This is a genomic window from Paenibacillus sp. FSL R5-0914, from assembly GCF_038004525.1.
GTDB lineage: Bacteria > Bacillota > Bacilli > Paenibacillales > Paenibacillaceae > Paenibacillus_AQ.
Map to the genome: position 1 here is coordinate 1,038,087 of NZ_JBBORH010000001.1, position 57,671 is coordinate 1,095,757.

Here is a 57,671-nt window from a genome sequence, read left to right on the forward strand (position 1 = left end):
TCATAAAGATGTATCCGCGTTTGCAAGCGGCTCGCCGTCCGATACTGTTCCCCCCAATCTTGCTTACTCTGCAAGGTTTGAATAACATTTGCTAAGTGGTTCCAATCAGACCGATTGACCGACATTTGCATAGCATCTCGTATTGCATGAACTACATGCTCCGTATGAGTGATTTTTCTCTGTAGAACATCGAGCTGTGCTTGTAATGAATGTCTGATCTCCCCTATGGATAGCGACTCTGCATCTAAGATGTCTTTTATTTCTTGAAGTGATAGCCCTAAGTATTTCAACGTTTGAATTTGCTGCAATTTTTCTAGGTCTTTCATGTTATAAGATCTTATCGATCCCGCATGATGATTTTCTGGAATTAGAAGCCCAATCTGATCGTAATATCGCAATGTCCTGACCGTTATTCCTGTACGCTTTGCAAGCTGCCCTGTCGTTAAATAGTTCTCTTTGTACATCCTTTCTCACATCCAATCGATTGCTCCAGCGTGTTGTTCTCAGTTAGTATAGCAGGTGACGTAACGTCACCTTCAAGCAAAATTTATGCATAAGAAACAGAGGGCAAGCACCCTGACAGCAGTTGGCCTTTCAGCGCCCTCTTGGAAATAATCGGAGCAAATCAACAGGGGTGGAGATTTCGTTTTCCGGGCATGTTACTTAAAACATGTTAGGAGGGGATAAGGGATGTCCAGAAGAAACAGGAAATATGCAGTGCCGGGAGTCAATCGCGGAATGCAAACGTTTAAAGCCGAGGTGATGCGGCGCGAGGGTTATGATGTAGATCCGGAGCGGCCTGATGATGTGAAATATGAAGTCGCAAAAGAACTTGGTATCCCATTGGAACACGGTGAGAATGGACATTTGAGTACAGAATCAGTGGGTCAGATTGGCGGAAAAATTGGTGGATCGATGGTCCGCGAGATGATTCGTCTTGCACAGCAGCAATTGGTGGATCAGGAAAGGGAGTAGCATTTTTTCTAAATCATAAAGTTGCAGAAAATATAGGAGGCGGCTTTAGTCCTGAATTGCCTGGGACTGAGACCGTTTTCTTTGTGTTTTCCCAAAACAACCTAATTAATGGTAGAATTTTACCGATGTTCCACGGTATAGTGAAGAAGGCTATAACACCATTCAATTCTGTATTGGGAGAGGAATCGTCAGATGAATCAGAGGTATCGTAAACGCAACACAGCTGCTTTCACAGGGGTATCGTATTTTGCATTGGCTGCAGGTCTTTTTCTATTCTGTTTGGGGGTGTACAACGACGATTGGGAATTGAACGTGAAAGGGTATTATTTGCTTTGCATGGTGTTAATTACGATTAGCTGTATCGTTGTGCAAAAGGTCGTTAGAGACAACTCAGAGGATAAAGAAATTAAGCTAGAAAATCCGAAACACAGGATGAGAAATACAGGGGCTTTCACAATTATGGCTTTTGCAGGCTTGGTTATTGGGTATGTAATGTTCTTTATTGGTCTGTACAATGCTCCATTTCAATTGAATGTAAAGGGGTATTATATAGCTGTTATTCTGTTGATTTCATATAGCGCCGTTGGCGTTCAGAAAGTGACGAGAGATAACGCGGAGGACAAAGAGATTCTCGCCGAGCAAGATGCCAGGAGGGACATTCAAGGGTAAAGAGGGACCTAGATAAGGAGTAGTGAGATGAAATTTTTAAAAGAAAATCTTTTTTGGCAGTATCCAGTAAGCACTTTTTCTATTACAGATGAGAAGATTGAAATTGTAACTGAGCCTAATACTGATTTTTGGCAACGTACCTATTATGGATTCAGAAATGATACTGCACCTGCGCTGCTAATGAGGACTGACGAGAAATACTTTTCTTTAATAGTGAAAACTGATTTTGACAGCGCTCATAGATTTGACCAGTGTGGAGTCATTATTTATCAGGACAGTGACAATTGGTTCAAGGCATCGATTGAATATGAGAATGAAGAATATCAAAGATTGGGTAGTGTAGTTACGAATCACGGATATTCGGATTGGGCAACCACAGATATCGACGCAACAATAAAAACAATGTATTACAGATTAAGTCGGCGTGAGAGTGACTTCTGTGTTGAAAATTCTCTTGATGGGATTACATTTAAGCAGATGCGTATTTTTCATTTGTTTGAAGGGAGTGAGCATATCAACTTTGGTTTATATGCTTGTAGCCCAGAGGATTCGTCATTTAAAGCAACATTTACAGAAATACAAATCACAGAGTGTCAGTGGTTGGAACATAAATAAAGTTAAGGAACTAAGAATAAGCTAAAGGAGCCTCGTGAGTAGTGACGAAGCTCCTTTTTATTTTGAATCTTTGTATGTTAAAAAAGTTTTGAATGAACTAACTAGGTTCGCGTAGGCACTCTTTTTTTAAATAAGCAGCAAAGCTCTTGATATTCATTCGTATATGCCGATTATTGCCCTCGAGCTTACTCATCATGATGCCGCCCTCCATGATGGAAAGGGAGAAGGTAGCTAGTGCCTCAATATCGAGATCAGGTTTGAATTCACCACTTTGTACACCTTCAGAAATGATTTTCTTTTTGGATTCCAGTGTGCCTATTAGGGCTTGCTGGGCTTTTTCACGCAAGCCTGGATGACTGTCGTCGCTTTCAATAGCCGTGTTAAGGAGCGGGCACCCCCCAATAAAAGGTGGCGCTTCAACTACTTTCTCGTACACATGTAAATAAGCTAATAGCTTGCCAGAGGCCGTTTCTTGCTGACTAATGGCATGAGCTAGTTGGGCCCCCACAATACTACCCGCATAGCTAAAGGCTTCATATGCAATCTCATCCTTACTGGAAAAATGACGATAAATTCCACCTTTCTTAATGCCTGTCAATTCAGTTATATCAGATAAGGATGAGCCCGAATATCCTTTCTGGTTAAACAGTTCAGCGGCTTTAGCTATGATGTAATTGCGAGTCTTCTCACCCTTTTCCATTGTCATCCTCCGTCCTTAATTGTATATGTACACGTAGTATATCAAATGAAATAATTCTGTTGCAAAGAAAAGCATCTATGCTATTATAAAAGATACCAATCGGTATCTTTTATAATAGACAGGAGTGGAAACCATAATGGAAACGACATGGTTTAAGGAATCCAGGTATGCATGGATTGGATTAGGATCTCTCTGGGTTATTGGATTTATTGGTGCATTGACTCGCTTCAGCTTGTCTTTTTTTCAGGTGCAAATATCGACGGATTTACAGATTAGCAGGGGATTCATCTCAATGGCATGGTCCACCAATTTATTCATCGTAGCCGTATGCGCACCTTTGGGGGGCTGGCTCGTGGATCGTTATGGCACAAAGAAGATACTAATGTTAAGTGCAATCATGAGTACTTTGGGTACTGGTATTGTCGTGTTAGGCCACCATCCTATTGTCTTTTTTATTGGATACGGTGTTATCTCTGGTTTGGCAGGTATTGGGGCGACGACAAATTATATATTGATGTTTGAATGGTTTCGGCATCATCGGGCTAAAGCAATGGCCTTGCTGGCGAGTGCCTCTTCTGTAGGATTAGCGATTATTACACCCATTTTCGTATCCATGGACTGGCTGACTTGGAAAAACGCCTTTATGGCTTCTTTTATCCTAGGTGTTTGTGTAACACTTCCCGTAATTTGGTTAGGAATTAAGAGTTCACAACAGAAAAATACGGAGAGAGCTCCTTCGGATCGTTCAATAGAAGTCGAAGGTCAAGATACATCACCTAGAGTAACTCCACCGTCCAAAAAAATTATTTCTATTCCTATCTTTGTCGTAGTCGCGATTGCGCTGTTCACCTGCGGTATCAATATGGGATCCGTCGAGATGAATTTGGTAGCCATACATCAGTTGGCAGATGTATCACCAAGCATGATCGCCTTATCTATGAGCATCCTTGGTATTATGGAAATCACGGGGGCACTCATTTGCGGCTATTTTCTGGACCGATACAATAAATTAATGATGATGTCTCTATTGTATGGCATTCGTATTATAGGTTTTGCTTTCCTCTTTATGCACTTGGGAAGTTCACCTATTCTTTTTGCTATAGCGTTCGGAATTACCTACTTAAGTGCATTACCAGGTGGAATGCTTGTCATTAATGAGTTTGCAAAGGGTAAAGGAAAACATACTGGTGTTCTACTTCTCATGCACCAGGGCGGCGGTATAGTAGGTGTATTAATCGGAGGCCTATCCTTCGATTATTTTGGGAATTATCAGAACTTAATTGTAGTTGATGTTATAATCTGTATCCTCGTAACGCTAGGGTACTTCGGATTATTCACGACACATAGAAGGAATCTTCGGATTCAAAATAAGAAGGTTGCAGTAAGTGAGGCACTTTGACTTAGATATGGAGGGATGTAAATATAACTGCGTGCATAATTGGCTATCTTGTCCTTCATATTATAGAGGGTACTCATCTAAGAACAAAGGAGAATATAATTTGCAGCAGCAACCACAGTTAGGAAGTATAACGATGGGCGGACAGCAGCTAGGTCATGGCGCTCACGAAATGTTCGATGTGCACGAGGTATTGTCCTGCCAGATCAATTTACTGGACCAGTTCATGATGTTCAGAACCTTTGTACAGGATCAAGAACTACTGTCTATCTTGGATCGGCAGTACAATTTCATGCTGGATCAGTACAACTTGACCTGCCAATGTTTTAAGACAGGGCAAAAGCCAAGCCAGGAAACGGCTACCTATCTTATCCCGAATATGACACAGCCGGTTTACGGTCTCCAACCGGCCCCGCCCAAGAAGCCTAACTCGTCACTGGCGGATGTGAAAGATGCGGGCGTCAGCGGGTATATGCTGGGTCTAATCAAATCCCATGCCTCACTGCTGGCCATGTCTTCACCGGAAGTGACGAACCCAGCGTTGCGTCGGGTGCTGGCTTCACAGGTGCAGCATTTTATTGAAATGGGATATGAGTTGTTCCTTTATCAGAACAAACATGCCTATTATCAGGTTCCGCAGCTTCAGGTTTCAGTAATACAGCAGATGCTGGATGCCTATGTTCCCGCTGCCGGATCTCCTCAGATGCCCGTAAATAATTAGGGCGCTGACCATTCTAACTGTAGAAGACCCGACTCGCTTGTTGTTGAACAGGAAGTCGGGTCTTCTTTTGCCTGCCTAAGCCTATACCAGAATAAAATAACACCCGATAACGCATAGTAACACCAGACGGAGGGATATACATATGGGTACTCCAACTGGCAAGCTACCTTGGTGGCAGCTTACTTTATTTGGTGTAGGCTGCACGATTGGCACGGGATTCTTTCTTGGTTCCAGCATCGCTATCCGTAAGAGCGGATTATTGGTGTTGGTTATTTTTGTGTTGGCGGCTGTGGCAACTCTGTTCGTCTATGAGGCGCTGGCCCAAATGACTATACAAAATCCTCAAAAGGGCTCTTTTCGTAGTTATGCCAAAGAGGCTTTTGGCCGCTGGGCCGGGTTTGGCATGGGCTGGATCTATTGGTGCTCAGAAATTCTAATACTCGGCAGTACCTTGACTGCTTTGGGCCTGTTTTCGCGGGTCTGGTTTCCGAGTTGGCCGCTTTGGGTTTTTACCGCAATTTATGCTGTACTGGGTCTGCTGGTCATTATTCTAGGTAGCCAGGGGATTAACAAAGCGGAAAATCTATTCGCCATGATCAAAATCGCCGCGGTACTGATGTTCATCGTGGTCGCCGTGATTGCCCTTTTGAGGGGAAGGGGGAATTGGGATACGGTTCACAGTTCGGCAGCATGGTTGAATAAAGGATGGATGGGTGCTTGGAAAGGGTTACTTTATGCGTTCTATGCTTTTGGGGGTATTGAGGTAATGGGCTTTATGGCGATGGACCTACGCGACTCAAAAGAAGCTCCGAAAGCAGGCAGGTTTATGCTGCTGGGCGTGACCCTGCTCTATGTACTGTCGATAGGACTCGCCCTATTATTCGTGAGCCCTGAGAAAGTGAGATCTGATCAAAGCTCAATTATTGCTGCACTTGAAGCGATGGGACTACCTATTCTTGTATATGTACTGAACGGGGTAATGATCGTGGCCGGGTTCTCTATTTTAGTGGCTTCATTGTATGCGGTCTCGACTATGCTGGTAACCTTGGCCGAGGATAAAGATGCTCCTTCTTGGCTGGCGGTGACCAAAGGAAAAAGAAAGATGCCGCTCTACGCGCTTGGTATCAATATGCTGGGCCTGTGCGTGACAATTGTACTGAGCTTGTTTCTGCCAAAGCAAATTTTTGAGCATATCACCACGGCAGCCGGTCTAGTTATTTTGTACACATGGCTATTTATCCTTGCCTCTTTCCTTAAGTTATTGAGACCAAAGATGGGCGGTTGGATTAGATCCATGGTCGCTATGGCGCTGATCATTACTGCCGTGGCAGGTACACTTTTTGAAAAAGGGGGCCGTCCCGGCTTCTGGTCCAGCCTTCTGATCATCTGTGTCATTGCGTTGATTACCTGGTTTAGGGAGCACCTTTTGAAAAAACGCGGACAAACCTCATAAGCACTTAAGAGTGAAATTTAATTCCTATTGCTTTGAACTTGTTCTTCATATAAGTATATGGACATTTAGACGGCGCACTTTCGTCATCTCGCAGAAAATATTGCTTCCATTCCAGGCTATCCTCCTGCCCATACCATTGAAGGGAAGGATGTGCGGGAACACTATCGTAGTCAGCAAGCTTCTTACGGATCTGCTTCTTCATATTGCGGCCAAATGCGGTAGAATCGTTAATATTCTCAAATACCCAACGCGGCTGAAAGGCAATGACAAAATAAGGGGTATGGCGGCTTCTCCGCAGCTCATGTGCCGGGGTTGCGCAGAACGCGAAATACGGGTGCCCATCAAAGCAGAACTCCCACGAAGGATGGGAGGGATCTGTAGAAATTTCATTCGGCCAAGGCACCGTGTCTACCGCGCTGACGCGGCCCAGAATGGACCAGAACAAATTCTCATATTCCTCAATGGAGAAACCTTCCGCCAAATCTTCCGGAGTTTCAAAAAATAGAACAAGGGAAGCATATTTGCCGGTATCCCGCGAGCATTCCCCATATTGATGAAGTAATTGAGCGACCTCTATTGCAGACTCTTCACTTCGTGGATCAGCTACGAAGCCAAAACGCAAATGATTGGACAGAAACCCCTGACGTCCCGGAATACAGGGATATTTGCCTTCGGGATCTGCAATCATAGATGTAAATTGACGAAAAGCATCCTGCTGCCAGTAAGGTAGCTCAGCCAGATGTTCATCCAGCCAGACCTTTGTGTTCAAATGGGCCATCCAAAAACACCCTCCTCGTTAAGTTCAAAACATCCTATGCGAAGGGAGGGAGATGGGTGAAGGCCTAGGAAAGCTCTTGCTGGTTGAACCTATTAGCCAAACAACTGTATAAATGCCTGAGAACCGAAGTAGATGCCAAAACCAAGAAGGCAAATCCCCGCGGCAAGGGAAATGAACCGGAGCATAGAAGGGCCGGTGAACCGATGAAAGAAGCTAGACAGCATCGCCATCACCACATCCCAGAGTAGGATGCCGACAAAAATACCCATGCTGTTCCACAGCACCTGATCGAAATGTTGATTTTCTATGCTTTTGGCCAGAATGGAGCCGTAGATACCTAACCAGAACAGAATGCTGAGTGGGTTCATTAGTGCCATCAAAAAGCCTGAACGGAAGGCGCTAGTGCCGGTCTGTGCACCTCGTGAGGCGGATCCAGGCACGGCATTGATATTTTTTAAGGTGTCAATTCCGGTATAAAGGAGAACGAAGCTGCCGAATGTCCACAGGAAGGTTTTCATAAACGGGGTATTCAGAAAGTGGGCTAGTCCAAAGTAAATGAGTAGCATATACACTAAATCCGCACACATAGCCCCCAGTCCGATCATCCAGGATTGGAAAAATCCCATCCGCGCTCCCCGGTCGAGCTGGGCTGCATTGATGGGACCAATCGGTGCAGATAACGAAATTCCGAGTACGATATAGGTTAAAAAGCTATTCATGGTCATCGCTCCTTGAATGAGATGTTAACTTGTACAAGTCATTCTATTCAAGAAGTAGGTAAGTTAGAAGACGAGCCATTTGGCACGAACCTCTTTGCGACATACTCTAAAGGATCTCCACGGCAATCGGTGTACATTTATACCCGTTGCAGACACTTTCGGAGCAGGGACAAGCCGATATGGCAATGATCAGATCCATCTCAGCCCGCAACTCAATATAATCCCCAGCTTTAGAAAGCGGTCGCTCCACGCTGACTTTTCCAGAAGGATCAATGACAGTATTCATAAAAAGATTAAACGGATAATGCTGATCGGGAGCGGGCAGGCCAAACTCCTCCAGCGCCTCATTCAGGTTATTGTAGCAGCTGGCGTGATTCTTTTTGTTATACAGCACCTCATACATCTCGGGACGACAGGCAGAGTTAATGAAATCATGGCGGCCCACAGTATCCTTAATAATCGTAAGCAGTGGTCTGTATTGATTGGAATAGAGGATGTCCCCCGGAAGCACATTCATCTTGCCTAGAGCATCTATCGTCACACCAGGGTCAATTCGCTCATTAGGGCGAACGGCGTTATAAGCAGCGAAATCTGCTACTTGCTCTCCTTCTACATCGGTTACCCGGACGATCTGCCCTTTGTCCAACTTGAAGCCCAATCCCTTGGTTGCTGGAATCAGCCATTGTTGTTCGCTCATCAGTACTCTCCTTCGGGATAGTCATAGTCTGTGAGGGTTAGTATGGCTCTTTGCCAAAAAAGTCATACAAAGTATAGAGCTGTCTGGCGGCATCATAGAAAGAGTTTGCATTCAATTCGATGACAGTCTTTGAGGATCAGAATGACATTTATTTTGAAGGAAAACTCATTCGAAAGATAGCTCCACCATGCTCTCCGTTATGAGCGGATATAGTACCGTCGCACCGTTCAACAATTGCACGTGAAATGGCGAGTCCAAGTCCCGTTTCTCCATTCTTACCTTTAATAAAACGCTGAAATAGCTGAGGCAGTAATTGATCAGGAATACCTTGACCATCATCTATGACATCGATCTGCACTTGTCCATCCTGCTCCGAAATTTCTATATCCACGGCTTGTGATGCATGCCTGATCGCATTGCTCATAATATTTAGTACTGCTTGTAATAGTTTTTCCGAATCTCCATGAATATGAAGTTTTCTCGGGTTATCCACTTCGTACTTTACTTTGATGTCAACTTCCTCATTTATAGCTAATGGACGTATTCGATCGGCGGTTTTATCGATTAATTGTTCTACTGACACTTCTTCTTGATCAAAAATACCATCTTCACTTTCAAGCTTGGCTAACAAGATCATCTCTGTAACAATTCCCTTAAGTCGTTCACATTCACTTGAGATGACATCAAGACCATTGTCAGCACGATCCCCGGTGAAAATACCATCTCGTATTCCCTCTGCATAACCTTGAATCGTCATTAGTGGGGTCTTAAGTTCATGAGAAGCATTCTGGAAAAATTGTCTTTGAGCATGATGGTATTGTTTAAGTTCTCCTGCGAGATGATGGACACTTTGGGCTACCTCACCAATTTCCCCGCCAGTTTGAATGAGCTGCACCTCATCGAATTGGCGTTTTTCAACTTTTTTGAGCTCAAGCTTTAATTTCTCAAGAGGAGTAACGAGACGTTTGGTAATAAATAAACTTAGGCCAAAGGCAATAGTGCCCCCAATCACCATAATGAACATCATTCTTGTAAAAAGCTCTGATTGATATGATTTTACTTTGCTTAGCGGTGTAGACAAGACAAGGGTGGCTGCGGTTACAGCACTAGTTGGATCAAGATTCTGTGGATTAGAAGTTAAGGTCTCAACAATATATTTCTCCTGTCCATTTTCCCATAAATCCTGCTGATTGTGACTTGAATGCTGTTCAATGAGCGGTAGCCATGTCTGTGTCTGCGCTTCAGTCATTGTACTAAATAATATATTACGATTCGGCTCTATGAGTAACGCATCGACGGATCTATTAATTTCTTGAGCCGGCTGTACGATAGCTGCTGCTGACTGAGAAGGTGTTAGGTCTTGAACAGGTAACGAATTGACCAACTCCATCATTGCACTGCCTTGTGATCTTAGCTCTTCTCTTTGATTATTGATTAGTGTGTCCATTAGTAGAGGATAAACGAATGTAGCTGTAAGCACGAGTACGCATACCAGTAATATTCCAAATGATAAATGAAGCTTATAGATTAGTTTCATGTTATGTCTTCACTCCATCCACGCGCATTCGATAACCATAGCCCCAAACGGTTTCAAGAGGCAGGTCTTCCATTTTACGACGAAGTCTTTTGACTAAATCGTCAATTGCCCGATCGCTACCGAAATAGTCATCCCCCCACACTAATGTTAACAACTCATTGCGAGAAAAAGCTCGATTCGGTTGCGCTGCTAAGGTATGAAGCAATGAAAATTCCTTCACCGTCATTTCAATTTCTTTAGACCTCCAGTAAACCAGACGACTATCTAATACTAGACGAAGCTCATCGATGATGAGGTCGTTTGATTTAGAAGAGACTATACTCTGTTCTGATCTTTCTGTAAGGCAGTTAAGCCGATGGAATAAACGATTTACTCGTGCGACCAGCTCACGTGGGCTGAAAGGCTTAGTTAAATAATCATCGCTTCCAAGCTCAAGTCCAAGTATCTTATCTACTTCCTCATCACGAGCAGAGATCATAATAATAGGAACTTCGGCTTCCTTACGAATTTGTTTGCAGAATTCATAGCCATTCATACCTGGAAGCATGATGTCTAGAATCCACATATCCGGGCGCTCTGTGTTCCATAACATGAGCGCTTCTTCTGCTGAACCTAACGATAGGGTGCTATAGCCTTCCTTCTGTAAATAATTCTCAACGATATCTCTTATATGACAATCATCTTCAACGATTGCGATTTGATAGTTCTTCATCAACAGACCTCCTGACCAATACATCTATTATTCTAACAAACTTGTCCTTTCAAGCGGGCTTTTCCATACTTTTTCCACAATTGCTCCAAATTAATACCGAAGCTGATCTATAGAATAGTTATTTGTACGGTAAACATGTTGCTTGTATGGAACAAGCTCGAAAGGAGGTTGAGGCTGTGAGAATTTCATATTTGGCTCGCAAGGAGATTCTTGTGGCGTTCTGCTTTCTTGCTCCGAGTTTGATCGGGTTTGCGCTATTTTATTTGATTCCGTTTGGTCAAAGTGTTGTATTTTCATTTGAGAATCCAAGTGGTGAGGCAGGGTTATCGTTTGCCAATTATCAGAGCCTATTAGCTAGCTCGTCCTTTCAAAAGGCGGCAGGGAATACATTCTGGTTCACAATAATTGGTGTTCCGATCCTTATTCTGTTGTCACTTGCTCTTGCCATGCTGCTTAACAAACGAGTCTATCTTCGGAATTGGCTGCGTACCTCATATGTACTGCCACTGGTTGTTCCAGTAGCGTCAATTGTGCTCGTATGGCAGATCCTATTCGACTGGAATGGTTTTTTCAATCATGCATTAGAGTGGATTGGAATTGAGCGGATCGATTGGATGAAATCAGAGTGGGCGCAAGGGGTCATTATTTTTATCTATGTATGGAAAAACATTGGCTATAATGTGGTTCTATTCTTGGCTGGACTGCAAAATATCCCAGATCAATATTATGAGATAGCAAACCTGGAAGGTGCAAGCTGGGCTCGTAAGCACCAGATCACCTTGATTTATTTAATACCGACAGGATTTTTAGTGATGCTGATGTCGATTCTGAACTCATTCAAGGTATTTCGGGAAATTTATTTAGTTGCGGGTGACTATCCTCATGACAGTATCTATATGCTTCAGCACTATATGAACAATATGTTCTTATCGCTCGATATTCAGAAGCTGTCGGCTGCAGCTTTCTTAATGGTGCTCTGCATTTTAGTCATTGTGTTGATGCTCTTCCGAGTTGAACATAAGTTCCGTTCATTTATGGAGTAAAGGGAGGGGTGTAGATGAACAAGAAACAGATAAGAACACTGCTACTTACTATTATCTTAGCCGTAATCGCGCTGGTAATGCTATTTCCGGTTGTGCTCACAATGGTAAGCTCCTTGATGACGGAGAAGGAAATTATGCTGAATTACGGCATGTTAGGTAATACACAGATGAACGATTTTGTGAATTTGAAGCTGATTCCAGATTGGGTTTCGCTGGAGCAATTTTATAAGGTGCTTATTTCAACCTCGCAATTTCTTCGTATGTTCTGGAACTCTGTATTTATGGTGTTTCCAATCATTATAGGTCAGGTCGTGGTGGCAACATTAGCGGCATTTGCATTTGCTAAGCTGCGATTTCCTGGCAGAGAGCCCTTATTTATTGTGTATCTGATCACGATGCTCATGCCGTTCCAGGTCACGCTTGTGCCGAACTATATCATGTCCGATCGGCTAGGGCTGATTAATAGTCCAAGCTCCATTATTTTACCAGGGATATTTGCGGCGTTTGGTGTGTTCCTGCTCAGACAATTTATGCTCCAAATTCCAACGGCATATATGGAAGCAGCCCAAATGGATGGGGCGGGTTATTTTCGATCCTTTATCAGGATTGTCCTGCCTATGGTTAAACCCGGAATGGCAGCGCTTGTTGTTCTGCTGTTTGCAGATTACTGGAATATGGTGGAGCAGCCCCTGATCTTTCTGCAGGATGCCAATTTGCAGCCCTTGTCCATTTTTCTATCTCGTCTACAGGAAGATGCGCTTGGGGTATCCTTTGCGGCTGCGGTCTTATATATGACGCCTATGATTCTCTTGTTTCTTTTAGCGGAACGGTATTTTATTGAGGGCATAGAGCTTTCTGGAATTAAAGGATAGGGGAAATGAGATGACAAGCACATCTAAGCGACAACGATTAACGGCTGCTTTGTTTGTATTGTTTTTTGCGATATTGGCTGGCCTGACTTTCTTTAGCAGCACACTCGAAACGATGACGCTGCCCAAAGTAGTTACGGAGAAACTTTCCTCGAAATCATTAGTTCATCAGGTTAAAGGGAGTGGAGTCTTAACACCTCGAAAGCAGGTGGATTTGTTGAATGAGACTGGCTCAAAAATTGTGAAGGTACATGTAAAAGAGAATGCTGAGGTTAAGAAGGGGCAAAAGCTCGTTACATTTAATAGCTCTGATCTGGATGAGCAGATTTATCAAGAGGAAACGGCGCTAAAGAAACAACAGTTAAATCGGGAGATTCTGGAGGAGGATATGCTGAATGCTTTGATAGATGGTGATGAGCAGGTGATTGCCAAGGCAGAGCGAGCTCTTGAACTGGATAGTATGGATCTTGAACTGGCGCAAAGAAAGATGAATAAGCTGCGCAAAGATAAAGCGGATAAACAGACACTGACTGCCCCCTTTGATGGAAAAGTCACAAAGATTACAGCAGAGGATAGTATGAATGCTTCACAAGGGGGGACAATCCTGACCTTAATGGATAGTGGTAAGGGCTTCGAATTTTCATTTGCTGTCGAGTCGGATAATACGGCATTATTCGAGATTGGATCTAAGGTTTCTGTTCGATTGCAGAAAGACAATACACTGGTTAACGGTGTAATTGAAGAGATTAAAGCTGCATCCCAAGAGAGCAGTGAAGAAGATTCATCCGATAAATCGAGTTATCAGGTTGTCGTTTCTGTCTCCGATGATGGTATTAAAGGCGGCGAACAAGTCAGTCTAGATATAAAGAAGGAGTCAAATGAAAAAGGTTATGTGTTACCAAAGAAATGGGTTCATAAAGATACAACAGGGAGCTATGTCTTTGTAATTGAGGAGAAGAAAAGCTCACTCGGCAATACGTTTAATGCACGCAAGGCTTATATTGTAACGGGTGATTCAACCGAGGATGAGATTGTAGCTGTGAGCGGCTTAAGTCCTGATGATGAGATCATTATTGAATCAAGTGAACCACTTCAGGAAGGTAATCGAATCCGAGTATATTGAAGGGAATGAATGAATTTGAAAAGAAGATGGTTTTTATCCTTATTAGCAATGATAGTCGTATTATCGGGATGCTCTAGCAGCAGCGTGGGATCAGGTACAGAAGGATCAACTAATGAACAATCAGACCAGAATGGCAATAAGATTGAGATTGCGACCATGGCGGTAACTCCTTATTTAGATGAGGCGGTTAAGCAATATAAAAAAATTCGCCCAGATATACAAATTGAAATCAAAGAGTATCTAGCCAGACCTCAAACGGAGGAAATGACATCGAGCGAATCATTCTCAAAGAGCGATGTTGAGAAATATATACAAACGGTTAGCACACAGATGATGTCCGGCAAAGGGGCAGACATCATCGTAATGAACGATCTGCCGCAGGACAAATATGTCGCCAAGAACATGCTGACTAATTTCTATGATCTGATGGATAAGGACTCAGAATTTGATCGAAATCAGTACTATCAAAATATCTTTAAGAACTCCCAGGATGGGGACGGATTGTATGCAATGCCATTCTCATTTGTCATCGACGCGCTTACTGGGAATACAGAGTTGTTAGAAAAAGCTAATATTAAAATCGATAATAAGACCTGGACATGGGATGGATTTAAAGAAATTTCTAAGAAGCTTAAGGAACAAGTTGGAGAGGATTATGTAGCATTTGTTAATCTATTTCCGATTCAAATGTTGGCGGAGTATATAGAAGCGAATTATGATAAGCTCATTGATCAAGGTCAAGCTAATTTTGATTCCGATCTGTTTCGAGACATGATGAAGCAAATCAAATCGATGTATGATGAAGGCGTACTTAAAGAGGAATTTTCGTACGATTATACCAAAACTTTGTTCAGCAAAGCTAACCTTTTCGATCCAATGTCAGGCCTCTCTCAAGTCCTTGATCCAAAGCTTAAACTATATCAAAATCCAACAGTCAATGGAAAATATAACGGAACTCCATTTAAGTCATACTTTACTTTAGGTATTAACAGCAAGTCCAAGGTTCAAGAGGAAGCTTGGAACTTTATTAAGTTCATGCTTTCCGAAGAAATGCAATCTTCACCAGTGGTCCAGGGTTTTCCGCTGCATAAGGGAGTTGTGGAGAAACAGCTTAATGATGCTAAGCAGCAGGCAGTAGCGGGAACACTACCTCTTCTAGAACAAAAGTTTGATGCTGAGACTGTAGAAAGTAAAATCCAAGAATTACATCAGCTTCTAGATGGAGCAAGTAGGAATTTATCTAGTGATCATAAGGTGGTTTCAATTGCAATTGAAGAATTTGATTCATATATGAGTGGTCAGAAATCCGCTGAAGACGTCAGCAAGCTGATTCAAAATCGAGTCAACACTTACATTAACGAGTAAATAGAACGTTCTAATCGAGAGGCGCTCAATCATTTAACGGTGATTGAACGCCTTTTGTTTATTTTGCAGGAATCATCCCATTTGTCGTTGAATATATCCCGTTAACCGTATTGCGTATTTGAGATACGCAGCCACAGGAGGGAACAACATTGAAATCGACTACCGTTCAAAGCCTTACAGAGACGTTTAAGCTGGAAGTGCTTGCAGGTGCTAGCTGCATGGATCGTGAAATCACTCGTTCAAAGGCGCATAGACCTGGTCTGGAGTTCGTGGGTTACTTTGATTTTTTCCCAACGAAGCGGGTACAAGTATTGGGCTGCAAGGAAATCAATTATCTGTTAACCCTAAGCGTTGAAGAGCGCAAGTTACATATTGGTAATATCGTCAAGTATCATCCACCATGTTTTATTGTGACGACAGGTCAGCAGGAGATTCCTTATTTAACTCTATTCTGCGAAGAAGAGGGCATCCCGTTGCTTCGGACGCAGGAGACGACGACAGAGATCATCGCAAAGATTGATACCTATCTAGTGAAGGCGCTGGCGCCAGAGCTTTCAATTCATGGGGTATGTGTAAACGTGTCTGGTATAGGTGTCCTACTCAGGGGTAAGTCAGGAATTGGTAAAAGCGAAACCGCGCATACGCTTATTAGAAGAGGCCATCGGTTTGTGGCGGATGATATCGTGGTGCTGAAGAAGCTGGGACCGGCGACGCTTCTCGGCACACATAACGAGACGACCCGCGAATTCCTAGCGCTGCGCAGTATTGGTCTGATCAATGTTGTACGCCAGTACGGGCGTAGAGCTTTTCAGGATGAGACGCGAATTGTACTCGACATCGAGTTGTCTCCTTGGCGAGAGAATTCCTTGAATAATGAGCTCGAACTTGAACCGAAGTTCACAGACTATCTTGGCGTCCAAATTCCGCATATTGAAATCCAGCTTCAGCCCGGCCGCGACGTAGCCGGCCTGATCGAGGCTGCCGCCAACAACTGGTATCTGAAGCAGCTTGGCTATAGCGCCGTTGAAGAGTTCATGCAGAGGATTGAAAACAAGCAATGAAGGGTGCTCATGAATTTGTGTATACGTAACAGACCGCAGAAGAGCTATGTGGTCTGTTTTTTTAACTGAATTTCGCCTTTAATGCGTGATTGGCTGGGCATAGGCTATAAATGGTATAATTTCTAATAGGTATTTTGAGTGATCGTTACTAGGAGGTATTAATGATGAGTGATGAGCTATTGGAAAAATTGGATACTTGGCATGAAGAGGATGAATTTCAAGAAATCGTGGATGCAATAACGGAAATTCCTGAAGAGGAAAGAGATTATGTTCTAACTAGTCATTTGGGCAGAGCGCTTAATAATCTCGGGCAATATGAAGAAGCTTTAGAGCAGTATTTGAGCATTGAAGAAGAGGGTGAAGGTGACCCGCTTTGGCATTACCGTATCGGAGTTTCCTATTATTATCTGAAGCGGTACGACGAAGCTTTAAAAGCATTTACAATTGCAGACGAGCTAGAGCCTGATGATGAGGACACCTTGGAGTTTTTGGGATGGATCAAACGAAAATTGGCTAAGAAAGCTACGAAAAAGCCTGTGAATAAACCTGCAAAGAAGCCTGTAGTAGCGATCGACACCACCAACTTTTGGGATGACAGCGAGTATGCGTTCTCAGAATATATCTCTGAATCGCCTACAGATGCAATGATTGCTTCAGTAGAAGAAGAGCTGGTTTTTAAGCTGCCAAAATACTACGTTGAAATGATGAAGCTACATAATGGGGGAATTCCTCATAACACTCGGTACCCAATTCCGGGAACAGAAGAATTTATTACGATTTCAGGGATCCTTGGAATTGGACGAGATAAGAATAAGTCGCTGTGTGGAGCTTCAGGCAGCCGGACTGTGATTGAAAATGGACGTTATCCTGAGGTTGGTGTGGTGATTTGTGATTGTCTTTCTGAGAATGAAGTAATCATGCTGGATTACCGCGAGTTTGGAAATGATGGCGAACCCGAGGTTATTCATGTTGATCGTGATAACAAATACAAGATCACACGCTTGGCTGACAATTTTGAGTCCTTTATCGGCGGACTGGTGAAATAGTGGATTCGGCGATTTAGCTGAATGTGGGGCTGATAAATCAGCCAAATAAACGACCGAAAAAAACAGAGCAACGGTTCTCCTATAATGGAGGCAGCTGCTCTGTTTTTTAATCTGCTCAATTGTCACTATTAAACACCTTGGACTGAAGCACATCGAGTGCTCGGTTGATTTCTTCTAGTTCTTCAGTAGAAGAATCCTTGATCCGGTCCAGGAAACGTTCGCCGATCTGCCCAAAAGCTTTGTTCATCATCGCTTGTCCAGCGTCAGACAACCGAATCATTTGTTTACGCCGATCTTCTGCGACATCCAGCTTTTCGCAAAGATTCTTTTCTGTTAATTTCTTGAGCTCACGGCTCGTGTTCGGCATAGAGATATTCTTACAATCACTAATTTGACTGAGGGTAACAGGCTGGCTGACCGCAATATACTCCAGAATACTATATTGAACGGGCGTAATACCTTCCGGTCTAACATCTTTGGTTAAGTCGAATGTTACTTCATGGACTGCCGTCGTAAAGGTCACTAATTTATGAAAAAACGCTTCTTTGTCCATAACGATCACCTCTTAGTGTAAACTTTAACAAAATAATTATCATAATACAATTATCATTTGACAACTAAATAAAGATTGTGATACGATTTTGTTATCAAATGATAATTAAAGAGGTGGACCAATGAACGTTTTAGTCATCTATACTCATCCGAATCATAAAAGTTTAAGTTATGCTTTTCTCAATAAAGTCATTCAAGGAAGTAATGAAAATCGAAAGATCACGAACATCGAGGTGCTTGATCTATATGAGGAGCAATTTGATCCGGTACTGGTCTTTAACGAAAATAAACGTAGAAGAGACATGCATATCGATCCCAAGTTTGAGAAGTATCGTGAGCAGATTCGTCAGGCCGACAAAATTGTGTTTGTGTATCCAATCTGGTGGGGGCGGCCTCCAGCCATGCTGCTCGGGTATATTGATCAAATGTTTGCCTCTAATTTTGCTTATAGAGAAAAGGGCGGCCTTATCCCCGAAGGGCTGCTGAAAGGGAAGTCCGTGGTTTGTATTTCCAGCATGAAGGGGCCAACCCTTTATCCTTTATATTGGTTAAACAATTCCCATAAGGTGCTGATGAGAAAAGCATTATTTCAATATTGCGGTATGAAAAAAGTGAAGTTTTTCGAGTTTGGGAATATGGAGAGTCCAAAAGGTAAACATGACAAAAAGCTAAATCAGGTCTACCAATATTTTAAATCTGTAGCTAATTGATGCCTCAAAGATAATAGCTCGATGATCATTTGGACTCGTTATAAAGATAAGCAACATAATCCTGCAGTACTGAGGTATGGCCCATTTGTCGCAGCATTGTACCGATATTCCCACGGTGATAGCTGCCATGGTTAGCAACGTGGAAGATAGCCCCGGAAATGGATGTCTCAAGTGATCCCATCGTTGGATGATCTAACACAACGGTGGGGTCCTTATCTATTTGACTAGCCAACACCATTTTATTTTTGCTGGTTAGCTCACGATAGAGGACATCCATTTCTTCAATATCTTTTATTGCTAACAAGGGCTCTAATTGGGCAGCTGATGCTTTAGCTTCATTCCTAGTTCGCCCTGAAATCAAGTCAAACCAAATATTCTCCACGACATAAATATGCGTCACAACCTTTGCTACCGAAGAAAAACCACTCTGGATATCCTTATGATAAATGTCTTTAGGCAACTCCTTTAAGCGATGGATGATCGTTTGATTGGCCCATACATTATAATCATACATTTCTAACGCGGGATGCTTTTTCATGAGTTTCTCCCCCTAAAATTGTGGATGCTTTAATTATACCCATCCCCAGAAAGCTCGGTACAATTTAGAAATGTTTATTATAGGACCCTTTGTCCAAAATAAACCAAAATACAGACGACAGCGATAAAGCAGAGGAGTAACCAATTCGCTAGCTTCATTCCCATCTAAACCGTACCTGCCTTGATCATTGTTAAATCCTCGCCGCTTACTTGTTTGATTAAGTTCATTACCTTAAAGGCTCCTCTGCCATTCTCATAAGGTTTCATTTTATCTTTGTAAGTAGAGCGGTTCTCGTATACCTTCATTATCGAATGAACAAAGCTTTGAGTGGTCATCTCTTCTTCAAGTAACATTTCAGCGAGTCCAGTTTGTTGAAAATACTGCGCTTGGGCAAGTTGACCAGAGCGGCTGCCACCATTCGTGTGGGGAATTAATAGCATTGGCTTTTGCATAGAAAGAAGCTCCATCATAGAATTTGACCCTGCACGGGATACGACAACATCCGCCATAGCTAATAAATGCGGCAGCTCACAGCTTGTAATGAATTCATACGATTTGTAGCCTGACATCGAGAGGTGATAATCAACCTTTCCCTCCCCGCAAATATGAACCACTTGAAATTTATTTATCAACTCAGCGAGTACATTGTTCACCATTTGGTTAATGCTGTGTGCCCCTTGGCTTCCTCCCATAATAAGAAGAACAGGCTTAGCAGAAGTGAATCCGCAAAAGGCTAAACCACGTTGTTTATCAGCTAATTTGAATTGCTCCTTCAAGAGCGGTCCCACATGAACGGCCTTGAGAGAAGCAGATTTGGTTACAGTATCCAGAAAATTTGTACACAGATGAGTGGCAAACGGAAGTGATATTTTATTAGCTAGTCCAAGATTTAAGTCTGGTTCATAAATAATGATGGGCACTTTGTTAAGTTTGGCTCCAATCACGACCGGTACAGAAACAAATCCACCTTTAGAAAAAATCACACTTGGTTTGATGGTTCGTAGGAGTCGGTAAGATTGAAAGATGCCCTTCATGATTTTGAATACATCGGTCACATTCTTCCAATCGAAATAGCGTCTCAATTTCCCTGTGGAAATGGGATGGTAGGTCACTTCCTCCTTGTAGTCAGACAAAAGCTTACGCTCAATTCCTTGTTCGGAGCCTATATAATGGACGTCCCAATCCTCTGCTAAACAATTAGGGATCAACACGAGGTTGCCGGATACATGTCCAGCGGAGCCTCCACCTGTAAATACGATCGAGGTACTCATGCTAGAAACCCACCTTGTTGTAACATTTCTTTTATCGCAGGTTTGCTCATCAACACATGATTCGAATCATAGCTCTGGAAGTCCACAGGCGGGCAAGAGGCATAGGCTTCTTGTAAACCTTCTATAGGAAAAGGGGGGAGAATCACATAATAGTGATCATCCAGATGAATGGAAGAAGCACTCTCAAATTCCGATATCAGGGCCTCACTTAAGCTTTCACCGGGACGTATCCCCGTTTCCTTGATTTGGATCGTGCTAGTTGATAAGTCGTCAATTAAGACCTGGGCAAGATCCTTAATGCTGCAAGCAGGCATTTTGGTCACAAAGACTTCTCCGCCTCTGCTTTCTTCTGTTGCTTTAAGGAGTAGGGTAATTGCATCATCTATGGTTAAGAAAAAACGAGTCATTCTAGCATCTGTAAGGGAAATGTCTACTCCATCCACAATACTTTGTTTGAAAATAGGCACCACGCTACCCGTTGAGCCAAGTACATTGCCACTTCTCACACATACAAACTGAGTTTTGGTTTGTCTGAGATTGGCATGGACCATTAGCTTTTCACCGAGTGATTTTGTCATTCCGTAGGTGCTCGATGGTTGCGCTGCTTTATCGGTTGAAACATAAACTACTTTTTTTACGCCGTGTTTAATAGCGGCTTGAATCACATGCTGAGTTCCGAGTACGTTAGTCTTCATCGCACTGTCTGGTTGTTGTTCGCAGATCGGGACATGCTTCAAGGCCGCTAAATGATAGATATAATCTACCTGATGGCAAGCTTGCATCAGTTCTTGCTTATCACGTATATCACCGATGATGAACGTTAGTTTGGGATTATGATGATATTCCTGTTGTAGTTCTACTTGAAGTGACTCATTGCGGGAAAATATTCTGATTTCTTTTGGGTCTCTTTCCAATAACCGTTTCACGAGTTGTCGTCCCCAAGATCCGGTTCCACCGGTAATTAATATGGTTGTATTTTGCACGGTTTGTTCCTCCTATGATCTTAGCTACACAATAATCATAGTGTTCATATGTTACGTGAATATGGCAAAGCGAAAGCTCTTAAAATCAAAAAAAGGTTAAAGAACCATTATAACAGGTCCCTTAACCCTTCATTTAACTTCTAATAGCCATCGGTTTGTTTACCGGATTGCTCCGCAATTTCCGCGCCGTCTCGATTCTCTGAAGTACCTAGATGCTTGTGGTCAGCTTTGGCTTGAGCAAGACCTTCAGCCACTCGGCGACCGTAGTCTGGATCAGCTTTTGTAAAATGTTCAATCATATTGGTTTGAATCACAGGCGCACATATTTTTAGGGCATCGACCAGGTTATGAATCAATTCATCCCGTTCCCAATCCTCGAACTTGCGATAGGTATCACCAGCTTGCCCGAAGTCATTTGTCCGACTAATTTTGTCGCGAACTAGTCGATCATTATACATCGGTTGATGATCTTTGCCAGAAGGAGCTGCCTCCTTTAACCCGCCAAGCGAGGAAGGTTCGTAATTCACATGTGGGTTTTGCTCAGGCGCCTTATCCACATGATAAGTCATTTGCCCATCCCGCTGATTCGTCGCTACCCTTGTCTTTGGAGCATTGATCGGTAATTGAATGTAGTTGGCGCCCACCCGGTGCCGCTGAGTATCCGAATAGGAGAACGTCCGGCCTTGCAGCAGCTTGTCATCCGAGAAATCCAGACCGTCTACTAGAACTCCAGTCCCGAAAGCGACCTGTTCGACCTCGGCAAAATAATTGTCTGGATTTCGATCCAGAACCATCTTCCCTACAGGTAAAAATGGGAAACGTTCATGATCCCAAAGCTTAGTAGGATCGAGTGGATCAAAATCGAGCTCAGGATGTTCATCGTCACTTAGGATTTGCACACAAAGCTCCCATTCAGGGTAATCCTTACGCGCAATAGCCTCATATAGATCCTGCGTAGCATGGCTGACGTTTTTGGCTTGTATATCCTCAGCGGCTTGCTGAGTTAGATTCTTAATGCCATGTTTCAGCGGCTCCCAATGGTATTTGATTAAGACGGCTTCGCCGTTTTCATTCACCCATTTATAGGTATTAACTCCAGACCCCTGCATCTGCCGATAGTTGGCTGGAATCCCCCAAGGAGAGAACAGGAATGTAATCATATGAGTAGCTTCAGGAGAGTTCGATACGAAATCAAACATCCGCTCTGGGTTTTGCAGATTGGTCACGGGATCTGGCTTGAAAGCATGCACCATGTCAGGAAATTTCAGCGGATCACGGATAAAGAAAATCTTCAGATTGTTTCCGACCAAGTCCCAGTTTCCATCCTCTGTATAGAACTTTGTGGCGAAGCCACGTGGATCACGAAAGGTCTCCGGAGAGTACACGCCATGAACCACTGTTGAAAACCTTACGAATACAGGTGTTTTTTTGCCTGCTTCTTGAAAAAGCTTAGCACGCGTATACTTCGAGACGGGTTCATCGCCTACTTTTCCATAAGCTTCAAAATACCCGTGGGCTCCTGCACCCCTAGCATGCACCACACGTTCCGGAATACGCTCTCGATCAAAATGAGATATTTTCTCGATAAAGTGGTAGTTTTCGAGCGTCGACGGTCCGCGATTCCCTACCGTTCGTATATTTTGATTATCTGTAATGGGATGTCCCTGTCGATCCGTTAAAATCATATCTTCTTTTTCCTTATCCATATGACAAAACTCCACTTCTCTTCAGATATGAATAGTATTTTCTACCATAATTCTGAAAAGTATGCGAAACCCACTGACAAGAGATGTTATGAAAGTTACAATTTTTATTGGCATTTGAAATAATGACTGTTATATTTGAAAATACTATGTGTTATAAGCTTAGCAACTTGGTATCGACAGAATGGAGAGGCGGAATTACATGCAACAATTTTTAGATAGTATGATTAGCGTAACAAATGATTTTTTGTGGTCGAAAATATTGGTGATCCTTCTTATTGCTTGTGGACTTTATTTCACCGTAAGATCGAAATTTGTACAGTTTGGTATGTTCAAAGAAATGTTTCGGGTTCTTAAAGGATCCAATGAAAGGTCAAAAGATAGTATTTCATCCTTCCAGGCCTTCTGCATTAGTATGGCGGCGAGGGTAGGAACAGGTAATATAACGGGAATCGCAATTGCTATTGCCATAGGTGGTCCAGGGGCTATTTTCTGGATGTGGGTGATTGCCATTATTGGATCAGCATCCGGTTTTATAGAAAGCACTTTGGCACAGGTATATAAAGTGAAGGATAAGACCGGATTTCGCGGTGGGCCTGCCTATTATATGGAGAAAGGCCTGAATAAGCGCTGGATGGGTGCGATATTCGCGGTTCTGATTACATTATCCTTCGGGCTTGTATTTAACGCGGTCCAATCGAATACGGTCACAGTGGCCTTTGAGAATTCATTTGGCACCAATCGGGCCATTCTTGGGCTTGTAATGGCTGCTGCCTTTGCACTGGTTATCTTTGGCGGTGTTAAGCGTATCGCAAGAATGTCCGAATATATTGTAGTGGTAATGGCAGGAATCTACATTGGGGCTGCTCTTATTATTATGCTGATTAATATTACAGAACTCCCAGGAGTTTTCGCACTCATTGTGAAAAGTGCCTTCGGATTTGAACAAGTCGCTGGTGGCTCTCTTGGTGCAGTAATTCTACAGGGCGTGAAGCGTGGTTTGTTCTCTAACGAAGCGGGTATGGGTAGTGCGCCTAATGCTGCGGCAACGGCAACTACGAGTCATCCGGTGAAGCAAGGGCTAATGCAAGCGCTAGGCGTACTCACAGATACGTTACTTATTTGTTCGAGTACGGCGTTCATTATCTTGTTGTCTGATGCCTATAAGCAGCCAGGGCTGGACGGAATCAAGCTGACACAAGCCGCATTAAGCGAGCATATTGGTTCTTGGGCATCCGGATCACTAGCGATTATGATTTTTTTGTTTGCTTTCAGCACGTTAATTGGAAATTATTATTACGGTGAAACCAATATAGAATTTTTGAATTCCAACAAAAAGGTATTACTATTCTATAGATACAGTGTTTTGGCAATGATTATTTTTGGTTCCGTAGCAAAGGTTCAATTGGTATGGGATTTGGCCGACTTATTTATGGGCTTCATGGTTATCGTGAATTTGATTGCCATCCTGCTATTATCTAAAGTGGCCTTTGCCGCCTTGAAGGATTATAAAAAGCAGAAACGTGAAGGGAAGGATCCTGTTTTCTATAAAGACAGCATTCCGGGGTTCGAGAACGTTGAAGGTTGGGACAATTCTTCAGATATAAAAAGATAGAAATGTATTTGAAGGGCTCAGGAGACTGAGCTCTTTTTGCTGTCAGATTACAAAAACGAGCCTTTAGAATTGCTTCTAAGGCTCGTTTTGCGTACAGTATTTTAAATTAGTCCTGCTTAATATAGTTTATCCTGCAGCCCAAACATCTAATTCGATTTTCAATTCAGGTAAACCTAATCCTTTAACATAAGCAATGGTCATTGAAGGAGGCGTCATCCCGAATACTTTATTCCAAATTCCATAGAAATGATCCCAATCGATTTCTTCTGTGGCCCAAATGTTAATTTTGATTACGTTATCGGGAGTCAACTTTTGAGAAGAGAGGACTTCCACAATATTACTCATCGTGTTTGTTACTTGTTGATTAAAATCTGTAGGGATATTACTGTTTTGATCGATTCCAATTTGACCAGAAAATACATACATTTCAGCGTTTCTGCTTATTTTTGTTACATGACTGTAGTTACCAACGGGTTTCGCAATATTTTCTGGATTATATCTTGTGATCACATGATTATTTAAGTTCATTTTTATGAAGTCTCCTTTAAATAGAAGATACATAACGATAGCTAGGTTATATATCTCCACTGTTTTTTAGTTTTAATTTTTGACAAACTTATCCTATCAATCATTAATTCTAGAAAAAAACAGCAGTAGAATACCCAATACCAAAAGATAAATATTTTAGGGATCTCTTTTTCATTAGGTATTCCTCCTTCATATTTAAAGTAAGATAACTTCATCAGAATGATAACATTAATCCATGTGCAACGGCAACTTTGCCTCCTCCGGCACAACATGACTAGGATATTTTTTTGCTGTATTTTATGAAAACTTCAATGCTTTTTTTGAAAAAAAGCAAAAAACACTTACATTAACGGATATTATGTTGTTATAATTACAAACAGACCGGTTGGTATGTTGGGGGGTACGTAATTATGGATACAAAATCACTAATGATTGAGAAGGCGACACTCCTTTTTCAACAAAAAGGTTATAAGAGTGTAGGCGTTAGTGAAATTTTAAAAGCTTGTGATGTTACCAAAGGAGCGCTCTATCATCATTTTCCAAATGGAAAAGAAGAGCTATTAATTGCTTGTCTAAAAAGCCTAAAGGAAGCAATAACAATAGATATGGAGGACATTTTCAAAAAGCATTCTTCTACACAAGAGGCCACGCAATTCATGCTTAATAAGTTAATTCACAACTTGGAAACCGAGGGCAAGCTTACAGGCTATACATTTAGCAGTATTGTCAGTGAAATGGCTACGGTCAGTGAGCCTGTCCGCCAAGCATGTAACTCACTTTATGAGAACATTCAGACTATTTACTACACGAAGCTTGCATCTGAAGGCTTCTCGAATGAACTAGCTTCTGATATTGCTTTATTGCTGACAACCTCGATTGAGGGTGCGATCATGCTGTGTCAAACGCAGCGATCTACCGCACCTTTAAAGACTATTGCGAAACTATTACCGACAATTTTGAAAGGAAGAACATCATGAATCTAGAAACAAGATTACCGAGAAACGGCAAAGAGGGGGCATTATACGGTGCAATTATTTGTACACTAACCGTTCTGTTTATGTCTTCATTAAATATCATTTTAGCGGTTGGAGAATTTAATGGGGAAGTTGCTTTATCGATCCTTAAGGTGTTTCCGATCATTTGGGTCATTGTTATGATTATAGAGCCTGTTGTTATTGGGCGTATCGCAGAAAAGCTGACAGCTAAATTCACACAACCTAGCGATAGCTTCAACGCCAAAATTCTATTTCGTATTCTTTTCACCGTACTAGGAATGTCATTTGTGATGACCTTTATTGGAGACATCATCGGAAACGGGTTGAGTTCTGAAACGTTCAATCACTTCTTAGCGAATTGGCCAAGAAATTTCCTAATTGTACTGATCGCTGAAAGTATAGTGATCCAACCTTTTGCACGATTTGTGATGGTAAAGCTACATGCTTCTCAGGATAAAAAGAAGTCCAGCGCCGCTGGTATAACTGTAAATGGATTATCGGAACAAAACTCATAACATAAATATGCTCTCAGGCGATGCGTTTCGTTTGAGAGCTTTTCTATTACCGTATATAATGATATTTTAGTTGAATCATTGAAACCCTCCTATATAACAAAGAAAACTTAACAATGAAAGGTAATATCGAACATGATGATCTATAGTCGTCTTGCCATAATGATGCCCCCATTTCCCTAGCTAGGCTCATATTCTTGTTGTTGTTCGAGGATATAAGCTTGTAGGAGGGCGAATTTAATATGAAAAAATATGCAGCACCATCTTTACTTTTAATGATTGTTCTTGTGGCTTTTCCGCAAATTAGTGAGACGATCTACACTCCATCGTTGCCGGATATTGCGGTAGCACTTGGGGTCTCTAATAGTTCTGTACAGTTAACATTAAGTATATATTTTATCGGATTTGCTTTAGGTGTTTTGTGTTGGGGTTGGCTCTCTGATTTCATCGGACGGAGACCTGCCATGCTGGGTGGCCTCATTGTATATGGTGTTGGAAGCTTGATGTGTTTTTACTCGGAATCCATTACTCTACTTCTGGTCAGCCGTTTCATTCAAGCATTTGGAGCAGCAACTGGCTCTATCATTACGCAAACCATTCTTCGGGAGAGTGTATCCGGGAATAAGCGGCATGCCATGTTTGCCCAAATCTCGGCGGTGATCGCTTTTACTCCAGCAGTAGGGCCGCTTATTGGCGGATGGGTGGATCAAGCTTTTGGTTTTCGAGCGGTTTTCTTTACATTAGTGATGATGAGTGTGTTGTTATTTGTGTATGCTTTTTGGAAGCTGCCAGAAACGACTGATGTTTCCGTGAGAAAAAAGGTGGCTATTCTACCTATCGTTAAAAGAATGCTCTCATTGCCACGTGTACTAGTGTTTGGGTTACTGATCGGGGGCATCAATGGAGTTTTATTTAGCTACTATGCGGAAGCACCCTTTATATTTATTGAACACTTTAACATTTCACCGGGAGTATATGGTTTTCTAGGCATTGTTGTGGCTTTAGCATCGATAGTGGGAGCAATGATGTCCAAGAGATTATTGAGTCTCTATGCCGCAGAAAAAATAATTCACATCGGCTGTTTAGTGATGACCAGCGGGGCTTTGCTATTAACAATCGTAAGCAGCCTTGCCTCGTTGCCGAATATGATGTTGATGGTATGCATTCTAATAACCCTTTTTGTCATGTTAATGGGGGCCGGTATCGCTTTACCTAATTGTCTAAGTCTTGCGCTTGTCAATTTTCAGGATGTTGTGGGAACAGCAGGTGCGATCTTCAGTTTGGGATATTACTTATTAGTTAGTTTGGCGACATGGGGAATGAGCGCCCTGCATAATGGTTCATTACTGACGATGCCCATCTATTTCTTAGGGATTAGCGGCGGAATGTGGTTATTAAGTAAAAAGTTTATTGTAGCGGAATAGAATTTACTTCTTAGTTATTTGATTAGAAGGAGATATGGAACGGGGTATCCATAAATGAATGGCAGTCTGGAACTTTTTGAGTTCCGGACTGCTTTTTATTTGTTAGTCTACTTCCGGCACAATGACTTGGATATGACGAGGGAGAACACTTAGAGTAATGGGTAAAATCGGACCTTCTTCACCATCCACATTGGTTCTTACGGCTTCTGGAGAGCTCACAGTCACATTCTGGGCCGTGAAATAGACAACGTCTTTATGATCCTTAAGGCTGCCAAGTAGTAAAGAAATACTGGCTGTAATGGTATTGAGTATACTGAGGTCTTGAATAATAAAACAGTGAAGCAGTCCATCGTCAACCGCAGCATCAGGTATCAGATTCTCGAAGCCGCCAACGGAGTTGGTTAACACGGCGAGAAAAAGCGGGGAATCGCCTTGCCATGTCTTCTCGTCATAATGAATGACAAGAGGGTGGGGGGAAGTGCTGGTAAGTTGTTTTAGGCCCTCTTTCAAATATGCCAATGAGCCGAGCTTGGTTTTCTCTTCGATTGAAACGGAGGATAAAGATCCGGCGATTGAACCTACAGCAACAACATTTCCGAATAAGCGGTCATTCAAGCAACCAATATCTACTGTCTTTACGTTAGAGGAAGCAAGGGTTTGAATGGCTATTTCGGGATTCAATGGAATCTGTAACGCGCGGGCAAAATCATTAACCGTTCCTAAAGGGACTACACCTAACTTTGGGTGTTGTTTCTGATTCATAAGACCATTAATGGTCTCGTGAAGCGTGCCATCCCCGCCAATGGAGACGACTAGATCGTAACACTCCTCACAGGCAGTGATACAATAACGAGTTGCATCTAGTTCTTTTGCCGTCTCCTTAATCGTAACCAAGTAGCCTTGATCAGCTAGAACTCTTTCTGCATATCTGACATATTCGCCAGCTTCTTCTTTACCAGATGAGGGGTTAATAATAATCATAGCTTGCCGCATAGGGATTATCCTCTCTTGTTCAATCTAATAGCCTATTAGATGATTACCCCAAAGTGGTATAGCAGAAATCATAACAACCTAAAAAAAGGTGAGCAAGAACGACCTAAGTCGTCTTACTCACCTCTTTTTTAAAATATAAGAAAGTATAAGTTTCACACGATACTTTCTTATATTTCTCGTTTATGCTTATTAATAGACCTTGTCACCATTAAAAATGGAATTCTTAACGATAACATAATCTACTTTACGAATAGCTTCTAATTTATTGCCTCCAGCATAAGAAATCGAGGACTGAAGATCTTGCTCCATCTCTCTCAAGGTTTCTGCTAAAGCACCTTTGTGCTCGACAACTATTTTTTTGCCCTCAACATTCTTCTTTTCACCTTTTTGGTATTCAGAAGCGGAGCCGAAGTACTCTTTATACAGCTTTCCATCGATCTCGATGGTATCACCAGGAGATTCTTCATGCCCAGCAAATAGGGAACCGATCATGACCATGGAAGCACCAAATCTAATGGACTTGGCGATATCACCGTGTGTCCGAATACCTCCGTCAGCGATAATAGGCTTACTTGCAGCCTTGGCACACAAGCGCAGTGCGGCTAATTGCCAGCCACCTGTTCCGAATCCTGTCTTAATCTTCGTGATACATACTTTCCCTGGTCCAATTCCCACTTTAGTAGCGTCGGCCCCAGCGTTCTCTAATTCTCTAACGCCTTCAGGAGTTCCCACGTTTCCAGCAATAACGAAACTAGCAGGTAGATATTGTTTAATATGTTTGATCATTCGAATGACAGCCTCGGAATGACCATGTGCAATATCGATCGTAATGAATTCCGGAATCAACTGTTCGTTAGCTAATTGTTCAACGAAATCGTATTCTTCTTCTTTGACTCCGACACTAATGGATGCGATTAATCCGCGGGTGTGCATGTCCTTGATGAAAGACGTACGCTTCTCCGGCTCAAAACGATGCATAATGTAGAAGTAGCCATTTTGAGCTAAGAAGCTGGCGATCTTCTCATCTATGATGGTTTGCATATTTGCAGGTACCACAGGTAATTTAAAAGTATGACCACCTAAGGTGACTGTTGTATCACACTCAGAACGGCTATTTACAATACATTTTGCAGGAATTAACTGAATATCTTCATAATCGAATACTTTTTTCATTATATACACCTCTAAATGCGAACATTATAGTATTTTGGTTTGATTATTGTTCGTCCACTTTGTAATGTACAGCATTCCGAACAAGAAGTCAAAATTCTAGTACATTATGGTGTAAATTGGACTTAATTATACGACGATTTGGTGTACGGCTTATGACTCTCATATAGTGAACTGAATGTAGGGACAAGAATATGTATAGATATTAACAAAAGTCCATCCCTATAGGGATGGACTTTCTTTTATTACATCTGAAAAAGCTTGTAAGCAATATATGCTGCAACGACCCAAATGATAATCGCAGAGATCTTATTAATGATCAGCATGATTTTGCCGCTTGAATCTATTTGTCCTACGGTCTTTCCTGCTACAGCAAGCCCAAAGAACCAAATCCAAGAAACAAGGATAGTCGAAACGGCGAATGTAACTTTGTCTATGCCAGTGTAACTAAGGGAGCTGGTGCCGATAACCCCAATCGTATCCATGATCGCGTGTGGATTTAATAAAGAAACGGAAATCGCAAATAAGATCTGTTTTTTTGAAGATAGAGGTGCTGCGTCTTGGGATGAAGAGGTAGGTGTGCTTCTCCAGATGGACCATCCCATATACAAAAGGAATACAAGTCCCACAGCAAATAAAGCGGTCTGCAGAACAGGGATGGCAAACACAAGAACGGAAACACCTAACACGGCTAATAAAATAAGAAGGGTGTCACATAAAGCGGCCGTAATAATAACTGGGATGGCTTTTTTAAACTGTGGCTGTGAGGCACCTTGGTTAAATACAAAAACATTTTGTGCGCCAAGCGGAAGAATTAATCCAAAGGCTAAGGCGATTCCGTGAAGTAGTGCGGCTAACATAGTTGTGTCCTCCGGTGATGAGTAATGCGTTATAAAATTTGCCTTTGAATATGGTGCTCCATATGTTCTAGATAGTCTTGAATTCCTGCGGTAATTTAATCACCCATTCGTTTAATGAATCGATTACGTGCTGTAGGCTGTTCTCCTCACTCATCTTATATCCCAACTCCTTTATCTGTAATATCTGGCTAAATAATATGTACTATCATACAATGAGGGCTTTCATTTAAAAAGATGATTAATATAATCTTGTTGTCCCTTAAAAAAGGTAGTAAAGTAACATGATACATACTATTTATGGAAAGAAAGGTTGATATTTTTTGAAAAAAGGAATATTTACAGGTCTTCTTGCGCTCTTGCTGATTACCGCCAGTATGCTATCTTTTAATGTTGTAGAGGCCGCTGGAACAGTAACGAAATTACCTAGCCCCCAATGGAGTCAGCTGAATGCTGTGGGAGCATTAGAAAGCATAGAAGGGGGTCCCGTGGAACTTCCATCATTAAATACAGTGTATCTCCACACTAAGGAAGAGCATGCTACCCAAACTAAGGTATGGTTGGTTGATACGCTGAAATCTTATGATACACAGACAGGGAAGCTAAAGTGGTCAGTTAATTTTGCAGACCCTGGCACAGCGATGTTTCGTGAATCGAAAGATTATTTAGTGGCGCCGGATGGAACGGTATACATAACCTTTACAGATAATCTTTCACCTGACGCAACTCAGATCTATGCGGTGGGACCAGACGGAAAACGGAAATGGAAAGTGAATTTGTCTCAGACAGAGGGATACTTATATAGACTTGATAACGGGAGTTTAGTCTTTGCATCCCAAGGTAACTTTGATAACAATGGGAATTATACCGGGTCACTAACTTTAATTAATAAAAGTGGTACCAAAGTAAAAAATATTTCTTATAAAGGAACGGTATTGGCGCAAGGAAATCGTGTCTTAATTCAAACGAATTACGGTGGTGGGAAAGGCTCACGCATCCAGGCACTCGATTCTTCCTTAAATTCAGTGTTTACATATCAAATGCCAGCCGATTCGTACACTGAAGTATCTTACAATCACGTACTTTCTGATGGAACAGTATTAGTCCGTGCCAATATACCAAAAACAGGAAATCGATTGTTCGGATTTAGCTCTAAAGGTAATCTACTGTGGGGGAGAGATATCGCAGGTGATGCTGTCGTATCCTCACTTGGTGATGTTTATGGGGTTTATGCCAATGGCAAGCTGTCTCTATATAATGTCAAAGGATTGGTTAAGTCGGTAGCTCTTAAAGATGTGACAGAATTTTTTATATCGTTGGACCGATTACAGGATGGTAATATTGAGCTTGGCTTCCCAGGTTCCGCCACATATGTTTTAAATCCTAAAACGCTCGCAGTAGATTATACTTTTAAGCTGAAGGATGATTTTAATTTCAACTATGTAGGCAATGGCGTGGGGTATGTAATGACAGACAATGGATTTTCACGAATTAAGTTTTAATTCCAGAAATCGATTAGGATTGATCAAGGGATGCTGCCCCTAAAGGGATGGTATCTTTTTTTCTATTCTGTAATTACACCCCTAGCATAAATGTCATCCCATCTCATGACCTTTTGTAACTAGTAAGGCCTCAGGGGGTTACACTATAATAAGGGTCTAGTCAGCAGAATTTATAGGGGGAAATGTCTTGTTTAATCTGGTCAAACAGTGGTTCTGGTACGATTGGCTCGTCCTCCTGTTTCGGATTTGTTTTTCTACTTCTTTATTGATCACCATGTGTTATCTTTCGGACGATTTTACGATTCCTTTTTGGATCGCGTTTGTTTGGGGTCTGATCGCTTTTTCAGTACCTTGGTTCTGTTTGCAGCTGCATTATAAATATTATCTGATTGCAGAGATCCTTCTTTCGGGTGGTCTATGCTTATATTTGGCTGCACTATTTCCGGAATCCTATGTAACTTTTTTACCTACTGCTTTTATGATTGCCAGCAATAGTGCACAGAAGTCCTATCGTTGGTCAGCACCGATTACGGTTATTTTGATTCCAATTCTGTTGTCTAGGTTGTCGCAGCAAGTGGATGCTGTATCGATGATCTTGAACATTGGTTTGCTGTATACACTTGGCTTCGCCTTTCATTTACTAATGGTCAATCACAAGCAGAGCGGAATCATTAAGGATCAGAATGCGGTCTTGGAGCAGTATATCTCACAAGTCGAGCGTATGACACTTCTAGAAGAACGAGATCGGTTGTCCAAAGATCTGCATGATACGGTGGGGCATTCTTATACATCCATTCTTATGGGGTTAGAGACTTTACGTACGGAGGTGAACACTTCGGACGGGGCGCAAAAGATAGATGCCTTGTTAAAACTAACTCGCAATGGCCTAGATGACGTTCGTCGATATTTGCACCATGTGGGCTCTTCGCAGGATTCGTTGACGCTTATGCAGTCCCTGCAGAAATTAGTGGATGATTTTCAGACCTTCTCGAAGGTCAAGGTTCGCCTAAGAACGTTCGGAGAGGCCTATACAGTATCCAAGCAGGTTCAAATGACATTATACAGATGTCTCCAAGAGTCAATAACCAACGCTGTACGTCATGGTCAAGCCAGTGAAATTGTCATTAGTCTACATTACGAAGAGAAGTTGATCCGGCTGGATGTGCAGGATAATGGATTAGGTGCAGAGGATTTAACAGCAGGATTTGGTCTGAACGCGATGAAGGAACGAGCTTCTAACTTGCAAGGGCAAGTGTATGTTTATTCGAAGCCAGGAGAAGGGACCTTAGTGACCTGTAGTTTGCCGAGGCTTGAAGAGATACAGGAGGAAACGGTTCGCTTACTACTGGTAGATGATCAGCCTTATATCCGGGATAGTCTGCGAATTATTTTAGAGCAGGAACCCGATTTTGAGATCATAGGTTTAGCAGAGAATGGTGAGCAAGCAGTAAGCTTCTGCGAACAGGATCAACCTCACGTGGTGCTAATGGACTTAAATATGCCAGACATGGACGGTGCGGAAGCAACGAAGCTTATTAAGCAAAAGTGGCCAGGGGTACGAGTGCTGATCCTGACTACTTTTCAAGAAACGGATTTGGCAGTCGAAGCACTGCAAAACGGGGCAGATGGCTACTTGTTAAAGTCTACTGAACCGCAGGAGCTATTCGAAGGGATACGTCTCGTACATCGGGGTGTGAAGATGATAACACCAGCTATAACGAATGTATTAATTGATCATTATGAGATGCATCCAACTTCTGAAGCGCAGACTGAGCAGAGTAATGAGTATGGGCTGACCCCGCGCGAGCTGGAAATTCTAGAATGCCTGTCAAAGGGCATGCGTTATAAATCCATTGCAGCTAAATTGTATTTGTCTGATGGAACGGTGAGAAATTACGCTTCTACCATCTATGCTAAGCTGGGTGTACGGAATCGCGAAGAGGCTGTTGAGAAAGCCTTTGGCACTTTGGAATAACTAAAACCGAATGATCTGAAATTGTAGAGCGAGCATCTTGTTGTCTATTTTCCCTTGTGGGAGTAGGCGAAAGGTGCTTTTTTGTATGAAATAACTGTCATATGACATTATGGCACTGGTCGATTTTACATCAGGAGCATTAGCATAAGAGCTGCGTAGATGAACAAATTTTTAGTGCAGAGAGGAAGAGGAGAATATGAGTCAAATGATCCGGAAGCATGTGAGGAATTTCTGTTTCTTATTAATTACTTTTGCCACAGGGCTATTTTACTTTTGCTTTTATTTGGTAGGCATCACTTTTGGGGTCGCGATGTCCTTCACCATAGTAGGGATTCCGATCCTTTATTATGTTTTGCGTTCTACCGAAACCTTTTTACAACATGAGCGAATTCGAACGAAAGTCTATACGGATATCTCCGTTCGGACGCTTCCAACTCGATCTCAAGAACAAGGAAACATATGGGAAAAGGTTAAGGCGGAGTTGTCCGATGAGCATAACTGGAGAGCAATTATAGGGTTGATGCTGCAATTTGGAATTGGAATGCTCAGTCTCATATGTGCAACTCTTTTTTATTTGTCCCCTATTATTCTCTTGTTGTCACCTATCTTGTATTTCATCGATATCTCTTCAATATCGTTATTCGGGATTGAAAATAAAACACTCAACACCTCACTTCTGCTCATGCTGTTAGGCGCGGTATCTCTTTGGATAGGTGCTTATCTTGGCAACAGTTTAGTAAAGATGATCGGCAGGTATACGCGGCGTTTAGTGAAAGATTTTGCTAGAAGATAAACTTTTACACGAAAGAAGGAAGATTAATGGTAGCCTCAGTTTCATTTATAAAATTATTCTCTCAATCCCTTTGGATGATGTGGGAGAGCCTATTTGCTGTTGTCACCAAATTCCGCAGCCAGTCCGTGTGGAGATACGGGATATGTAAATTGGTCGTGTTAAAGTATCACGGTGAAAGTATAGTCTGCCAAGATGGACATCAGATTCTTCCCGGAGATTGGGTGGGGGAGCTTCATCTGGATAATCGTCAGGTAGTGCAGCTTACGCGTACCCTGGGCGCTGATCGGGCCGGAATTCGAACTGCACGTATGCTTCGCGAGGCCATGAAGGAGATTAGTCGTGAACTAGATAGCAATCCAGAACTAAGCAAAGTGCAGGCGCTAACGGGGATTACGCTACTTCACCGGGGGATCATTCATGGAATAGGGTTTGAGCAGCATCCTATCAAGTCCAAATGGCAGCAGCGATGGTTCGGAATCTATCTTCGGTTCTTACTTCGGATGCTGCATCCGGAGGGGAAACATCGCGTTGAGGACGGCATGGAGAAGTTGTCTCCTAAGATGCTCGTGCTTAGTAAGCAGTCTTTGAAAGCGCGGTTTGCTCCTCGAAGGAAAGAGGCGGTTTCCTAATGTGGACGCTCCTTATTTTAGCTATAGATGCGATTATTCTTTATATGATTGTTCCGTTTGTGATTACTCGAATATTGGGATGGGGAGTTGTATCCAGAGGAAATGCCGCGAAGGAAGTTGCCTTTACTTTCGATGACGGACCAGATCCATGCTATACCCCTGAATTATTGGACTTGCTGCATGAACATGACGTTAAAGCAACTTTTTTCGTATTAGGCAAAAGGGCTGAGCAATTCCCGGATTTAATCCAGCGAATGCACCGTGAAGGTCATCAGATCGGCATTCATAATTATACACATACGCCTAACTGGATTTACTCTCCATGGACGAATAGACGGAAGCAAGTAGATCGAACAGCTGATATTGTCGAGCGGATTACAGGAGAGCGGCCTATCTTGTATCGACCACCATGGGGGCTCCTTAATTTAGGCGATCTTGTCTTTCTTAGACGTTCTTATCGGGTAGTGTTGTGGTCTGTAATGGTGGGAGACTGGAAGGCGTCTGTTAGCGCAGCCCAAATAAAGCATGACTTATTGGAAAAGATAAAACCCGGTTCTATCATCGTTCTGCACGACAATGGTGATACACCGGGGGCAGATCGAGAAGCACCGCTGAACATGATCACCGGACTGGAAGAGGTCTTAAAGGAGATTCCTAGAAGGGGGCTTAAGAGCCAGCGATTGGATGAGCTACTGAACAAGGAAGCTAGTCGCATTGGAGAAGCTAGGTCCAGCGTCAAACATCACGGTCAGATTAATCTGTAGCTATGGATGACATGATGTCACTAGATTGGAAGGGAATTCAGACATTGAAAAAGAAAACCGTTCGAACCATCGTTATGACCGTTTCTGTAGTATACATGGTGTTAATTTTCGCAGGTCTATGTATGTACACATTTTCTAAGTTTAATGAAATTCTCAGTCATGAAGTTGAACAAAAGCTTAACTATAAGGTGGAGCTTACTTCTACTAAACTGAATAGTCGATTGTCGAATGATTTTCAGAAGAGCTTGGCTGAAATGAGTGAGGAGGATACAGGTTATTATTTTGTCATAGATAAAGCTGGTCGATATGTAGCAAGCCAGAACCCTAAGCACGATATAGGTAAAGCTATATTTGATGAACCGGACATACAGTTGCAAAAGGTTGGTCAGTTCATAGCACAATCTACGGGAACTAGTGGTACGGAGGACTCGAAGAATGTTTATGCTTTTACAAGGATCGGCGATACAGATTACAAGCTAGTGCTGGTGATGCCTGTAAAACAGATCTTGGAGCCAATGATGAACAACCAATATTTAATTATTGGCGGTTTTGTTATCGCTTTGATTATTTTTATTGTCTTACTCTTCATTATCTTAACCCGACTTATTGTACGACCGCTGCGAAGAATCAATGAGCATGTAATGGAACTTGTTGAACACGGAGGCGATCTGACTAAGAAGCTGGACATGAAGCGTAATGATGAGATTGGGATGTTGGCGTATTCCATGAATCAGTTTCTGGATAACATTCGGGCCATCGTCGGGAATGTTACTTCACAGGCCAATCATCTGAATGAAAATGCAGAAATACTTCAAGTTTCAGCAGAGCAGACAAATGAGACATCCAAGCAGATTACCACGATTATTACGGAAATGGCTGTGAGGTCGACGGAGCAAGCAGAACATGTGCGGCAAGTACTCACGATGATGGAACGGACAGGGGAAATCTCTGAGGAAATTATGCAGGAAACGGTAAAGACAGTTCACGATTCCAATCATTTAATAAAAGCGGTGCAAACTGGCCAGCGTGCAAACCGGGCATCTGTAGATCACTTGGAAACTATGGTTAGTTCCATTGAGCGTTCAACAGAAACCATTGCACAGCTGAACAGCCGATCCAGCCAAATCGGTGAGATCATTAACGTGATTTCCGAATTGGCTAGTCAGACGAATCTACTCGCGCTAAATGCAGCCATTGAAGCGGCCCGCGCTGGAGAGCAAGGGAAAGGTTTTGCAGTAGTTGCAGGAGAGATCCGTAAGCTTGCTGAAGGTTCCGAAAGAGCAGCCGAGCAGATTGCCGAGCTTGTTGGCGCAATTCAAGCGGATACGAATGCAGCGGTCAAAACGATGGAATCGAGTCAACAAGTGGTCAATCAACAGAATGATTTAGTATTACAAGGGCAACAATCTCTGGAGGAAATCGTTCAGAAGGTTGATCTAACAACCCAAAGCACGCTGCGAATTCAAGGCATATTTGGTGAGTTGTCTACAATGTCACATCAATCATTGAAGGCTCTAGTGCAATCTTCGCAACTCATTGATCAGTCGGCATCGTCCTCACAGGAAGTAGCGGCTTCCACGGAGGAGCAACTTGCGACTATCGATGAGATGACGACCAAACTTAGAGAACTCAGCGAGTTATCTGTATTTTTAAAGTTAGAAGTTGGGATATTTACGATATAGTCTTATGCTAAAAACCTTTCAAACATTTTTTATATAGGAAGGGCTATGGTACCATTTAGGATAAAGTGGTTCGCACCTATATTAAATCGTTGAGAAAAGGATGGGGTAGCATGTTGAATGCTTCTTACTGGTTAACCAATATAAGATTAGAGCAGGGTTATGTTATTGAGGATGGACAAGTGGTTGGTACAGATACGAAGGTTTGTCATATCCGAATTGACGGGGATAACATTTCAGAAGTGGTTGGAGCGGACGTAGAGCTTCGGAGTCATCTACCTAAATATGACTGCAAGGGGTTATTGATGCTTCCTTCCTTTGAGGAGGCACATATCCATTTAGATAAAACATATTTCGCTGGACCATGGAAAGCGGTAAAGCCTGCTGCCGGTGTCTTTGAACGCATTGAGGAAGAGAAGGTATTATTGCCTAAGCTGCTGCCTATGGCGAGACAACAAGCGGAGAGCATCTTGACGCTTATACAGCGTTTCGGTGCCACACATGTGCGTAGTCATTGTAATATTGAGCCTGTCAGCGGTCTGAAGCGTTTAGAGGCAACCCTGCAAGCATTGGATACCTTCTCCGGCAAAATTTCATCTGAAATTGTAGCCTTTCCGCAGCATGGTCTGCTTCGCTCTAATTCTGTTGCTTTAGTAAAGCAATCCCTAGCAGAGGGGGCAACCTATGTAGGTGGTGTCGATCCATACTCAGTGGATGGAGATATCGAGAAGTCACTCCAGACCATGGTCGAGCTAGCGGTAATGAATAATGCTGGCATTGATCTTCACTTACATGATGGAAAAGAAGCAGGAAAGCAGACGCTGTCGCGTTTGGCTGATCTCACAGAAGAAGCTGGCTTACAGGGCAAGGTGACCGTTAGTCACGCATTCTGGTTCGCAGGTGCATCGCAGCAGGAAGCAGAAGAAATGGCTGCACGGATGGCATCACTTGGTATGGGGATTGCATCCACAGTACCTATTGGAAGAATGATGATGCCACTACCGATGCTGCACAGCCAAGGTGTACAAGTGAAACTGGCAACAGACAGCCTTACGGACCACTGGTCTCCTTTTGGAAATGGAGATCAATTGGAGAAGGCGGGACGGTACGCAGAGTTATATGGGTGTAGTGATGAACGGTCATTATCGCAATCCCTTAGATTCATAACAGGAGGGATAACGCCTCTTAATCTAAAAGGTGAACAGGTATGGCCAAAAGTAGGAGACACGGCAAGCTTTGTGCTACTGCATGCCAGCTGCTCGGCCGAAGCTGTAGCACGAAGAGCGGATCGTCAAGCCGTATGGTACGAAGGGCGTCTCGTGAGTGGATCATTATAGGGACATGAGAGGTGGATGACATGCTCATCTCTAACCATTTGCAACAATATAAAGCAGCGATGCTTTCACTTCCGAAGGGGACCGCGCTAACGAAAGAGGATCTGCAGGTAGATAAGCTTCTAATGAAGCGTAGCGGCAAGCTTGAAATGTACTATGCACCGCACAATGAGTACCTGAATCCTACTGCAAAGGTGATCATTATCGGACTAACACCCGGTTTTACACAAATGAGAATAGCCATACAAGAAGCAGTCATAGGCTTGGAAGCCGGACTTTCAGATGATGAGGTATGCAGAAAAGCAAAAGAAGCGGCGAGATTCGCAGGCTCCATGCGGGATACCTTAATTCATATGCTGGATACGCTTCAACTTCAGCAATATTTGAACCTTACCTCTTGTGACGAATTGTTTCAGGAGCAGCAAACGAACCTGCATACCACCTCTTTATTACGTTTTCCCGTGTTCGTAGGGAAGAAAAATTATAGCGGAGCACACCCTAAGCTACTTTCAGATCCGTTCCTTAGAGAATGTGCTTTATTGTCATTAGAGCTGGAGCTGGGCATCCTGAGCCAAGCTTTAATTATTCCTCTAGGAAAAACTGTGGAGGGAATGCTCCAGCTTTTGGTTTCTGAGGGTAAGCTCGATCATCGGCGCTGTTTATGGGGATTTCCTCATCCATCTGGGGCGAACGGACATAGATTTAAGCAGTTTGCCAGCCATCAAGAGGACATGACAAAGACGCTCCAAGATCATTTATGGAACGCCTGAACGGCTATCTATTGCAACATTTTTCCTGAACCTCACGTTAAGATACGATTAATTCTAAGGAGCAAGGCAGTGGAGAACCTATCGGCCAAGCGACCAAAATCGTTGTAGAAAACTAATTTACATGAAATCGAAGAAATAACGGATGACATGGAAAAAGACCGGCGAGGTGTAGGTCAAGCTATCCACACGGCTTAAATAGCTTTCTTTTAAAGCTACGAATTTATCGCCATCACCGATGAGCAAATCTCGCTTCAGCACGGAAACCGTTAAGCTACCCAAGAAGCCGCTCAAACTGATTAGCATGCCTGACAGGAAACCGAAGATCGGGTTGAGCGGCGTCAGGTAGGGATAGATCAAATAGGAGACCCCGGTTGTTACGACAAACGCACAGGCAAAACCTTCCCAGGTCAAATACGGGTTGGCGGTTGGGACCACTTTGCGCTTTCCCATATAAAGGGATGCGAGATAGTGGACCACATCATTCAGCTGTGTTAGCACTACTAGGAATAATACAAGCCCCGCTCCATACTCCGGTGTAGCAAATTGAAAATAAGCTAAGTGACTAAGTCCGAAGACCATCAGCATTAATCCCCACTGGGTTGAACTAACACTACGCAGGAAGCCAACTGTCCCTTTATTAATGAGCCTAGGTAGCGGTAGGAGTAAGAATACATAGACTGGAATAAACACAATAAACATCCCGTACCATTCGATATAAATCCAGTAGAACTGTAGAGGAATGGATAAGTACGCCCACAGAAATAGTCTGCGGTCGGATTTTCGTGACTTTATCATGGAGAAATATTCTTTGAGTGCGAAGAAGGTCAGCACCATGAGTGCCAATAGTGAGACGACTGGATTAAAGAGAGTAGCCAAACAAAAGATAAAAAGCATTCCCCACCAGGTTTTGATGCGGAAGCCGATCCCTGTATAGTCTTTACTGGGCTGTAATTTGCCTATAACTACATACATCAAGTGAATGGCCGATAAGGCCGCAAAAATCAGGATTACTGTTAATAGAGAGCGGTCGATAGCTAATCACCAACTTGTCGTAGAGTAGATTCCATTAATGGGTTCATATGTTATTATGAAGGAAACGTTCAATCTTGATAAGGGGAAAATTGTAAATGGCAGATGATCCATCGGTCTTTATCTTGCTTACGAATACCGGAACGCTCTTTACGAAGCTTATTCAAGGCTACACGAGAGCTCCTTATAATCATGCCTCGATCTCCTTTAATCGGGAGCTTTCCGAGTTATATAGCTTTGGCAGAAAGCACCCGAGCAACCCTCTAAACGGAGGATTCGTGAAGGAAGATATTAAGACAGGCACATTCAGCAAATATCCAAATACGACGTGTGTTCTATATGAACTTCAAGTTACAGCCCGTGAAGTGGAGAAAATGGAGCGGGTACTCAAAGTCTTTATCCGAAGCCGGCAAAAGTATCTCTATAATATTCTCGGCGTGATTGGTATCGCTCTGAAGGAACCTGTTGAATTCAGCAACTCTTATTTCTGCTCACAATTTGTAGCGGAAATTCTGGAGAGGTCCGGCATTAAGCTATGGAACAAGCTGCCTGCGCTCGTAACGCCGGATGATTTTCGGCAAAGCGATCGGCTGAAGCTGATCTATCAAGGCAAATTAAGTGAGTACGAACCTAAAAGCTAAGGGAGAGTATTTGGATGAATAACAAAGAACGGTTCTCAAATCGGGTAGATTCGTATGTGAAATATCGCCCGAGTTATCCTAAAGAAGCCATTGATTATTTATACAATACGATTGGGCTAAAATCGAATTGTGATATTGCGGATATTGGCGCAGGAACAGGAATATTCTCAGCACTGCTTCTGGAGCGCGGGTGTCGCGTGACTGCCGTTGAACCAAATCCGGAAATGCGTACAGCTGCGGAGGAGAAGTTCGCAAAGGATAACCATTTCCGCGCATTGCCTGGCTCTGCCGAGAAGACAGAATTGCCAGACCAGTCTGTAGACTTTATCGTGTGTGCCCAGGCGTTTCATTGGTTTGATAGGGATGCAGCGCAATTGGAATTCAAGCGGATTCTTAAACCGGGTGGAAAGGCAGTTCTGATATGGAATTCTCGGCGTACTTACGGTACCCCATTTCTGGAGGAATATGAGCAGCTCGTGCAAACCTTCGGCACCGACTACACTCAAGTTAATCATAAGAATATTACCCCTGAAATCCTCAGCTCCTTTTTTAAGGCAGGGCAGATGCAAGTAGCGCACTTTAGCAATCAGCAGGTGTTTGATTTCGAGGGATTAAGCGGACGGGCGAGATCATCTTCCTACATTCCGGCCCCCGGAGATCCACGTTACGAGAATATGATGACGGAGCTGAGGAACCTATTTGAACGAAATAAACAGGATGATAAAGTGTTTTTTGAATATGAGACCGAGGTCTATTGGGGCGAAGTATAGTAAATGAAATCAGCATATTAAAAAGACTCAAATCCTAGTGATAACAGGGATTGAGTCTTTTTTTACTTTTAGTTACGAAAGATGAACGTAAAAGGTGGTGGATTCGCCCACCGTGCTTTTGGCGTAAATTTTTCCTCTATGAGGTTCAACGCTGTATCTATCTTCAGCATAAATGAGACTGACCGTTCTGGAGGTTGTTAGAAGTAATCTAGTTTCTATTCACTGGGGTGGAACCCAACTCAATCGGTTTATTAGAAGTGTTGATAACTACATTGTGTGAATTAAAAGACAGAATTTGAATCAGCTGCTCTGCCATATGGTTCGCAGTATATTTGAACCCTCCCTTTACCCATTCCATGATTAATCCAAATAGAGCATAGGCCGTATAGCTAGAAAATAATTCGATATTTATATTGTTATTAGTATTATTAACCGCGACTAAGTCCTGCTTGGTTAGCTCCTTTAAGATGTCACAAATCTTATTTTGAAACCCAGGCAGAACATTGGAATTTACAATGATAGTATAAAAATTAGAGTAGGAAACGACATGCTCAAAAATTTTGATGCTAGAGGTAGTAAGCTCACTCACTATGAATTTATCGGTATGGAGATAGGGATCTTTATAAGCCTTAATTAAATCCTCCAGCACATCATCAATCAGCTCATTCAGAAGTTCTTCTTTGGTTTGATAATGCTTATAGAAGGTTCCACGGTTTAAATCGGCTAGGGTCACAATATCGGTTATCGTAATGGTGCGGAAATTCTTTTTTTCCATGAGTAATATCAATGCATTTTTTAGTTCTTTCTTCGATTTACTCGTTCTTCGATTTTTAAGCAACAGAAGACCACCTAACTGTCTATTTTCTATTCCTATTTCAACACAATTCCAAGTTATATATATTTATGAACATTTGATGTCTCATCTGTATATTGATAGTTAAATTGCAGAAGATTAAACTTGAGTAGAATAAATTTTAAGTGATTTAGAGATTTTATAAAATATAAGGAAGTATAAGTTTCACGCTATACTTTATCCTTATATTTCTCGCATATACGCTTACCGTCCCATTAAGGACGCCGAAGGCGTTTTTGCTTGTATTAATACTTACATTATAGATAAACGTAAAGGAGACTTCCAACATGAAACTTCAAGACAGAGTTGCAGTTGTTACCGGAGCAGCCTCGGGTATGGGGAAATCTATCGCAGAGTTGTACGCTAAAGAAGGTGCTAAAGTAATAGTAGCCGATCTTAACCTCGAAGGTGCGGAACAAGTCGCAGCAGGAATCGTTAGTAATGGTGGAGTAGCTAAGGCGTTGAAAGTAAATGTTGCTCTAGTCGAAGATATCAATAACATGATTGATACCGCAGTAAATGAATATGGAACGCTAGATATACTAGTGAATAATGCGGGTATTATGGACGGCTTTGAGCCAGTTGGTGATATTAATGATGAGAGATGGGATCTTATCTTTGACATCAATACCAAAAGTGTAATGCGGTCCACACGTAAAGCGCTACCTATTTTCCTCGAAAAAGGAAAGGGCGTTATTGTGAATACCGCTTCTACCGGTGGCGTAAGTGGTGCTCATGCTGGAGCAACTTATACTGCCTCCAAACATGCGGTAGTAGGCTTGACGAAAAATACAGCTTTTATGTATGCCAACAAAGGCATTCGTTGTAATGCCATCGCACCAGGAGCTACTGCCACTAACATTAGTGCTTCTATGAAAAATATTAATGAGTTCGGCATGAGCCGCACTCAACTAACACAGGCTGTAATTCCTCGTGTAGGTTCACCTGAAGAAATCGCACAAGTTGCGTTATTCCTGGCTTCAGATGATTCCAGCTTTGTAAACGGAGCAGTCCTCGCTGCCGATGCGGGATGGACTTCAGCATTCTAAAATTAGATATCATAAAAACTCCGCTAGAGATTACTCTAGCGGAGTTTTTTATGCTCTTGATATTTCCAGGTGAACCCTTCAAAATAGAGAGAATGCTAACTATAGAGGGAGTTATATGAAATGAACGATGTTAAGGCGCGGAATCATGTAAAAGTGATTGGAGAAGGAGAAAGAACCATCCTTTTTGCACATGGATTTGGGTGTGACCAGAGCATGTGGCAGTTTATCACGCCTTCTTTTGAGAAGAAATATCGAATCGTTCTATTTGATTATGTAGGTTCAGGTAACTCAGATTTAAGTGCATATACAACAGATAAATATCATACGCTCCACGGCTATGTACAGGATGTATTGGATATCATCGAAACGTTGGAACTCAAAGATATTATTTTTATAGGTCATTCGATTAGTTCTATGATCGGGATGCTTGCTTCGATTGAGCGGCCGGATTATTTTGATAAAATGATTATGATTGGTCCTTCTTCATGTTATTTAAATGAGGGGGATACTTATTTCGGAGGCTTCGAGAAGAGCGATATTACCGAGCTTCTGGAGATGATGGAGATGAATTTTGCTGGCTGGGCTAGCTTTATGGCACCTCTTGCTATGAACAACCCTGACCCAATGTTAACGAAAGAGCTGGAGCGCAGCTTTATCTCGGCAGATCCTGTTATTGCAAGGGAATTTGCAGAAGTTACGTTCTTTTCAGATCATAGAGGAGATCTACCTAAGGCTACAATCCCTACACTTATTCTACAATGCTCGGATGACAGTATCGTACCTATAGCGGCTGGAGAATATCTACATAAACACTTGAATAATAGCACCTTCCGGTTAATGGAGGCTAAAGGGCATTACCCGCATATAAGCCATCCTGAGGAGACCATCACTTTAATTAATGAATATCTTACGTAAGCTAGATGAGATTATGCTGTGTTGAAAGGATATTTAGATCATGGATGACCGATTAAGATATGCGCCTTGTGGCTATGTTTCTATTACCCATGAAGGAATAATCAAGGATGTAAATCAGACGTTCTTGGACCGTATGGGGTATAAGCAGGTTGATTTGGTGCATAAGCATTTTGAATCTATCATGTCTACGGCAAACAAGCTTATTTTTCATTCATACTTCTATCCTTTTATTAATCTAAATGGACATGTAGAAGAGCTATTTATCAATTTGAAGGACAGCAAGGGACAAGCCGTCCCTTACTTGTTAAATGGCAGACGCCTTGAGTGTGAAGGTGTAGAGGTCATTGATTGTATTTTAGTGCAGATGGGCAAACGTATTGATTATGAGCTAGAGTTACGATCTGCGAAGAAGCAAATAGAAGAGGCTTATTGGGAAAAAGATCAGGCGCTGGCAAAGCTCAAACAAATTCACCTGGAAATCGAGCAAAAGCAAGCTGAATTGCTGGAGATGAATGCCGTTTTAGTAGAATTATCTAATACAGATAAGCTGACTGGGCTGAAGAATAGAAGGTTTCTTCAAGAGAAGCTGGAAGAGCAGATTGCAGGGTATGGCCAAGTTCAAGCAGCATTTTCGCTGTGTATTATAGATATTGATCATTTTAAAAAAGTGAACGACACCTATGGGCATCAGACAGGTGACTATGTGCTGGAGAAAATTGCGAGTATCTTGAAACTGCAATCTCATAAAGAGGATATGGCGGTTAGATATGGCGGTGAGGAATTCATACTTCTTTTACCTAATACAGACATCTCGGAGTCAAAGACTATAGCTGAGAATTTACGGCAATCTATCGCGTATTCAACTTGGGAAATGGGCCGGATTACGGTGAGTATTGGTATAGCTACATTTATTCCAGCTGATTCAGAAACCACCCTTCTGCAAAAAGCTGATCAAGCGCTCTATGCCTCTAAAGAACAGGGGAGAAACCGCGTCACGCATAGCATAGATTTGAATGAAAAGCTTCTTTAACAGGGGGCTTTTTTGTTATTTATAAACGATACATCCTCTTTGCTCTAATTCCTCTAAAATGTCTATTTTTTTTAAGTTGTGATTCCATCTTAGATCCAGTTTCTCTAATCGTTCAAGCTGTAAAAGGGAATTCGGGATTTCTTGCAGGTTATTATCTCTTAAATCAAGCTCAACAAGGCTGCTCAATTGACCTATCTCCTCAGGCAGCTTATTCAGTTTATTTTTTCGAAGGTTAAGTCTTCTTAACTTGCTTAGTTTACCGATGGATGAGGGCAGTTCAGTGATTCGATTATCACTCATATCGAGTATCCGCAGTTCTTCTAAAGCACCCAAATGCTCTGGCAATACGACCAGTTGATTACCGTAAAGATGAATCTCTCTTAACCCTTTAATTTGTGTGATCGAATCAGGTAGACGTTCTAGCTGATTATAATACAGCCGCAATTCAATTAGACTGCTCATTTCGCCTATACGGGTAGGTAATTGCTTGAGATGATTATCTGTTACGTTCAGATACTTGAGTTTCTGGAGATTACAAAGATGCTCCGGCAGCTGTTCGAACTGATTATTACTTAGGTATAGAAAAGAATCCAACCCCCGTAGTCCTCCTATGCTTTCCGGCAACACCTTTAGTCGATTATGGCCTAAATCCAACATTCTTAAGTGAACTAAACGACCGATATTCTCGGATAACCGCTCGATGTCATTACCTGCATAATTTAGTACCTCTAATTCATCATGAAGGAAGAGTTGATCGGGAATCTCTTTAATATGGTTGTTGTACATGCTCAGTTCTAGTAGAGGATTGCTCTCAAACACGATCTCTGGCGTTTCTGTAAGTCCTTTTCCGTCAAAATTATATCTCATGGAAGGTTCTCCTTTGTTATTGGTTTTGGCATCGTTACGATAGAATATAACAGGATGATGATTTATTATCTGTATGTTGGCATACAAAACTATGGTGTGTTTTAGAAAGGAATAATGAGATGGAAGCTTCTTTTTGGACTGGCATTCGCTTCTTTCAGGGTTTACCCTCGAAGGAGATCGAGGCGGTCTCAAGACTGTTCACTTATAGGGCCTATTCCAAAGGTACTCTGGTGTTTGCAGAATCAGATCCGGGAGATCACGCCTATGTTATCTATTCGGGAATTATTAGGGTGTACGCTACTACGAAGGGGAAAGAGCATACCGTAGATCTTTTTGGAAAAGGGGATTTCTTTGGTGATCTGGAAGTGATTCATCCCTCTAATGTAAGAGTGTTATCCGCGGTGGCTATGAACGATACAGTATTATTTGAGATTAAACGTGAGCCTTTTGAGCAGATGCTTGCCGATTATCCATTGATTAAGGAACAATTGATGCTGCTGCAAATGGACCGTTTATTTTTATCGAATCGGTTATTACATGAAATGAAATTTCATGATGCGAGAGCGCGTGCGATATTTACACTAAGAAGACTACACCAAAGATTCGGAGTAGAGGAGCAAGGCAAACAGAGGATTGATCTTCGACTGACCCATCAGCAGTTCGCGGATATGATCGGAACGCTCAGGGAGACGGCTACCCTTGTGCTTAAAGATCTGCAAGAGCAAAAGATTATTGATATTCAACATCAGCAGATCACCGTGTTAGACCCGACGTATTTACTAGAGTATACGGATTTCGATTGAGAAGAGCAGTTCCGGGATCTTTTTCAGAGAATTGATTATTAAAGGGGTTATGAATGTGGCATGTAATCATTGTGTAGTAAGAGAGCTGAATTTTGAAATCAAGGCTCATGGTGAGCTTAATCTAAGGATTTTACCGGAGGTTATTCATCACTTGAGTAGAAGTAATACGATACATAAGGTAGAAGAAAATGTGATTACGATTAAGGAGGCTGGGGTGCGGGATTTTCTAGATTTCTGTAATGACCATATGGAGTCGGAGCAGTTTGAATTCCGTATAGATGACCAAACATGGAGACCTCTATCCGAATTACCCACTGTGCTTGATATGGAGTGGATTGATGAGGTTATAACTAAGGGCTTAGTTACTTGTCACTTCCAACCGATTGTGAACGTACGGGAAGAGATTTTTGCATACGAGCTCCTATCCAGATTTAAAAAAGAAGATGGGTCCCTTATCTATCCTAATGAGGTTTTTGCGGCGGCACGGAATCGTGGGCGTTTATATGCTTTAGACCGGTTATGTAGAATGACTGCTGTAAAATATGCTGCACCCTTAAATAAAAAAACGTTTATTAATTTTATCCCAACGTCGATCTACGCGCCAGAGTTCTGCTTAAGATCAACCGTTGAACTGGCCAATCAATTAGGCGTCGATCCCTCTCTTTTTGTCTTTGAAGTTGTTGAGACGGAGAAAGTGGATGATCTCGCTCATTTGAAAGCTATTTTGACATATTACAAGGATCGGGGATTTGAATACGCTTTAGATGATGTTGGCGAGGGCTTCAGCACGATCGAGATGTTATTGGAGCTTAAACCCCATTACATGAAGCTGGATATGAAATATGTTCAGGGTGTGTCCAGCGATCTGAACAAACAGGAAATAGCTAAACAATTTTTAGAAAAAGCTTTAGAAATCCAATCCGTTCCTTTAGCAGAAGGTGTGGAGTTTAGAGAGGACTTTGAATGGCTTAAGCAGAGTGGTTATCAGTTGTTTCAGGGATATTTATTTGGAAAGCCTGATCCGATTCCCAAACAGTGATCCTAATGAGTATAACTCCGTCTAGAGGATGAGATGAATTTCAGGTCAGAGTCTGAGTACAGCCAACCCCCGGGGTTGTATAATTAAGGTAATTGAGAAGGGGGACGGGATGGATATGAAATGGCATAAGTACATCACACACTGGGCGGATTCTAGAGGGTTAGGTGGACGAGAAATTGATTATCAATGGCCGTCTCCATCATTTCCGGTGGTAAGTATTCGCAGCAATTTGGGTCGATACTCAGGTCAGGGGTATGGTCACGGAAGCAAGCCACAAGTGAAGACAGCTGTTGGATTAATTGCTATTGGAGATGTAGCTGTAGGCTTGATTTCCATAGGTGCGATAAGCGTAGGGGTTCTATCCGTGGGTGCAATATCACTAGGAATGTGGTTAGCCCTTGGAGCGATAGCAATTAGCTGGCTTGGCTTCGCAGCTGGAGCGATTGCCATTGCAGGAGTGGCTGTAGGCGCGATCGCGATAGCCGAAAAAGCGTTGGGAGCTGTCGCCATAGGTGATACGGCATTTGGGGCGGTAGCCATAGGACGGATTGCTGGGGGAGCAGTAGCTATTGGCCAATGGGCATATGGTCTAATCGCAGTTGGCGAGCATGGCTTCGGGTTAATTCCCATCACGGGCGATGTGTGGAATTGGTTCCGGCGTTTGTTTGGTGCGGGGAGTTAAGTAGACCTCCAGTCCTAAAGGTTCCTCTCTCTTCCGGGATAGTCGATAAAGAATATCTATCACGATAGAAAAAGTAATTGCAATTACCTATTCGGATTTCATACCAATTAATCATGCGATCAGATGTAGCGTTATGTTACTCTTTGTAATGTATTCGAAACTTCATAGGCAAACCTATGGAAATGTAGGGACGCAAAGCTATAGGGACTAAGGTTATCATAACTATTGTCAGCCAGCTGCCAAAGAGTGTATTACGCTTTTTGTTAAAGTTTAATAAAAATTAAGTCTTAGTTTTTATGCGACTTTATACGCAATCAAGCTACTCTTTTGGGGTAGTTTTTTTTGTGCCTATTTTTAGGCACGGAAGAGATTCATATTACATCTGGGGGGTAGAAAAGATGAAAAAAATGATTGCGATCGCTACATCGGCAGCCATGTTAGCTAGTTTTTCGAGTGAGGCAGGTTATGTTTTAGCAAGTGATGTAAGCAAGGTAAGTGTAGTGAACACTGTAGTACAAAGCAAGGCTGACCTATTCAGCAATGCGTCAGTTATTCCGTTTGATCTGTACGGCAAGGCTATCCTAAGCGCTTATAATGATGTTTTTAGAATGAATCCTGCGAATATTAAATCCATTACCAATAACGGTGGCAACTACTCAGGTTCACCTATAGCTAAGGCTATGGATGGCGATATGAGTACGCATTGGGAAACGGGCAAACCGAACAGTTCAACGTTTACGAATGAGGTTGTCTTTGTTTTCAATGAGTCCACTGAATTAAATAGAATCGTATATGCTGCAAGACAATCCAGTGCAAAGGGGAAGGGGTTTGCTCAGGAATTTGATATTTATGGTTCAACTACGGATGCAGGCGATTATACGCTAGTATCCTCTGGAGAATATAAAGGCGGAGCAGGTGACGTAGTAGAGATTCAGTTTGCACCCACAGCCTTCAAGAGACTTAAATTTGTCTTCAAAAAAGCTAACCAAGATTGGGCGAGTGCGGCTGAGTTTTCTTTTTACAAAGAAGATACCGTATCCGCTAAAATGAAAAATTTATTTACAGATGATACCTTGAGTCAAGTTAGCGCAGCATTTAATACGGTGGGGAAATTAACGGCTTTAGAACAAGAAGTGCAGACACATCCACTGTACGCGCAGTTTCAAGCAGATATAGAGAATGCAAAAGTACTGCTGGAGAATCATCAAATAGAGGCAACAGCGGCTAAGGTTTCGAAGCTAAAAGGCTATGGTACAGCATATGAAAATGCCTATAGCGAAGCTTATAGAATGCCTAACTCTAATGTATCAAAAGTAACGGTGAACGGTGGGAGCTATCCAGGTACGAAACCGGAATACATGCTCGATGACCAGCCGAATACACACTGGGAAACGAACAAAAACAATGATGACAGCTTCACGAATGAAGTCGTGTTTGAATTAGCGCAAGCGAAAGTACTAGATAGATTGGCTTTTCTGGCTAGAGATAATCGTAAAGGCTTCCCAGAGGCTTTTGAAATTTATGCATCAGAAACAAGTAAGGGAGAAACCTTCCAGCTCGTATCTAGCGGAACCGCGACTAGTACGAATGATTTTCTGGAGTTTAAATTCGAACCTACGAAGTTTAAAAGATTGAAATTCAAGTTCACAAAAGCCAATATCAACAGACCCTTTGCAGCTGAATTTAGATTTTATACAGAGGATAAAGTAAGTGAAGCTGTAAATGGTATTTTCACAGATGGCACGATGAGTGCGGTTGTTCCTGCTTATAATAGCGTCGAAGCAATCAACGAATTAGAAGAAGCGGCAAAAGTACATCCGCTCTATCCAATCCTGAAAGATTCTTTGGATTTAGCTAAGAAGCTAGTGAATGGTGAAGTTCAAACCGAAGGCACCATCATTGAGGCGGAACAACGTGGAGATATGAAAAAGCATGCGCAGGAAAATCTGAGAATTGGTTTCGGTACGAACAACCAGCCTACAGGTCTCGTTGCAATGCCTGGAGATACAATCAACGTTTATGTGGACGCAGCTTCGAGCGATAAACTACCTTCTTTAGTCTTTTCTCAACAAGAGGCGGCTTGGAATGTTTGGGCTAGAGGTGTGCAATTGCGTCCAGGTAAGAACATTATAACCGTTCCTGAATTTGCTACGAATAGTTATTATGCACATGAAGTGACTAAAGGCGGTACAGTGTATATCGTCAATCCATATACAGCAGAGGAACAAGGTAAAGCACCTATGATCCGGTTCGAGGGGCTTACCAAGATCCCTATGATGACCAAGACTACAGATCCTGAACAATTTAAAGCCTTCTTAACCACCTATAAACAAAAATTAGATGAAGATAAGGCAGCGCATCCGAATGTTCAAGATCGCGAGCTCATCGATGTGGTGGAAATGGTCAGCGATCATGTTATTTTCACAGGAACTGCGACAGAAGCTTATAACAAGTTTATTACGCAAGAAAATGATCCGCTGGGTACCGTCACCGGCTATGATACTTGGATGAAGACGATCTTTGACTTCTATGGCTTGGATGGCAGTAGTGTGATTCATGATGCGAAGCTAATTCGTGAGAACATCCGATTGATGCAGCCTTATGGTGCGATGTATGCAGCGGGAGATCATACAGGGATACAAATTGGGACCGTAGGGACGATGTTAGGTGATTTTAACAAAGTCTATCCAGGCTGGGGATTGAATCATGAAATAGGGCATCGCTTGGCGATGGGTGAACGAGAATATGGTGAAGTAACCAATAATATGGTGTCTATGCTGATGTCAGTCTATGCGGACTCGATGGATACTCGTATTCCTTTTGAAAGTGATATTTATAAATATGTAATCGAAGAAAATAAAGTGGTTATGAATCAGCAGGGCTTATTTGCACAGCTCGGTGCCTATTGGCAGTTAGAATTGGCGCATCCGGGTTACTGGACAGAACTGACCAAGCTGTACCGCGAGCGGAAGGTCTCCCTTCCGAACGGCGACAATTCCAAGCAGCAGTATTTGGTGGAGTTCTCCTCTGAAGTGCTGGGGTTAGACTTAAGTAGCTATTTTGCCAGACATGGCTTCACTGTGAATCCTGAAACGAAAGAGAAGTTAGCTAAATACCCAGCACCGAAAAAGCTCTGGTATTTAAACAATTCAGTGGTTCATTATGAGGGAACAGGAATAGCAGATAAGAATGTTGCGATAAAGGTTAATATCACGCCTAACACTACTGCTAAATCGAACACCTTAAGCTTCAGTATGGATAAGGATCTTAAGAAAGATTTCTTAGGTTATGAGGTGTATAGAGACGATAAGTTAGTAGGGTTTACTGGGACTGACCAGTTCGTGGACACGAATGTAGATAGCAGCATCAATTATACGTACAAGATCGTTGGTTATGATAAGAAGCTGAGCCCACTGAAGCCGGTACAGGTTAAAGCCTTCAAGCCAGCGTTATCTGTTGAAGATCAAATCACGTTAAAGCTTAATCAAGCTTTTGATCCGATGAGCTATGTAAAAGCGACTAACTATCAAGGAAACGATATTACTGCTAATGTCACCCTGAAAGCAAATACCGTTAATGTAACGCAAAAAGGCGACTACGAAGTGGTATATGAAGTGAAGAACGAAGGGGTTACAGAAACCAAAACTACACTGGTTACGGTAACGAGTGACTATGCTTATCTTTCGGATCTTAATGCCAAGTCAGTCGTTGTTGGTTGGGGTGAATTAAAGAAAGACAAAGCCGTTTCTGGTGGAATCATCACCCTTGTTCGACAAGGGTTAGCTGCGACCTATACCAAGGGAATCGGTGTACATGCGAACTCTGAAGTTGTTTATGATATTGAGGGTAAAGGTTATGACTTCTTTGAAAGCTACATCGGGATCGATCAAGCGATGAAAGGAAAGCCATCCTCTGCAACCTTTGAAGTGTATGTAGATGGAGAGAAGAAATTCGCGAGCGATGTTTTCCGAGCAGGGACAGAGCATGAATTTGTGAAAATACCTGTGACAGGTGCGCGCGAAGTGAAGCTGGTTACCACAGATGCTACAGACGGCAATGCTTCAGATCATACGGTATGGGCGGATGCGAAGTTTACGAATACTTCAAGCAAGCCTACTATCACAGTGCCTGAAGAGACAACGTTTATTAAGCTGAACAGTGAATTTGATGTTTTGACTGATGTTACAGCCGTTGATAAGGAAGATGGTAACTTGATTGGAGCCGTTGAGGTAAGTCCGAATGGTTTCACTTCAAGCAAAACAGGCACTTACAACGTCGAACTGTTAGTTACAGACCGGGATGGGAATACAGCTGTGCAGACCAGAACAATCGTTGTGTATAGCGCTAGTAAATACTTGAGTGATACAGCTTGGCAGTCGGCAAGAACGGATTATAATGTTGTTCGTAAGGATAAGGCAAGTTCTAACAATCCGATTAAACTAATTGTAAATGGCGTAACCAAAGAGTTCACTAAGGGTTTAGGAACGCATGCTAACTCCGAGATCGTGTATAATCTGGCGGGTGCTAATTTCGAATATTTTGAAACATATGTAGGGGTTGACCGAAATATCCCAGAGCAAAATAATTCTAGTGTGATCTTCAAAATCTTCGCCGATGGGGTAGAAGTGTATAATAGCGGACTAATGAAATTTGGCACGGAAGCTAAATTAGCTCGGATCCCTGTGAAGGGTGTAAGTGAATTAAAGTTGGTATTAGATAATGCCGGCAACGGAAATGCTTCAGACCACGGTGATTTCGCTGATGCGAAGTTTATGATTCTAAACAGTACGCCGGAGCTTACCATAGCTAAATCTGTATCCACCAAAGTGGGGCAAGCCATAGCAGTAAGTGCGGACTATTCAGCAATGGATTCAGAAGATGGTGACTTGACGGCTCAAGTAAAGGTTACGGGTGAAGATCAAGTTAAATTGGGCAGAGCTGGAAAGTATCCGATTACTTATACAGTAACGGATAGTGATGGAAATACGACCACGAAGACTAGAACCATTGCCGTTGTAGACATGACGGACTTTACGTATCTGACGGATTACGACTGGAATTCTACTCAGAACAGCTATACGGCACCTTTGAAGGATAAATCTATTAGTGCCAATACGCTGAGATTAACAGATAAGAGCAATCAAGTAGTGTCCTACGAGAGAGGGATTGGAGCACACTCTAACTCGACGATTGTATACGATCTAAGCGATAAGAACGCGGACTACTTCACTTCCTATGTGGGTGTAGATCGACAAATGTATGGTACGGTCGGTTCGGTGAGCTTTGAAGTGTTTGTCGATGGAGAGAAGAAATTCGATAGTGGGGTTATGGGCTCCAGAGATCCGCAGAAGTTCATCGAATTGGATATTAACGGAGCTAAAGAGCTGAAATTAGTCGTTACAGACGGCGGAAATGGCAACGGATCTGACCATGCTACATGGGGAGGAACCAAACTACATTTTGCGAATGGAGATCACCTATTCACTGGAGATCTGGAGCAAGCCATTGCAGAGGCAAAAGCAATTTCTCTAGAAGGCTTCACGGCTGAGAGTATTGCGGCATTTACGGCAAGCCTTTCGAGTGCAGAAGCGGCTTTGACTAATCCTTCTGTCACACAAAGTGAAATAGATGCAGCCTCGGCAGCGTTACAACAAGCAACAGAAGGTCTGACCGAAATAGACCTTACGCAAGTCATTACCATTGCGGACAAATATTTAAGTGCTTCGATCAAGACTACGTTAGGCGTAACTGGAGAACTAACGCTAGGGGATATGTATAACCTTACAACGTTAACGAGCGAGACCGGAAGAGCTAGATCCTTGGAAGGTCTACAGTATGCTAAAAACCTAGAGACACTTGATATTACTGGAAATGAAATCACTGATTTCTCCCCACTACAAGGGTTAACTAAACTAACGAGCTTATTGGCTGACCCTCAAGTGGTAGAGGTGGGAGGATTAAAGGGACCTGTGGTTGAATGGACCAATCCGGTGAAAGGGCTCGATGGCAGTAAAGTTATCCCTAATTCAGCAGGGATCAGAAACACTGGAACATCTAAAGAAATCATGTTTGATATGAATGAATGGGCAGCTAATCCTGATGTGTTCACTATAGACCTATCGAACGAGGAGAAGGGAACTTACATGCTGGGGTTAACTTACCAAGTCGCAGGTAATCTCGTGCAATTAATTTCTTTTATTGATAACAATTAAATCCCATAGGCAGAAAAAAACAGGCGAATTGTGGTGTATTCAACCATGATTCGCCTGTTTTTATATTGGGCTACGTAATATGAGACTCGTATTATGTAAAAAACATCCATTTTGTAATATGACAGAAGTGATGACAACGCTCACTATAACCAGACAATTCTATTAATTATAATGAATCAGATGGTTCAACTCTTCCAGCCTACGAATGTTCAGCATGAGTAATCGTGTGAGAGAATCTTTTGCTAATGTTCAGGCAGACTATTATCCAGAGCTTAAGGTCAGCGATCCGTATATCAAATTGCAACAAAGGATTAATATTTTAGAGGAAAATCTATCTGCTAGTAGACGTATCTATAACGGAAATGTGACAAGCTATAATTCGATGATAAGTACTTTTCCTAATTTTTTATTTGCAGGGGCTATTGGATTTAAGTCGGAATTCCTGCTCAAGATGGAAGGGGCCAAACGGGCAGACGTTAATTGGACGGTATCCTAAGTGGACTTGATATAGAGAATTAAGATTGTCATGAGATTTAGAGGGAGGCTTTTCTATGAAAATCGTTATTGTGGATGATCATCCTTTAGTTAGAAGAGGGCTGGCATCTGTCATTTCAATGCAGCCAGGTGTGCAATTCGCTGGTGAAGCTACGAATGGTCAAGAAGCATTTGATGTGATTGAAGCGACAAAGCCAGATATTGTTCTCATTGATCTTAAGCTTGTTGATGAATCGGGCTTGGATGTCATTAAGACAGCACGTGCTCGCGGCATGGTTAGTAAGTTCATTCTGTTGACTTCCTCTGCGAGCAGAGAGGATTTTTTGAGGGCTGAAGAAGTACTAGTAGATGGATATGTCCTAAAAGAGGCACTGCCGGAGGAGTTACTTTTTGCTATCCAGTTGGTGCATAAAGGGAGAAAGTACTATGTTCCTGGTCTAATGGAAGAAAAGATGCGTATTAGCGGCAGCAGTCCGACGGATGAATTAACACCGAAAGAGAAGGAAGTAC

Annotated in this window: 55 protein-coding genes, 1 pseudogene and 1 riboswitch (2 of these 57 cut by a window edge); of the genes and pseudogenes, 37 read left to right on the forward strand and 19 right to left on the reverse strand. The window is 42.4% G+C overall.

All coding sequences use genetic code 11. The annotated features are described in order from the left end of the window. Positions 1-398, reverse strand: partial view of a MerR family transcriptional regulator gene (locus tag MKX60_RS04480; RefSeq protein ID WP_445670740.1) — the 5' end (the start) only. 721 nt of this gene lie to the left of the window's left edge; the window shows 398 of its 1,119 coding nt (coding positions 1-398); it begins with the start codon at positions 396-398; the stop codon falls past the left edge of the window. A gap of 292 nt (positions 399-690) precedes the next feature. On the opposite strand from MKX60_RS04480, the gene MKX60_RS04485 reads away from it, so the two are divergent. The 4 genes and pseudogenes from MKX60_RS04485 (at position 691) to MKX60_RS04500 (ending at position 2,259) form a co-directional block, all read left to right on the forward strand. After that, entirely contained in the window at positions 691-975 is a 285-nt protein-coding gene (locus MKX60_RS04485) for an alpha/beta-type small acid-soluble spore protein (RefSeq protein WP_076285007.1), read from the forward strand. A 192-nt stretch (positions 976-1,167) separates the two neighbouring features. Further along, a pseudogene (locus MKX60_RS04490) lies at positions 1,168-1,350 on the forward strand (YiaA/YiaB family inner membrane protein); the annotation flags it as partial. Positions 1,351-1,407: 57 nt separating this feature from the next. Continuing rightward, positions 1,408-1,644: a YiaA/YiaB family inner membrane protein gene (locus MKX60_RS04495; protein ID WP_306035596.1), complete on the forward strand. Its 237-nt coding sequence runs from the start codon at positions 1,408-1,410 to the stop codon at positions 1,642-1,644. 27 nt (positions 1,645-1,671) lie between these two features. Beyond that, positions 1,672-2,259 (forward strand): DUF1349 domain-containing protein, encoded by a 588-nt coding sequence (locus MKX60_RS04500; protein WP_341059147.1) that lies wholly within the window; start codon positions 1,672-1,674, stop codon positions 2,257-2,259. 97 nt (positions 2,260-2,356) lie between these two features. Here the strand turns inward: MKX60_RS04500 and MKX60_RS04505 are convergent, their stop codons facing one another. Next, positions 2,357-2,965, reverse strand: coding sequence for a TetR/AcrR family transcriptional regulator (locus MKX60_RS04505; RefSeq protein ID WP_341059148.1), 609 nt, complete (start codon positions 2,963-2,965; stop codon positions 2,357-2,359). 130 nt (positions 2,966-3,095) lie between these two features. Between MKX60_RS04505 and MKX60_RS04510 the strand changes: the two genes are divergently transcribed. From MKX60_RS04510 to MKX60_RS04520, 3 genes are all read left to right on the forward strand, one after another. After that, positions 3,096-4,358: an MFS transporter gene (locus MKX60_RS04510; protein WP_341059149.1), complete on the forward strand. Its 1,263-nt coding sequence runs from the start codon at positions 3,096-3,098 to the stop codon at positions 4,356-4,358. A 133-nt stretch (positions 4,359-4,491) separates the two neighbouring features. Further along, positions 4,492-5,076, forward strand: a complete 585-nt coding sequence (locus MKX60_RS04515) for a spore coat protein (protein ID WP_042194715.1) — start codon at positions 4,492-4,494, stop codon at positions 5,074-5,076. Between the two features lie 142 nt (positions 5,077-5,218). Then, positions 5,219-6,529, forward strand: coding sequence for an amino acid permease (locus MKX60_RS04520; protein ID WP_076285003.1), 1,311 nt, complete (start codon positions 5,219-5,221; stop codon positions 6,527-6,529). A 4-nt stretch (positions 6,530-6,533) separates the two neighbouring features. On the opposite strand, the gene MKX60_RS04525 is transcribed toward MKX60_RS04520, so the two are convergent. The 5 genes from MKX60_RS04525 to MKX60_RS04545 all read right to left on the reverse strand — a co-directional run bounded on the left by MKX60_RS04525 (position 6,534) and on the right by MKX60_RS04545 (position 10,972). Further along, on the reverse strand, positions 6,534-7,307 hold the full coding sequence (locus MKX60_RS04525; protein ID WP_076285002.1) for a YqcI/YcgG family protein: 774 nt from the start codon (positions 7,305-7,307) through the stop codon (positions 6,534-6,536). 92 nt (positions 7,308-7,399) lie between these two features. Continuing rightward, positions 7,400-8,026 carry a LysE family transporter gene (locus tag MKX60_RS04530; protein WP_076285001.1) on the reverse strand — a complete coding sequence of 209 codons (627 nt, stop codon included), beginning with the start codon at positions 8,024-8,026 and terminating at the stop codon, positions 7,400-7,402. Positions 8,027-8,132: 106 nt separating this feature from the next. Beyond that, positions 8,133-8,723, reverse strand: coding sequence for a DUF1989 domain-containing protein (locus MKX60_RS04535; RefSeq protein WP_076285000.1), 591 nt, complete (start codon positions 8,721-8,723; stop codon positions 8,133-8,135). A gap of 148 nt (positions 8,724-8,871) precedes the next feature. Beyond that, positions 8,872-10,260, reverse strand: a complete 1,389-nt coding sequence (locus tag MKX60_RS04540) for a sensor histidine kinase (protein ID WP_341059150.1) — start codon at positions 10,258-10,260, stop codon at positions 8,872-8,874. A gap of 1 nt (position 10,261) precedes the next feature. After that, a complete protein-coding gene (locus MKX60_RS04545) occupies positions 10,262-10,972 on the reverse strand; it encodes a response regulator transcription factor (protein ID WP_076284998.1) in 711 nt (236 codons plus the stop codon). 146 nt (positions 10,973-11,118) lie between these two features. Between MKX60_RS04545 and MKX60_RS04550 the strand changes: the two genes are divergently transcribed. From MKX60_RS04550 to MKX60_RS04575, 6 genes are all read left to right on the forward strand, one after another. Beyond that, a complete protein-coding gene (locus tag MKX60_RS04550) occupies positions 11,119-12,015 on the forward strand; it encodes a carbohydrate ABC transporter permease (protein ID WP_076284997.1) in 897 nt (298 codons plus the stop codon). A gap of 14 nt (positions 12,016-12,029) precedes the next feature. Further along, positions 12,030-12,887, forward strand: a complete 858-nt coding sequence (locus tag MKX60_RS04555; protein ID WP_076284996.1) for a carbohydrate ABC transporter permease — start codon at positions 12,030-12,032, stop codon at positions 12,885-12,887. A 10-nt stretch (positions 12,888-12,897) separates the two neighbouring features. Further along, positions 12,898-14,007: an efflux RND transporter periplasmic adaptor subunit gene (locus MKX60_RS04560; RefSeq protein WP_076284995.1), complete on the forward strand. Its 1,110-nt coding sequence runs from the start codon at positions 12,898-12,900 to the stop codon at positions 14,005-14,007. 9 nt (positions 14,008-14,016) lie between these two features. Next, positions 14,017-15,372, forward strand: coding sequence for an ABC transporter substrate-binding protein (locus MKX60_RS04565; protein WP_341059151.1), 1,356 nt, complete (start codon positions 14,017-14,019; stop codon positions 15,370-15,372). Positions 15,373-15,521: 149 nt separating this feature from the next. Next, complete coding sequence (gene hprK, locus MKX60_RS04570) at positions 15,522-16,433, forward strand: HPr(Ser) kinase/phosphatase (RefSeq protein ID WP_042192937.1); 912 nt, start codon at positions 15,522-15,524, stop codon at positions 16,431-16,433. 164 nt (positions 16,434-16,597) lie between these two features. Continuing rightward, positions 16,598-17,479, forward strand: coding sequence for an SMI1/KNR4 family protein (locus MKX60_RS04575; RefSeq protein ID WP_076298054.1), 882 nt, complete (start codon positions 16,598-16,600; stop codon positions 17,477-17,479). Positions 17,480-17,594: 115 nt separating this feature from the next. On the opposite strand, the gene MKX60_RS04580 is transcribed toward MKX60_RS04575, so the two are convergent. Next, positions 17,595-18,032, reverse strand: a complete 438-nt coding sequence (locus tag MKX60_RS04580; protein ID WP_076284992.1) for a MarR family winged helix-turn-helix transcriptional regulator — start codon at positions 18,030-18,032, stop codon at positions 17,595-17,597. 121 nt (positions 18,033-18,153) lie between these two features. Here MKX60_RS04580 and MKX60_RS04585 point away from each other — a divergent pair, with 121 nt between their 5' ends. Further along, on the forward strand, positions 18,154-18,741 hold the full coding sequence (locus MKX60_RS04585) for an NAD(P)H-dependent oxidoreductase (protein ID WP_149645498.1): 588 nt from the start codon (positions 18,154-18,156) through the stop codon (positions 18,739-18,741). 25 nt (positions 18,742-18,766) lie between these two features. Here the strand turns inward: MKX60_RS04585 and MKX60_RS04590 are convergent, their stop codons facing one another. The 4 genes from MKX60_RS04590 to MKX60_RS04605 form a co-directional block, all read right to left on the reverse strand. After that, a complete protein-coding gene (locus MKX60_RS04590; protein WP_341059152.1) occupies positions 18,767-19,279 on the reverse strand; it encodes a DinB family protein in 513 nt (170 codons plus the stop codon). Between the two features lie 164 nt (positions 19,280-19,443). Then, on the reverse strand, positions 19,444-20,550 hold the full coding sequence (locus MKX60_RS04595; protein WP_341059154.1) for an undecaprenyldiphospho-muramoylpentapeptide beta-N-acetylglucosaminyltransferase: 1,107 nt from the start codon (positions 20,548-20,550) through the stop codon (positions 19,444-19,446). After that, complete coding sequence (locus MKX60_RS04600) at positions 20,547-21,533, reverse strand: SDR family NAD(P)-dependent oxidoreductase (protein WP_042192925.1); 987 nt, start codon at positions 21,531-21,533, stop codon at positions 20,547-20,549. The genes MKX60_RS04595 and MKX60_RS04600 overlap by 4 nt, the downstream gene beginning before the upstream one ends. A gap of 140 nt (positions 21,534-21,673) precedes the next feature. Beyond that, positions 21,674-23,239 carry a catalase gene (locus MKX60_RS04605; RefSeq protein WP_340973482.1) on the reverse strand — a complete coding sequence of 522 codons (1,566 nt, stop codon included), beginning with the start codon at positions 23,237-23,239 and terminating at the stop codon, positions 21,674-21,676. A gap of 199 nt (positions 23,240-23,438) precedes the next feature. Here MKX60_RS04605 and MKX60_RS04610 point away from each other — a divergent pair, with 199 nt between their 5' ends. Next, positions 23,439-24,851, forward strand: a complete 1,413-nt coding sequence (locus MKX60_RS04610; protein ID WP_341059155.1) for an alanine/glycine:cation symporter family protein — start codon at positions 23,439-23,441, stop codon at positions 24,849-24,851. Positions 24,852-24,977: 126 nt separating this feature from the next. Here the strand turns inward: MKX60_RS04610 and MKX60_RS04615 are convergent, their stop codons facing one another. Continuing rightward, a complete protein-coding gene (locus MKX60_RS04615) occupies positions 24,978-25,379 on the reverse strand; it encodes a RidA family protein (protein ID WP_076298049.1) in 402 nt (133 codons plus the stop codon). A 410-nt stretch (positions 25,380-25,789) separates the two neighbouring features. Between MKX60_RS04615 and MKX60_RS04620 the strand changes: the two genes are divergently transcribed. The 3 genes from MKX60_RS04620 to MKX60_RS04630 all read left to right on the forward strand — a co-directional run bounded on the left by MKX60_RS04620 (position 25,790) and on the right by MKX60_RS04630 (position 28,310). Continuing rightward, the gene (locus MKX60_RS04620; RefSeq protein WP_341059156.1) at positions 25,790-26,356 is read left to right on the forward strand and encodes a TetR/AcrR family transcriptional regulator; all 567 of its coding nucleotides are present in this window, start codon (positions 25,790-25,792) and stop codon (positions 26,354-26,356) included. Beyond that, positions 26,353-26,889, forward strand: coding sequence for a DUF2798 domain-containing protein (locus MKX60_RS04625; RefSeq protein WP_076284984.1), 537 nt, complete (start codon positions 26,353-26,355; stop codon positions 26,887-26,889). Before MKX60_RS04620 ends, MKX60_RS04625 begins: the two co-directional genes overlap by 4 nt. Positions 26,890-27,128: 239 nt before the next feature. Next, positions 27,129-28,310: a multidrug effflux MFS transporter gene (locus MKX60_RS04630; RefSeq protein ID WP_341059158.1), complete on the forward strand. Its 1,182-nt coding sequence runs from the start codon at positions 27,129-27,131 to the stop codon at positions 28,308-28,310. A gap of 102 nt (positions 28,311-28,412) precedes the next feature. Here the strand turns inward: MKX60_RS04630 and MKX60_RS04635 are convergent, their stop codons facing one another. The 3 genes from MKX60_RS04635 to MKX60_RS04645 all read right to left on the reverse strand — a co-directional run bounded on the left by MKX60_RS04635 (position 28,413) and on the right by MKX60_RS04645 (position 31,333). Beyond that, positions 28,413-29,303 (reverse strand): diacylglycerol/lipid kinase family protein, encoded by an 891-nt coding sequence (locus tag MKX60_RS04635; protein WP_076120369.1) that lies wholly within the window; start codon positions 29,301-29,303, stop codon positions 28,413-28,415. Positions 29,304-29,492: 189 nt separating this feature from the next. Next, entirely contained in the window at positions 29,493-30,476 is a 984-nt protein-coding gene (gene guaC / locus MKX60_RS04640) for a GMP reductase (RefSeq protein WP_042192907.1), read from the reverse strand. A gap of 242 nt (positions 30,477-30,718) precedes the next feature. Further along, positions 30,719-31,333: a LysE/ArgO family amino acid transporter gene (locus MKX60_RS04645; protein ID WP_076298045.1), complete on the reverse strand. Its 615-nt coding sequence runs from the start codon at positions 31,331-31,333 to the stop codon at positions 30,719-30,721. Between the two features lie 320 nt (positions 31,334-31,653). On the opposite strand from MKX60_RS04645, the gene MKX60_RS04650 reads away from it, so the two are divergent. The 8 genes from MKX60_RS04650 to MKX60_RS04685 all read left to right on the forward strand — a co-directional run bounded on the left by MKX60_RS04650 (position 31,654) and on the right by MKX60_RS04685 (position 40,776). Then, a complete protein-coding gene (locus MKX60_RS04650; protein ID WP_076284980.1) occupies positions 31,654-32,832 on the forward strand; it encodes a hypothetical protein in 1,179 nt (392 codons plus the stop codon). A gap of 187 nt (positions 32,833-33,019) precedes the next feature. Beyond that, positions 33,020-34,807 (forward strand): hybrid sensor histidine kinase/response regulator transcription factor, encoded by a 1,788-nt coding sequence (locus tag MKX60_RS04655; protein ID WP_341059159.1) that lies wholly within the window; start codon positions 33,020-33,022, stop codon positions 34,805-34,807. A gap of 196 nt (positions 34,808-35,003) precedes the next feature. Next, entirely contained in the window at positions 35,004-35,600 is a 597-nt protein-coding gene (locus MKX60_RS04660) for a sensor domain-containing protein (protein ID WP_341059160.1), read from the forward strand. 26 nt (positions 35,601-35,626) lie between these two features. Next, positions 35,627-36,229: a YkoP family protein gene (locus MKX60_RS04665; RefSeq protein ID WP_341059161.1), complete on the forward strand. Its 603-nt coding sequence runs from the start codon at positions 35,627-35,629 to the stop codon at positions 36,227-36,229. Continuing rightward, the gene (locus MKX60_RS04670) at positions 36,229-36,993 is read left to right on the forward strand and encodes a polysaccharide deacetylase family protein (RefSeq protein ID WP_341059162.1); all 765 of its coding nucleotides are present in this window, start codon (positions 36,229-36,231) and stop codon (positions 36,991-36,993) included. The genes MKX60_RS04665 and MKX60_RS04670 overlap by 1 nt, the downstream gene beginning before the upstream one ends. A 44-nt stretch (positions 36,994-37,037) precedes the next feature. Beyond that, on the forward strand, positions 37,038-38,675 hold the full coding sequence (locus MKX60_RS04675) for a methyl-accepting chemotaxis protein (protein WP_341059163.1): 1,638 nt from the start codon (positions 37,038-37,040) through the stop codon (positions 38,673-38,675). A 110-nt stretch (positions 38,676-38,785) separates the two neighbouring features. Continuing rightward, entirely contained in the window at positions 38,786-40,009 is a 1,224-nt protein-coding gene (locus MKX60_RS04680; RefSeq protein WP_341059164.1) for an amidohydrolase, read from the forward strand. Between the two features lie 20 nt (positions 40,010-40,029). Beyond that, entirely contained in the window at positions 40,030-40,776 is a 747-nt protein-coding gene (locus MKX60_RS04685; protein ID WP_341059166.1) for a uracil-DNA glycosylase family protein, read from the forward strand. Between the two features lie 117 nt (positions 40,777-40,893). Here the strand turns inward: MKX60_RS04685 and MKX60_RS04690 are convergent, their stop codons facing one another. Continuing rightward, positions 40,894-41,808, reverse strand: coding sequence for a phosphatidate cytidylyltransferase (locus tag MKX60_RS04690; protein WP_042192888.1), 915 nt, complete (start codon positions 41,806-41,808; stop codon positions 40,894-40,896). A gap of 95 nt (positions 41,809-41,903) precedes the next feature. Between MKX60_RS04690 and MKX60_RS04695 the strand changes: the two genes are divergently transcribed. Together MKX60_RS04695 and MKX60_RS04700 are read left to right on the forward strand one after the other, a co-directional pair. Beyond that, positions 41,904-42,446: a hypothetical protein gene (locus tag MKX60_RS04695; RefSeq protein WP_042192886.1), complete on the forward strand. Its 543-nt coding sequence runs from the start codon at positions 41,904-41,906 to the stop codon at positions 42,444-42,446. Positions 42,447-42,460: 14 nt separating this feature from the next. Next, entirely contained in the window at positions 42,461-43,216 is a 756-nt protein-coding gene (locus MKX60_RS04700) for a class I SAM-dependent methyltransferase (protein ID WP_076298036.1), read from the forward strand. 208 nt (positions 43,217-43,424) lie between these two features. Here MKX60_RS04700 and MKX60_RS04705 read toward each other — a convergent pair whose 3' ends face one another. Further along, a complete protein-coding gene (locus MKX60_RS04705) occupies positions 43,425-44,054 on the reverse strand; it encodes a TetR/AcrR family transcriptional regulator (protein ID WP_256716185.1) in 630 nt (209 codons plus the stop codon). 302 nt (positions 44,055-44,356) lie between these two features. Here MKX60_RS04705 and MKX60_RS04710 point away from each other — a divergent pair, with 302 nt between their 5' ends. From MKX60_RS04710 to MKX60_RS04720, 3 genes are all read left to right on the forward strand, one after another. Beyond that, on the forward strand, positions 44,357-45,118 hold the full coding sequence (locus MKX60_RS04710; RefSeq protein ID WP_042131593.1) for an SDR family oxidoreductase: 762 nt from the start codon (positions 44,357-44,359) through the stop codon (positions 45,116-45,118). Between the two features lie 120 nt (positions 45,119-45,238). After that, positions 45,239-46,033 (forward strand): alpha/beta fold hydrolase, encoded by a 795-nt coding sequence (locus MKX60_RS04715; RefSeq protein WP_076284970.1) that lies wholly within the window; start codon positions 45,239-45,241, stop codon positions 46,031-46,033. A gap of 40 nt (positions 46,034-46,073) precedes the next feature. Next, positions 46,074-47,063 (forward strand): sensor domain-containing diguanylate cyclase, encoded by a 990-nt coding sequence (locus MKX60_RS04720; protein ID WP_341059168.1) that lies wholly within the window; start codon positions 46,074-46,076, stop codon positions 47,061-47,063. Between the two features lie 15 nt (positions 47,064-47,078). Here MKX60_RS04720 and MKX60_RS04725 read toward each other — a convergent pair whose 3' ends face one another. Next, on the reverse strand, positions 47,079-47,930 hold the full coding sequence (locus MKX60_RS04725; RefSeq protein WP_341059170.1) for a leucine-rich repeat domain-containing protein: 852 nt from the start codon (positions 47,928-47,930) through the stop codon (positions 47,079-47,081). A gap of 119 nt (positions 47,931-48,049) precedes the next feature. Between MKX60_RS04725 and MKX60_RS04730 the strand changes: the two genes are divergently transcribed. The 6 genes from MKX60_RS04730 to MKX60_RS04755 all read left to right on the forward strand — a co-directional run. Continuing rightward, positions 48,050-48,733 (forward strand): Crp/Fnr family transcriptional regulator, encoded by a 684-nt coding sequence (locus MKX60_RS04730; protein ID WP_341059171.1) that lies wholly within the window; start codon positions 48,050-48,052, stop codon positions 48,731-48,733. Positions 48,734-48,884: 151 nt separating this feature from the next. Continuing rightward, on the forward strand, positions 48,885-49,772 hold the full coding sequence (locus MKX60_RS04735; protein ID WP_341059172.1) for an EAL domain-containing protein: 888 nt from the start codon (positions 48,885-48,887) through the stop codon (positions 49,770-49,772). Positions 49,773-49,881: 109 nt separating this feature from the next. After that, entirely contained in the window at positions 49,882-50,454 is a 573-nt protein-coding gene (locus MKX60_RS04740) for a hypothetical protein (RefSeq protein ID WP_231573362.1), read from the forward strand. A gap of 157 nt (positions 50,455-50,611) precedes the next feature. Next, a riboswitch (cyclic di-GMP riboswitch) is annotated at positions 50,612-50,698 on the forward strand. A 154-nt stretch (positions 50,699-50,852) separates the two neighbouring features. After that, positions 50,853-56,666, forward strand: a complete 5,814-nt coding sequence (locus tag MKX60_RS04745; RefSeq protein ID WP_341059173.1) for an NPCBM/NEW2 domain-containing protein — start codon at positions 50,853-50,855, stop codon at positions 56,664-56,666. A 214-nt stretch (positions 56,667-56,880) separates the two neighbouring features. Then, positions 56,881-57,162 carry a LemA family protein gene (locus MKX60_RS04750; RefSeq protein WP_341059175.1) on the forward strand — a complete coding sequence of 94 codons (282 nt, stop codon included), beginning with the start codon at positions 56,881-56,883 and terminating at the stop codon, positions 57,160-57,162. 55 nt (positions 57,163-57,217) lie between these two features. Beyond that, positions 57,218-57,671, forward strand: partial view of a response regulator transcription factor gene (locus tag MKX60_RS04755; RefSeq protein ID WP_341059177.1) — the 5' portion only. Its footprint extends 182 nt past the window's final position; only the first 454 of its 636 coding nucleotides appear in the window; its start codon is at positions 57,218-57,220; its stop codon lies off the right edge, out of view.

Excerpts from the sequence above, each read along its gene's own strand:
- MKX60_RS04525 (WP_076285002.1), bottom strand. The coding sequence starts at position 7,307 with ATGGCCCATTTGAACACAAAGGTCTGGCTGGATGAACATCTGGCTGAG.
- MKX60_RS04550 (WP_076284997.1), top strand. The coding sequence starts at position 11,119 with ATGGAACAAGCTCGAAAGGAGGTTGAGGCTGTGAGAATTTCATATTTG.
- MKX60_RS04625 (WP_076284984.1), top strand. The coding sequence starts at position 26,353 with ATGAATCTAGAAACAAGATTACCGAGAAACGGCAAAGAGGGGGCATTA.
- MKX60_RS04660 (WP_341059160.1), top strand. The coding sequence starts at position 35,004 with ATGAGTCAAATGATCCGGAAGCATGTGAGGAATTTCTGTTTCTTATTA.
- MKX60_RS04580 (WP_076284992.1), bottom strand. The coding sequence starts at position 18,032 with ATGGACAAAGAAGCGTTTTTTCATAAATTAGTGACCTTTACGACGGCA.
- MKX60_RS04745 (WP_341059173.1), top strand. The coding sequence starts at position 50,853 with ATGAAAAAAATGATTGCGATCGCTACATCGGCAGCCATGTTAGCTAGT.
- MKX60_RS04500 (WP_341059147.1), top strand. The coding sequence starts at position 1,672 with ATGAAATTTTTAAAAGAAAATCTTTTTTGGCAGTATCCAGTAAGCACT.
- MKX60_RS04720 (WP_341059168.1), top strand. The coding sequence starts at position 46,074 with ATGGATGACCGATTAAGATATGCGCCTTGTGGCTATGTTTCTATTACC.
- MKX60_RS04520 (WP_076285003.1), top strand. The coding sequence starts at position 5,219 with ATGGGTACTCCAACTGGCAAGCTACCTTGGTGGCAGCTTACTTTATTT.
- MKX60_RS04590 (WP_341059152.1), bottom strand. The coding sequence starts at position 19,279 with ATGAAAAAGCATCCCGCGTTAGAAATGTATGATTATAATGTATGGGCC.
- MKX60_RS04605 (WP_340973482.1), bottom strand. The coding sequence starts at position 23,239 with ATGGATAAGGAAAAAGAAGATATGATTTTAACGGATCGACAGGGACAT.
- MKX60_RS04620 (WP_341059156.1), top strand. The coding sequence starts at position 25,790 with ATGGATACAAAATCACTAATGATTGAGAAGGCGACACTCCTTTTTCAA.
- MKX60_RS04645 (WP_076298045.1), bottom strand. The coding sequence starts at position 31,333 with ATGTTAGCCGCACTACTTCACGGAATCGCCTTAGCCTTTGGATTAATT.
- MKX60_RS04610 (WP_341059155.1), top strand. The coding sequence starts at position 23,439 with ATGCAACAATTTTTAGATAGTATGATTAGCGTAACAAATGATTTTTTG.
- MKX60_RS04545 (WP_076284998.1), bottom strand. The coding sequence starts at position 10,972 with ATGAAGAACTATCAAATCGCAATCGTTGAAGATGATTGTCATATAAGA.
- MKX60_RS04710 (WP_042131593.1), top strand. The coding sequence starts at position 44,357 with ATGAAACTTCAAGACAGAGTTGCAGTTGTTACCGGAGCAGCCTCGGGT.
- MKX60_RS04635 (WP_076120369.1), bottom strand. The coding sequence starts at position 29,303 with ATGCGGCAAGCTATGATTATTATTAACCCCTCATCTGGTAAAGAAGAA.
- MKX60_RS04700 (WP_076298036.1), top strand. The coding sequence starts at position 42,461 with ATGAATAACAAAGAACGGTTCTCAAATCGGGTAGATTCGTATGTGAAA.
- MKX60_RS04575 (WP_076298054.1), top strand. The coding sequence starts at position 16,598 with ATGAGTGATGAGCTATTGGAAAAATTGGATACTTGGCATGAAGAGGAT.
- MKX60_RS04585 (WP_149645498.1), top strand. The coding sequence starts at position 18,154 with ATGAACGTTTTAGTCATCTATACTCATCCGAATCATAAAAGTTTAAGT.
- guaC (WP_042192907.1), bottom strand. The coding sequence starts at position 30,476 with ATGAAAAAAGTATTCGATTATGAAGATATTCAGTTAATTCCTGCAAAA.
- MKX60_RS04555 (WP_076284996.1), top strand. The coding sequence starts at position 12,030 with ATGAACAAGAAACAGATAAGAACACTGCTACTTACTATTATCTTAGCC.
- MKX60_RS04505 (WP_341059148.1), bottom strand. The coding sequence starts at position 2,965 with ATGACAATGGAAAAGGGTGAGAAGACTCGCAATTACATCATAGCTAAA.
- MKX60_RS04565 (WP_341059151.1), top strand. The coding sequence starts at position 14,017 with ATGAATTTGAAAAGAAGATGGTTTTTATCCTTATTAGCAATGATAGTC.
- MKX60_RS04715 (WP_076284970.1), top strand. The coding sequence starts at position 45,239 with ATGAACGATGTTAAGGCGCGGAATCATGTAAAAGTGATTGGAGAAGGA.
- MKX60_RS04665 (WP_341059161.1), top strand. The coding sequence starts at position 35,627 with ATGGTAGCCTCAGTTTCATTTATAAAATTATTCTCTCAATCCCTTTGG.
- MKX60_RS04750 (WP_341059175.1), top strand. The coding sequence starts at position 56,881 with ATGAGTAATCGTGTGAGAGAATCTTTTGCTAATGTTCAGGCAGACTAT.
- MKX60_RS04630 (WP_341059158.1), top strand. The coding sequence starts at position 27,129 with ATGAAAAAATATGCAGCACCATCTTTACTTTTAATGATTGTTCTTGTG.
- MKX60_RS04540 (WP_341059150.1), bottom strand. The coding sequence starts at position 10,260 with ATGAAACTAATCTATAAGCTTCATTTATCATTTGGAATATTACTGGTA.
- MKX60_RS04685 (WP_341059166.1), top strand. The coding sequence starts at position 40,030 with ATGCTCATCTCTAACCATTTGCAACAATATAAAGCAGCGATGCTTTCA.
- MKX60_RS04535 (WP_076285000.1), bottom strand. The coding sequence starts at position 8,723 with ATGAGCGAACAACAATGGCTGATTCCAGCAACCAAGGGATTGGGCTTC.
- MKX60_RS04515 (WP_042194715.1), top strand. The coding sequence starts at position 4,492 with ATGGGCGGACAGCAGCTAGGTCATGGCGCTCACGAAATGTTCGATGTG.
- MKX60_RS04695 (WP_042192886.1), top strand. The coding sequence starts at position 41,904 with ATGGCAGATGATCCATCGGTCTTTATCTTGCTTACGAATACCGGAACG.
- MKX60_RS04495 (WP_306035596.1), top strand. The coding sequence starts at position 1,408 with ATGAGAAATACAGGGGCTTTCACAATTATGGCTTTTGCAGGCTTGGTT.
- MKX60_RS04680 (WP_341059164.1), top strand. The coding sequence starts at position 38,786 with ATGTTGAATGCTTCTTACTGGTTAACCAATATAAGATTAGAGCAGGGT.
- MKX60_RS04730 (WP_341059171.1), top strand. The coding sequence starts at position 48,050 with ATGGAAGCTTCTTTTTGGACTGGCATTCGCTTCTTTCAGGGTTTACCC.
- MKX60_RS04530 (WP_076285001.1), bottom strand. The coding sequence starts at position 8,026 with ATGAATAGCTTTTTAACCTATATCGTACTCGGAATTTCGTTATCTGCA.
- MKX60_RS04740 (WP_231573362.1), top strand. The coding sequence starts at position 49,882 with ATGGATATGAAATGGCATAAGTACATCACACACTGGGCGGATTCTAGA.
- MKX60_RS04560 (WP_076284995.1), top strand. The coding sequence starts at position 12,898 with ATGACAAGCACATCTAAGCGACAACGATTAACGGCTGCTTTGTTTGTA.
- MKX60_RS04485 (WP_076285007.1), top strand. The coding sequence starts at position 691 with ATGTCCAGAAGAAACAGGAAATATGCAGTGCCGGGAGTCAATCGCGGA.
- MKX60_RS04725 (WP_341059170.1), bottom strand. The coding sequence starts at position 47,930 with ATGAGATATAATTTTGACGGAAAAGGACTTACAGAAACGCCAGAGATC.
- MKX60_RS04595 (WP_341059154.1), bottom strand. The coding sequence starts at position 20,550 with ATGAGTACCTCGATCGTATTTACAGGTGGAGGCTCCGCTGGACATGTA.
- MKX60_RS04615 (WP_076298049.1), bottom strand. The coding sequence starts at position 25,379 with ATGAACTTAAATAATCATGTGATCACAAGATATAATCCAGAAAATATT.
- MKX60_RS04670 (WP_341059162.1), top strand. The coding sequence starts at position 36,229 with ATGTGGACGCTCCTTATTTTAGCTATAGATGCGATTATTCTTTATATG.
- MKX60_RS04510 (WP_341059149.1), top strand. The coding sequence starts at position 3,096 with ATGGAAACGACATGGTTTAAGGAATCCAGGTATGCATGGATTGGATTA.